General features: G+C 44.9%; 39 protein-coding genes, 5 pseudogenes and 1 riboswitch. Of the genes and pseudogenes, 24 read left to right on the top strand and 20 right to left on the bottom strand.

The window, feature by feature from the left end; translation table 11 throughout:
* A pseudogene (locus RLO19_RS30030) lies at window positions 1-187 on the top strand (IS4 family transposase); the annotation flags it as partial.
* Between the two features lie 336 nt (window positions 188-523).
* Complete coding sequence (locus RLO19_RS30025) at window positions 524-724, top strand: HNH endonuclease (RefSeq protein ID WP_446361299.1); 201 nt, start codon at window positions 524-526, stop codon at window positions 722-724.
* A 236-nt stretch (window positions 725-960) separates the two neighbouring features.
* Here RLO19_RS30025 and RLO19_RS30020 read toward each other — a convergent pair.
* Window positions 961-2,704: pseudogene (locus RLO19_RS30020) on the bottom strand (IS1634 family transposase).
* Between the two features lie 471 nt (window positions 2,705-3,175).
* Here RLO19_RS30020 and RLO19_RS30015 point away from each other — a divergent pair.
* Together RLO19_RS30015 and RLO19_RS30010 are read left to right on the top strand one after the other, a co-directional pair.
* On the top strand, window positions 3,176-3,655 hold the full coding sequence (locus RLO19_RS30015) for a hypothetical protein (protein ID WP_446361297.1): 480 nt from the start codon (window positions 3,176-3,178) through the stop codon (window positions 3,653-3,655).
* A gap of 146 nt (window positions 3,656-3,801) precedes the next feature.
* Window positions 3,802-4,743 carry an endonuclease/exonuclease/phosphatase family protein gene (locus RLO19_RS30010; RefSeq protein ID WP_446361295.1) on the top strand — a complete coding sequence of 314 codons (942 nt, stop codon included), beginning with the start codon at window positions 3,802-3,804 and terminating at the stop codon, window positions 4,741-4,743.
* A 107-nt stretch (window positions 4,744-4,850) separates the two neighbouring features.
* Here the strand turns inward: RLO19_RS30010 and RLO19_RS30005 are convergent, their stop codons facing one another.
* Window positions 4,851-5,279 carry a helix-turn-helix domain-containing protein gene (locus tag RLO19_RS30005; RefSeq protein ID WP_446361293.1) on the bottom strand — a complete coding sequence of 143 codons (429 nt, stop codon included), beginning with the start codon at window positions 5,277-5,279 and terminating at the stop codon, window positions 4,851-4,853.
* Window positions 5,280-5,710: 431 nt separating this feature from the next.
* On the opposite strand from RLO19_RS30005, the gene RLO19_RS30000 reads away from it, so the two are divergent.
* Entirely contained in the window at window positions 5,711-6,691 is a 981-nt protein-coding gene (locus tag RLO19_RS30000; RefSeq protein ID WP_446361291.1) for a hypothetical protein, read from the top strand.
* On the opposite strand, the gene RLO19_RS29995 is transcribed toward RLO19_RS30000, so the two are convergent.
* Window positions 6,658-6,903: a hypothetical protein gene (locus RLO19_RS29995; protein WP_446361289.1), complete on the bottom strand. Its 246-nt coding sequence runs from the start codon at window positions 6,901-6,903 to the stop codon at window positions 6,658-6,660. The two genes, RLO19_RS30000 and RLO19_RS29995, sit on opposite strands and share 34 nt — an antisense overlap.
* A 550-nt stretch (window positions 6,904-7,453) precedes the next feature.
* Between RLO19_RS29995 and RLO19_RS29990 the strand changes: the two genes are divergently transcribed.
* Together RLO19_RS29990 and ggt are read left to right on the top strand one after the other, a co-directional pair.
* On the top strand, window positions 7,454-8,815 hold the full coding sequence (locus tag RLO19_RS29990; protein WP_446361287.1) for a PEP-CTERM sorting domain-containing protein: 1,362 nt from the start codon (window positions 7,454-7,456) through the stop codon (window positions 8,813-8,815).
* A gap of 91 nt (window positions 8,816-8,906) precedes the next feature.
* A complete protein-coding gene (gene ggt, locus RLO19_RS29985) occupies window positions 8,907-10,682 on the top strand; it encodes a gamma-glutamyltransferase (protein ID WP_446361285.1) in 1,776 nt (591 codons plus the stop codon).
* A 132-nt stretch (window positions 10,683-10,814) separates the two neighbouring features.
* Here ggt and RLO19_RS29980 read toward each other — a convergent pair whose 3' ends face one another.
* Both RLO19_RS29980 and RLO19_RS29975 read right to left on the bottom strand, forming a co-directional pair.
* Window positions 10,815-11,228, bottom strand: coding sequence for a putative toxin-antitoxin system toxin component, PIN family (locus tag RLO19_RS29980; RefSeq protein ID WP_446361283.1), 414 nt, complete (start codon window positions 11,226-11,228; stop codon window positions 10,815-10,817).
* Window positions 11,225-11,464: a hypothetical protein gene (locus RLO19_RS29975; protein WP_446361281.1), complete on the bottom strand. Its 240-nt coding sequence runs from the start codon at window positions 11,462-11,464 to the stop codon at window positions 11,225-11,227. The genes RLO19_RS29980 and RLO19_RS29975 overlap by 4 nt, the downstream gene beginning before the upstream one ends.
* 205 nt (window positions 11,465-11,669) lie before the next feature.
* Here RLO19_RS29975 and RLO19_RS29970 point away from each other — a divergent pair, with 205 nt between their 5' ends.
* Window positions 11,670-16,130 (top strand): hypothetical protein, encoded by a 4,461-nt coding sequence (locus RLO19_RS29970; protein ID WP_446361279.1) that lies wholly within the window; start codon window positions 11,670-11,672, stop codon window positions 16,128-16,130.
* Between the two features lie 348 nt (window positions 16,131-16,478).
* Here the strand turns inward: RLO19_RS29970 and RLO19_RS29965 are convergent, their stop codons facing one another.
* The 4 genes from RLO19_RS29965 to speB form a co-directional block, all read right to left on the bottom strand.
* Entirely contained in the window at window positions 16,479-17,975 is a 1,497-nt protein-coding gene (locus RLO19_RS29965; RefSeq protein ID WP_446361277.1) for a sodium:solute symporter family protein, read from the bottom strand.
* Window positions 17,976-18,109: 134 nt separating this feature from the next.
* Window positions 18,110-18,784, bottom strand: coding sequence for a hydrogenase nickel incorporation protein HypB (gene hypB / locus RLO19_RS29960; protein ID WP_446361275.1), 675 nt, complete (start codon window positions 18,782-18,784; stop codon window positions 18,110-18,112).
* 84 nt (window positions 18,785-18,868) lie between these two features.
* Window positions 18,869-19,249, bottom strand: a complete 381-nt coding sequence (hypA, locus tag RLO19_RS29955) for a hydrogenase maturation nickel metallochaperone HypA (RefSeq protein WP_446361273.1) — start codon at window positions 19,247-19,249, stop codon at window positions 18,869-18,871.
* A 55-nt stretch (window positions 19,250-19,304) separates the two neighbouring features.
* A complete protein-coding gene (speB, locus tag RLO19_RS29950) occupies window positions 19,305-20,480 on the bottom strand; it encodes an agmatinase (RefSeq protein ID WP_446337569.1) in 1,176 nt (391 codons plus the stop codon).
* 78 nt (window positions 20,481-20,558) lie between these two features.
* A riboswitch (guanidine-I (ykkC/yxkD leader) is annotated at window positions 20,559-20,676 on the bottom strand.
* Window positions 20,677-21,184: 508 nt separating this feature from the next.
* On the opposite strand from speB, the gene RLO19_RS29945 reads away from it, so the two are divergent.
* Window positions 21,185-21,466: a hypothetical protein gene (locus RLO19_RS29945; protein WP_446361271.1), complete on the top strand. Its 282-nt coding sequence runs from the start codon at window positions 21,185-21,187 to the stop codon at window positions 21,464-21,466.
* A 444-nt stretch (window positions 21,467-21,910) separates the two neighbouring features.
* Here RLO19_RS29945 and RLO19_RS29940 read toward each other — a convergent pair whose 3' ends face one another.
* On the bottom strand, window positions 21,911-22,288 hold the full coding sequence (locus RLO19_RS29940; protein ID WP_446361303.1) for a helix-turn-helix domain-containing protein: 378 nt from the start codon (window positions 22,286-22,288) through the stop codon (window positions 21,911-21,913).
* Window positions 22,289-22,621: 333 nt separating this feature from the next.
* Here RLO19_RS29940 and RLO19_RS29935 point away from each other — a divergent pair, with 333 nt between their 5' ends.
* The 6 genes from RLO19_RS29935 (at window position 22,622) to RLO19_RS29910 (ending at window position 28,804) form a co-directional block, all read left to right on the top strand.
* Complete coding sequence (locus RLO19_RS29935) at window positions 22,622-23,734, top strand: ParB/RepB/Spo0J family partition protein (protein WP_446361269.1); 1,113 nt, start codon at window positions 22,622-22,624, stop codon at window positions 23,732-23,734.
* A 208-nt stretch (window positions 23,735-23,942) separates the two neighbouring features.
* Window positions 23,943-25,007: a hypothetical protein gene (locus RLO19_RS29930; RefSeq protein WP_446361267.1), complete on the top strand. Its 1,065-nt coding sequence runs from the start codon at window positions 23,943-23,945 to the stop codon at window positions 25,005-25,007.
* Between the two features lie 75 nt (window positions 25,008-25,082).
* Complete coding sequence (locus RLO19_RS29925) at window positions 25,083-25,466, top strand: helix-turn-helix domain-containing protein (RefSeq protein WP_446361265.1); 384 nt, start codon at window positions 25,083-25,085, stop codon at window positions 25,464-25,466.
* A gap of 517 nt (window positions 25,467-25,983) precedes the next feature.
* Window positions 25,984-26,661, top strand: a complete 678-nt coding sequence (locus tag RLO19_RS29920; RefSeq protein WP_446361263.1) for a hypothetical protein — start codon at window positions 25,984-25,986, stop codon at window positions 26,659-26,661.
* A 206-nt stretch (window positions 26,662-26,867) separates the two neighbouring features.
* Complete coding sequence (locus tag RLO19_RS29915; protein WP_446361261.1) at window positions 26,868-27,899, top strand: hypothetical protein; 1,032 nt, start codon at window positions 26,868-26,870, stop codon at window positions 27,897-27,899.
* A gap of 512 nt (window positions 27,900-28,411) precedes the next feature.
* Entirely contained in the window at window positions 28,412-28,804 is a 393-nt protein-coding gene (locus RLO19_RS29910; RefSeq protein WP_446361259.1) for a response regulator, read from the top strand.
* Window positions 28,805-28,918: 114 nt separating this feature from the next.
* On the opposite strand, the gene RLO19_RS29905 is transcribed toward RLO19_RS29910, so the two are convergent.
* The 5 genes from RLO19_RS29905 to RLO19_RS29885 form a co-directional block, all read right to left on the bottom strand.
* The gene (locus RLO19_RS29905; RefSeq protein WP_446361257.1) at window positions 28,919-29,125 is read right to left on the bottom strand and encodes a hypothetical protein; all 207 of its coding nucleotides are present in this window, start codon (window positions 29,123-29,125) and stop codon (window positions 28,919-28,921) included.
* 36 nt (window positions 29,126-29,161) lie between these two features.
* Window positions 29,162-29,689 (bottom strand): hypothetical protein, encoded by a 528-nt coding sequence (locus tag RLO19_RS29900; RefSeq protein WP_446361255.1) that lies wholly within the window; start codon window positions 29,687-29,689, stop codon window positions 29,162-29,164.
* Between the two features lie 137 nt (window positions 29,690-29,826).
* Entirely contained in the window at window positions 29,827-32,028 is a 2,202-nt protein-coding gene (locus tag RLO19_RS29895; protein WP_446361253.1) for an AAA family ATPase, read from the bottom strand.
* 123 nt (window positions 32,029-32,151) lie between these two features.
* A complete protein-coding gene (locus RLO19_RS29890; RefSeq protein ID WP_446361251.1) occupies window positions 32,152-33,288 on the bottom strand; it encodes a ParB/RepB/Spo0J family partition protein in 1,137 nt (378 codons plus the stop codon).
* 17 nt (window positions 33,289-33,305) lie between these two features.
* Window positions 33,306-34,088 (bottom strand): ParA family protein, encoded by a 783-nt coding sequence (locus RLO19_RS29885; protein ID WP_446361249.1) that lies wholly within the window; start codon window positions 34,086-34,088, stop codon window positions 33,306-33,308.
* A 163-nt stretch (window positions 34,089-34,251) separates the two neighbouring features.
* Between RLO19_RS29885 and RLO19_RS29880 the strand changes: the two genes are divergently transcribed.
* Window positions 34,252-34,632, top strand: a complete 381-nt coding sequence (locus tag RLO19_RS29880) for a hypothetical protein (protein ID WP_446361247.1) — start codon at window positions 34,252-34,254, stop codon at window positions 34,630-34,632.
* 13 nt (window positions 34,633-34,645) lie between these two features.
* Here RLO19_RS29880 and RLO19_RS29875 read toward each other — a convergent pair whose 3' ends face one another.
* The 3 genes from RLO19_RS29875 to RLO19_RS29865 form a co-directional block, all read right to left on the bottom strand.
* Entirely contained in the window at window positions 34,646-34,885 is a 240-nt protein-coding gene (locus RLO19_RS29875; RefSeq protein WP_446361245.1) for a DUF4926 domain-containing protein, read from the bottom strand.
* Window positions 34,886-34,895: 10 nt separating this feature from the next.
* A complete protein-coding gene (locus tag RLO19_RS29870; RefSeq protein ID WP_446361243.1) occupies window positions 34,896-35,231 on the bottom strand; it encodes a DUF6883 domain-containing protein in 336 nt (111 codons plus the stop codon).
* A gap of 519 nt (window positions 35,232-35,750) precedes the next feature.
* Window positions 35,751-36,260 (bottom strand): hypothetical protein, encoded by a 510-nt coding sequence (locus RLO19_RS29865; RefSeq protein ID WP_446361241.1) that lies wholly within the window; start codon window positions 36,258-36,260, stop codon window positions 35,751-35,753.
* Between the two features lie 491 nt (window positions 36,261-36,751).
* Here RLO19_RS29865 and RLO19_RS29860 point away from each other — a divergent pair.
* Window positions 36,752-37,529 (top strand): annotated as a pseudogene (locus RLO19_RS29860) (ISKra4 family transposase).
* A gap of 109 nt (window positions 37,530-37,638) precedes the next feature.
* The gene (locus RLO19_RS29855; protein ID WP_446361239.1) at window positions 37,639-37,854 is read left to right on the top strand and encodes a hypothetical protein; all 216 of its coding nucleotides are present in this window, start codon (window positions 37,639-37,641) and stop codon (window positions 37,852-37,854) included.
* Window positions 37,855-38,418: 564 nt separating this feature from the next.
* Here the strand turns inward: RLO19_RS29855 and RLO19_RS29850 are convergent.
* Complete coding sequence (locus RLO19_RS29850; RefSeq protein WP_446361237.1) at window positions 38,419-38,757, bottom strand: hypothetical protein; 339 nt, start codon at window positions 38,755-38,757, stop codon at window positions 38,419-38,421.
* Between the two features lie 15 nt (window positions 38,758-38,772).
* Between RLO19_RS29850 and RLO19_RS29845 the strand changes: the two genes are divergently transcribed.
* On the top strand, window positions 38,773-39,405 hold the full coding sequence (locus tag RLO19_RS29845) for a hypothetical protein (RefSeq protein WP_446361235.1): 633 nt from the start codon (window positions 38,773-38,775) through the stop codon (window positions 39,403-39,405).
* A 112-nt stretch (window positions 39,406-39,517) separates the two neighbouring features.
* Complete coding sequence (locus RLO19_RS29840; RefSeq protein ID WP_446361234.1) at window positions 39,518-40,567, top strand: hypothetical protein; 1,050 nt, start codon at window positions 39,518-39,520, stop codon at window positions 40,565-40,567.
* Here the strand turns inward: RLO19_RS29840 and RLO19_RS29835 are convergent.
* A pseudogene (locus RLO19_RS29835) lies at window positions 40,548-41,566 on the bottom strand (transposase); the annotation flags it as partial. The gene RLO19_RS29840 and the pseudogene RLO19_RS29835 overlap by 20 nt on opposite strands.
* On the opposite strand from RLO19_RS29835, the gene RLO19_RS29830 reads away from it, so the two are divergent.
* The 4 genes and pseudogenes from RLO19_RS29830 to RLO19_RS29815 form a co-directional block, all read left to right on the top strand.
* Complete coding sequence (locus RLO19_RS29830) at window positions 41,557-41,814, top strand: galactose oxidase early set domain-containing protein (protein ID WP_446361232.1); 258 nt, start codon at window positions 41,557-41,559, stop codon at window positions 41,812-41,814. The pseudogene RLO19_RS29835 and the gene RLO19_RS29830 sit on opposite strands and share 10 nt — an antisense overlap.
* Window positions 41,815-41,944: 130 nt before the next feature.
* Window positions 41,945-42,178, top strand: coding sequence for a hypothetical protein (locus RLO19_RS29825; RefSeq protein ID WP_446361230.1), 234 nt, complete (start codon window positions 41,945-41,947; stop codon window positions 42,176-42,178).
* Window positions 42,179-43,447: a hypothetical protein gene (locus tag RLO19_RS29820; RefSeq protein WP_446361301.1), complete on the top strand. Its 1,269-nt coding sequence runs from the start codon at window positions 42,179-42,181 to the stop codon at window positions 43,445-43,447.
* A gap of 426 nt (window positions 43,448-43,873) precedes the next feature.
* Window positions 43,874-44,823: pseudogene (locus RLO19_RS29815) on the top strand (transposase); the annotation flags it as partial.
* Window positions 44,824-45,043: the final 220 nt, after the last annotated feature.

The following is a 45,043-nucleotide window of genomic DNA, read 5'->3' as shown; positions in this document are numbered from 1 at the left end:
CAAAGAGGTGGCAAGAAGCCAGAGACGGCACAGCAACTTTTGGATTGGTCTTTATGGACTTACCTGGATTATTGGATGGGATTTTTGTCGAGCTATTGTTGAGAAAATTATGGGCATTAATCGCTCGAAACTCCCTTATTTTCAACAAGGTTTAAAAGAGATGCGTTTGATTAGTATTTTCGCCTAGCCATATTTTCAAACTCTATAAGCTAAGACACATTTAAATTCCGTATTCCCTGTTGCCTGTTACATTCCTGGGAATTGAGGTATGCTAATTGGAATGCAGAACAGCTTATGTTAAAACCTCATAGAATCTGATTTTTGACCAAGTTAAAACCAAAAAAGCAAAATAAATTTGCGTAGATAATACGCAAATAACTGTTCTGGGTCTAAAATTCAAATATTCCTCTCGTCTCATGCAGGTGATTATCATTCTCATTGGTCTGGTCATTCTCAATAAACCTGTCAATAAACTCTCATCTTTTTAAGGCTTGAGGGGTGAAATGCAATGTAAGCCAAGCTTTTGAGCTGCTTGTCACCCCTTCAGGAATTACACTTTAAAGAATGGGATGTATTAGAAGTAGACCACAAAATCCCCAGAGCGCTAAGCGGCAAGGATGAGTGGAAAAACCTACAACTATTGCATCGACATTGCCACGATGAAAAGACTGCTAGCGATGGGAGTCAGAAGTCCTGTAATGACAAAAGGAAACACATTGAGTAGCCGGATGAAGAGAAATTTTCACGTCCGGTTTCGGAAGAGAGGGGCGGGATGGTAACATCCCCCTCGACTCTAACCTCGCAAGCACGGTTTCGGATGGGAGGGGAGGAGCAGTAATGCTCCCCTCGACCCTACCACATTATCGATCCCCCTCGCATCCCCCTTGAAACTGAAGTTCCCCTTTGACAAATCGCTACACTGTATGCATATTGTGGCTTAGGGCGATTTTGCTCTTAGCTTCACTGGGTACAAATTAGGCTGACACCCAATAAATCCAAAGCCTTCCTTTGTACTGGAGTGGGTTCTGTTACCTTGTCAAAGTCAAAATGAACATTTGGGATATTAGACTGAATACAATTGTTAACAATAGTCCCTAAATCAGCCAACAAAGTTTGAAAGCTATGCACAGGTAAATTATCGGCTGTTCGCTTCCTTTGGGCTTTCAGCAAAGCCGAATCACTCCTTATTGAATGGGTAACGACTCCTTCAAGTTTTCGAGACGCACCAACTGAATCATCTTCATCAAATAGGATTGGTGCTCTCGCATCGACGCATATGCCATTCCACATAATACGCCAACATACATAAGAAAACATGGGCTTTGACTCTATCGCTGTTACGATGATAGATAGGGCGAACCTTTAAATCAATAGTTTTATAGCTGCGAAAGGCTTGCTCAACTTTGGATAAACTCTTATAGGCTTTGACAGTCTCTTCGGCATTCAAGATTTCTTCTCTTACGGAACTTCTCACCACATATAATCCATCTAATGTGGCTTCAGAATTGATACTTTCAATGTTTCTTTGGGAAGAGAAGCTATCGGGAGTTATCTGGATATTAAAGTGTTTAGCCACACCATACCGATTGATAACTTCACCAACTTTAAGTCCGATTTCAGCTTCACCCCGGAGCGGACAGCTCTTTCGAGACGTGGCGCTGACAATTTTATCCAGTTTTCGTTCAGTTGCCTGTAATAAATCTTCTCGGTTTCTTTTTCTTTCTTCTGCCAAAAACGGATTCCGACAGGCGATTAATCGCTCTCCTGGATAATCGTCACAAGTAATTTCGGCTAAGTCTCTTTCATCAAATAGAGATAGTTGAATGTATGACTGGTTAACAAGTTTACGGATTTGGCTTGAGCGTAGCGCGGTTATCCAGTCAACTCCTTCTGTTTTTTTTAGGTCTCCTCTAATTCTGGCTTGTGTTATCATCCCTCTGTCCCCCACCCAGATTATTTTCTTCAATCCAAAGCGAGTGCGGACTTTTTTTATTTGCTGGGTTAATGTACTGGGGTCTGCTGTATTTCCTGAAAATACTTCTACAGCAATGGGACACCCTTGGGAGTTACACAATAATCCAAATACGATTTGTAGTTTCCCTTTTTTCTTATCTCTATTATATCCGAATTGTGCCAGAGGACAAGTTTTTCCCTCAAAATATGTTGAGCTGACATCATAGAGAACTAATGTTCCTTCAACAAGATGGATGCCAGCCAAACTGTTTTCTATTTTCTCTTGCCGAGACAAGAGCCAATCCATGGCTAAATATAATTCATCTTCATCGGCTCCCTCCACTCCCAGGATTTCTCATAGACTAGACAGTTTTGTCGCCTGCTGTAGTCCTCTGGCTGTGGCTAATTTCGACGCCGGAGCAATAATCCGTGCCGCTATCATCGATAAAACTAATCTTCTATTTCGGGTATTTTCACCGCTGATGATTGAGTCTAATCCTATTTTGTTTATCATCCCTAGTACGGCGGCTACGTGACCATGAGGGCGAGAACGGACTATTTTAAACGCTTCCTCTATGTCTTCAATCGCCTTGCCTCCTTTGAGGAGAATTTTTAAACCGTCTACCGCTTCATCAGGCAATTTAGATAAGTTCGCTAGAGTTCGTTTACACACTTTCTTTCCTTCGCGGTAAGACTCGCGAAGTAAGATGGCTGGAGGAGAATTTCTGTTAGGAACACGTTCTATGTACATGACTACAATTGTATCACAGATTTTCTTCCGAAAGTATTAAGAAAATCTTAAGTCTACATGGGTACAATTTTTCAGGGGTTGAGCGCTCAAACCACTATCGGATAAGGCTTAATGTTTGGTATAGTACATTTGCACCGGGGGAACTTCAGATCAAGAGATTTTAGCGATCGCGCACTCAAGAATTCAAGCCATTCCCAATACGAGTTAAGTTTTTAGCTCTCGAAGATAACAAGCATAGTTGTGAAAATGACTGAAGCTCTTTTCAGTTTATTTTGTCCTAGAAATTTGCCAATACTAACGCTCATTTTATCGAATGCGTCGGGTAAGGGTTAGCAATTTCAAGTTAATCTTGTTGGAGAATATGTAATTTTTCTATTCTGCGCATGAAAACTTCTACTTTTCCCCTTCAAATTAGCTTCTCAAATTAGTTTGTGAGAAATGCGGGCTACTCATTTACTTTTTTTACTGACTATGAAGCATCGAGACTGGCTTCGCCTTCGGGATGAAGGCGAGAACCTTTGTGCTGTCCTCCGGCAGCAAGGCTATCAATGCCTTAAACAAAGCCGCCGCCTATCTTGGCAAGTCATCAAAGAAGGCAAACCTTACATTTTGACTTGGTTACCGGCACCCGTGGAAGATTGGACTATCCTTCCTAATGATACTAGCCCAGCATGGCAGCGGCTGGTATCGATTGTGCAAAATGGTTTGACATTGAGGAAGGGAGAAACAACATCCCAGCGAACTCAACCTCTAGTAAACTTGACTCGTCCTTGGGCAATTGTTCGACTCCTACCCAATTGTCAAAGGTGTACCATAGCTCGGTTCTTTAATCGTCAAGATGCCCAGGATCACGTCAGAGCTTTGAATCGGTTTATCCCCAATTCTTGTTTTGAAGTTGTCTTTGAGGCTCCGGAAGTTCAGGATGATGAACCGGATGAAGAGCAGCTATAGCCCTGAGTCTCATTATCCACCTGATCGCTAAATCGAACAAGGACACCTTTATTATTTTGAGTGTTTTCTACGGAGTAAGCTGTTTTGGTGTGAATATTAATGGATTGCTTTAACAATCTTACCTAAAGACAAATGCTGGAGGTTTCATGAAACAGCTTACTTCGGTCAAATTTTTCTTGACCATCTTTTTGGCTGGCAGTATTTTTCTGTTGGGAGGCAATCTCTGTGCCAATGCCAGTGAGTTAAAGGTGGCTTCATTCAATGTCGAGTCAGGGGATGCTGTGCCATCGGTCATTGCGCGTAAGCACATTGCTCCATTGGAAGATATTGATATCTGGGGATTTTCTGAAGTTCAGAACGAAACCTGGCTAACGGATCTGGAACAGGGGACGGAAGAAGGGGAAAATGCTGATTTTCAAACGATTCTGGGCAGCACGGGTAGAGGCGATCGCTTGGCTATTGCCTACAACAGTCATCTGTTGGAAGAGGTCAAGCATTATGAACTCGATGATATAAATATAGGAGGTCGAGTGAGAGCGCCCCTGGTCGCTCAATTTCGGTTTAAGCCGACGGGGGAAGAGTTTCTGTTTGTGGTCAATCATTTTTACCGGAGTTCGGAAAGTTCTCGTCACGAACAAGCACGGCTGCTGAATGCATGGGGACGTTCTCAAGAATTACCGATTATTGCCGCCGGGGACTACAACTTTGACTGGGATGTGATATCGGGGGTTCACGATGAAGGCTGGGACTTGCTCACAGCTGATGACGTGTTTACCTGGGTCAAGCCTGAGAAGTTAATAGCGACAATTTGTTCAAATCGATATAATGGTGTTCTAGATTTTGTGTTTGTGGCAGGTGAAGCCAAAAATTGGTCAGCATCTTCTGTAATTCTCTATGGCGATCCATCAGATGCGTATTGTCCCGATGATCAAACAACCAGTGACCATCGTCCAATATTGGCAACGTTCCAGCTAGGAGAATCTGTACAACCAACTCCACCCAATCAACAACAGGTATTACTGGAACAAATTGAACAGATTGAGCGTGAACTCTTGAAGCTTAAAATGTTGGTGGAAGGAAGAAGTTAACACTCTTATTGCCTTCAAAGAAAACAGTTGGGGTGACAACAACCCAGTCTTCCTCGACTGGGTTTGTTTTTTTGTCACAAGCAGGTACACTCCAAAACCCAGTCCCCTCAAACTCGATTGGCTAAAAACGCCACCGTAGAAGAAATCACATCAGCAATATCGGCTGGATCAAGGGCGTAAATTTTGTCTAAAACTTCTGCCTTAATCCTCTCATTGCTAGACATATTGTCATCTTTTACATCCACAACTTTTTTGTTCTCTAACCCATAACGGTAGACTGACAGGGAAATTTCTCCGTCTAAATAAAGTTGCAGGGTTCTGGGGGTACCACCGCTTACCTTTGCCAATTGCCGAAAATTCCTGGAATCCGGCTCAGGTTTAGTTTTCCCCTTCAACCACCGATATACCGTGGAGAAATCTACACCAATAGCATTAGCCAAGCTACTTTGAGTCCAACCCTCTTCTAGCAGCTGTTCAATCAACTGATTCAGCCGCTGTTGAGGAACCTGGAGGTGAGAAGACACGAATGCAGTCACTATCTGTTTAATTAATTGGCTCTGTTTATTAATTAATTATACCCTTTACACCCATTGCCCTACTCCCCACCAAAAGTCTGGACTAGGACGGTACACTCGCTCACGGTTTCAACGTTACCCGTCGATCCCCTACATCTTATTAAACGGTAAAACTTTTACATTGACAAGGTTTGCCGGGATTTCCCTCCCGAGTCCCATCCCCCTGCCTGTAGCCCTCTTGTATGCAATACTATTTCATGGCTGATACAAAAATAGATCGAATAAAAAACTGAAATTAGGCAATAATAGATATTGCATGATGCAATAATAGATATTGCACGGTGCAAATCCAGGCAACAGCAGTCAAAATGCTGAGCAATCATTAGCAAACACGCATTTGGCGGCGCACAGGGCAACTCAAGACGTTCAACCTTGCAAAAGGAGAAGATTAAATGCAATCTCCTAAGATTATCGGTCATAGCGATCAAGCCAATACTCAAACCTTAGCGGATACAGAACACGAACTAACCGATGCTGAGATAGTAGAATTCAGAAGTCTGGAAGCTACCGTAGAACAGGGTTTAAGAGCGTTTTGGCAAATCGGACAAGCCTTACGGCAGATTCGAGACAAGCGCTTATACCGACAAGACTACGGGACTTTTGAGGATTATTGCCTTGCCCGTTGGGAAATATCTCGCCGCTCAGCTTATCAGTTGATTGAAGCGGCTTCGGTGGTGGAAAATGTGCGCCATGGCGCACATTTTCTCCCCGCCAATGAGCGCCAAGCTCGTCCTCTAACTGCCTTAAAACCTGAACAGCAACAGGTAGCATGGGCTAAGGCGGTGTCTACGGCTCCTAGTGGTAAAGTGACGGCTGCTCACGTTGCCCAAATCGCTCAGGAGTATCGACAGCAGAGTGCGCGTACTGCCGCTAACCCATCGCATTCATCCGGAAGCCACTCCAGAACCGATGGAGGTTCGCCTCCTGAGGCACAAACAAATTACAAGAGCTGCTGGAATTGCTCTCATTGCAGTCTAGAGCTGCTCGATGACCCCCAAACGTTTTATTGCAACCAGTTTGGGGTGTTGAATTTTATAGAAAAGGACGGAAACCAACGGGGAGCTGAATGCGAATTGTGGACGGCTCGATGGGCAAAATCCGATGAGACCAAAAGGACTCGGATACTGAAAAGGGAAACCTTCACTCTAACCCTACAGCTTCCTACCCACTTGCAACCACTCCTTCGAGATACGGCTAAAGCTGAGGGATTAGTTGCCGTGGATTGGGCTGCCCAGGTTCTAGAAGCCGCCATTTCTGCAAATCGTTCTGTCCCAAGTGAAGCCATCCTGGACGTTTCAGAGGCTGCCCGAAATGAAGGGAATGCAGATTCTGATCCAACTCAAGGGCATTCTGAGGGAACGGCTGCCGCTTGATTTGGAAATAGCGATCGCGTCGTGTCTTCTCCAGCAGCATCCCTGAGGATGATCCCTGGACGCTTCATGATTCGGTTATTTGGGTTGGACTTGAGAGTATAGTAAGCCCATAAGGGTGTTTCTGTGGTAAATAGTGAGGCTTTCTTTGTGCTGCAATGGTGCGCCTCTCTTCTCAAACGGTTGGTGATATTAGCGGGGTAGCTGGGCTGCACTTTGTTCCCCTTGGCTAAGACGCAAGAGTGTTAGCTAAACCGCCTGATGAGAGTTGGGTGATTCCTGTATCATTAAAATTGCATAATGTCTAGAGCAATTATGCGGTGCTTGATAGGGTTTAATGGGGTTATGTCATTCAATTTTGTGCCTTCTTGTTGCCCAAGCAAGCTTTTGTAAAAATTGTATGAAGTTGGGGTAAAGGACTTCATTATAATTTTTTCTGATGAGTTGGAACGAGTTTGCGTTGTTATTGGGTAGTTTTTAGGTTTATTTTAAAATTATATAGATATATAAAAAACAAACCTTTGAGCGATTTGTATCTAAAATGCCCTCTAATAGGGCTTTACAGCCTTTGTTAAGTTTTGTTTATTTTTTAATGAGTATTTACCAATATAATTATTGCAATTAAACAGACATTTAAAGAGTTTGTGAAGATAGCTTTTATCGGATATTTTTGGTTTAAATAAACTGTAGTAGTATTTTGCACAGAATAGAGAGCATACGGTTCTACTCTAAGTCCAATATTTGCACAATTGTAGGAAGTAAAATATGAAGCTTTTTCCTAGACTCGTCACATCAGCGACTATTGCGACAACGGCAGTCATTGGCATATCTTCTACCACCTATGCCTCAACTCTTGAGTTTGATTTGTTATTTGAAACATCGAATCAAAGCATCTGGGATACGGGTAATGCATTTAGTTTTACTGATGACAGGTTTCTGGGAGTTGACTGGGATGAATCTGTCAGTGAAGGTTTTAGCATCCCTGGGTTCTGTGTGATTCCAAACCCATTCGGCGACTGCATCTTAGGCTTTGATGGACAGGATATAGGTTTCAGTGCCTTTACTAATGGTGAAATCGGTCTTCAAAGCACTTTTAATTTGAATGGAGGTACTGTCAATGCTTTTATTCCAGTTGACTTATTTTTAGTTATACCCGATGAGCCTGTAAAAAAAGGCGAAACTTTCACTATTCAATCAGGTTTCTCTTTTGCTAATGGTGCAACGTTTAAAACTTTCAGTCCGGATGCTTCTTACAATTTAGATTTTATCTTCGATGTGGCGGCAGGTATAGATGTTGATCCGGGTTTTGATTTAGGATTTGATGTTGATAAAACGATAAATTTAGTGAATTTTGATACTGGTGATCTTTCATTCAATAAAACTGGTAATCTCGGAAGCCTTGAGGTAAGTTTTCCCAAAGTTGATACAATGGGGAACCAATCGGGTTCAAATCAATTGACTTCATCCGGGGAAGACGAATTTGTCAATGGTACGCTCGATCTAGACTTTATTGCCACGAGTTTATTCGGACTACCACCACTTGAGGGTGGTGAATCAATCGATCTACCCGTTGTGGACGATCTTGGCTTCAGCTACAACCTTTTGGATGTAGAGGCGACTGCTGTTCTATCAGCACTTCAAGCATTTTCTTTAACCGGTACTTTGCCTGCATTGCTTAGCCTAGAAGATGGAACGACAATTCCTTTCAATATCGGGGAGGATATAGCCATTACCATGCCTAGTAATGCGGGTAAATTTCTCGACATTAATGCCTTTGTTGATTTCAACGCACTCTTCAACAACACGACAAGTCTGGGACTTGATTTGGGTTTAGACGCCCTTATTGGCGAGTTTGACCTCGAACTTCCTGTGCTTCCTGATATTTCTGTAGAACCCCTGTTTGAAGAGAGTGTCGATATTTTTGATACTTCCTTTGAGGTCTACAATAATACGTTTAATTTGGCTGGCTTTAACCAAGAACAGATCAGTTTCCAAGTAGAGACAGTTCCTGAACCCACTTCTCTACTGGGTTTACTATCCTTTGGAGTTTTAGGGGCAGGTTCAGCCCTGAAGCGGAAGCGTGATCAGCAGAAATTAATCAAGCGGCACGAAGTAGAAGCTGCCTAAGAAAGCCAACTGAAAGAGCAATAATTAATAAGCGATCGCACCTATCATTCAGGTATTATGATAGGCGTGATCGCTTTTCGTTGCTGCCAAGATGAAACTCACACGCAAAAAGAAAATCCTGGTTTTGATTATTACATCCATGGTTGCAGCCGTTGGATGGGATATGGCGATCGCACGCAGCGTCTATCATCCCTTAAACTACCTCTATGGGATACTCAGTTGGACGAGTTGTCGGCTGTTTCCCTGTTATCCCCAACAGACGGAAGCCGTGAAGGGAGAACGGGGGATGGTGGTGACGGCGCACAAGGAAGCGTCGCGGGTGGGACAGGAAATTTTACTATCGGGGGGAAATGCGATAGATGCAGCGGTGGGGGTGGGGTATGCTTTGGCGGTGGTTCATCCCTGTTGTGGGAATATTGGCGGCGGTGGGTTAGGAGTGATTCACCTGGCTTCAGGGGAAGAGGTGTTTCTGAATTTCCGGGAAACTGCACCCCTGGCGGCGTCGGCGGCTATGTATTTGGATGGTTCTGGGGAGGTGAACAATAATGCAAGTACCCAGGGATATCTGGCGGTAGGGGTTCCGGGAACTGTGGCGGGTTTGGATAGGGCATTATCTGAGTATGGTACGATGAACCGTCAACAGGTGATGGCGGGGGCGATTCGGTTGGCGCAGGATGGGTTTATTCTGTCACCGGGGGATGTGGAACGGTTGCAGCGTCATACGAAGGTGTTTTCTCAACAGGAGAATGTGGCGGCGATTTTTTTGGATGATGGGGAAGCCTTTCAGGTGGGGGAACGGTTGGTACAGGAGGAGTTGGCTGGAACCTTGAGTGCGATCGCGCGATCGGGATCTGCGGCTTTTTATCAGGGTAGAATAGCTGGTGCGATCGCGCAAGCCAGTGAAGAGAATGGCGGGATGCTGACACTAGAGGATTTTACTCAGTATCGGGTGCTTCAGGATACCCCGTTGCGCTGTGAGTATCGCGGGTATGAGGTGGTAACCGCACCACCGCCGGGAGGGGGAGTGACGGTGTGTCAGATGTTGAACGTGTTGGCGGGGTATCCTCTGGCGGAGTGGGGATGGGGTTCGGTTGAGAGTCTGCATTCCTTTTTGTCGGCGGCGCTATTTGCTTATCGGGATCGGAATCAGGTTTTGGGTGATCCGGATTTTGTCGAGATTCCCGTCAAGCGCCTGTTGAGTCAAGGGTATGCGGCGCAGATTCGGGAACAAATTGGGGAGAGGGCGCTGAATCCCCAGGCGTTGAATATGCAGGATATGCCTCAAGGGACGCATACGACGCATTATTCTATTGTGGATCAGTTTGGTAATGCGGTGGCGGTTACTTATACGATTAATTCCCTGTTTGGCGCTAAGGTGATGGCAAAGGATACGGGGTTTTTTCTGAATAATCAGATGAATGATTTTACGGTGAAGCTGGGGGAGGGGAATCAGTTTGGTTTGGTTCAGGGGAAGGCGAATCAGATTGAACCGGGGAAGCAACCCTTGAGTTCCATGAGTCCGACGATTGTGAAGAAAGATGACCAGGTGGTGTTGGTGACGGGTTCCCCTGGGGGGGCGACGATTCCGACTACGGTGGTGCTGGTGATTACCAATTGGATTGATTATGAGTTGGATATTGCGGCGGCGGTGAATGCGCCGCGTGTTCATTATCAGGGATTACCGAATTGGGTGCTGACGGAACCCTTTGCGGTGGAGGGAGATGGGGTTTGGAGGTTGTGGGAGAAGGGATATCGGGTGATTCCGTTTGTGAGTTGGGGTGCGGCGGAATCGATTCAGGTTGAATCGGGGGGGGTTTGGGGGGTGAATGATCGGCGGCGAGTGGCGGGGGAGGCGATGGGGTATTAGGTAATAAGGCAGGAGGCCGAGGGCTTTCAGAAGGCAGGAGGCCGAGGGCAGAGGGCAAAAGGGAAGAGGGTTTTAGTTGCTTAATCGTTGTTGATAGTTCTCTCGTGTGTTTGGGCTTGATAAATGACTAAGTTATTCCTGTACATCACAAACTAAGCGTTTAAACAAAGATACAGAAATAATGGTGGTATTGCCCAAGGTTTGAACCTCTGAGAAATCTCTGTCTCCGGTGATTAAAAAGTTGGCGTCGGCGGCGATGGCACAGGCGAGAAATTTGGCGTCTTTCTGGTCTCTGGGAAAATCAACGTTGATGTTGACATCAATGAATTGGGTGATTTCATCTAATAGTGTAAACCATCTCTGTTTCTGGTCTGGGGTTAACTTGAGCCGACGGCGATTTAAAACCTCTTTATATTCGGTCAAGATTTCGGCTGATACGACCCACTCAATCTCTGGATTGCCCACCACAAACAGAATCACGGCTTCGGGATTCCTATCAGCGATCGCGGCTGAAACTAAAACGTTTGTATCAATAATAACTTTCATTGTCCCTGGCGATAGGCTTCTATTTCGGCAGCGATTTCGGCTTCAGTCATTGGGTTATCGGCGTGTAAGGCTTGGGTCTGTTTTAATAAGGTTTGCAATCGTTCGACTAAAGGTGTTCTGGGGTTATCTTCGGCGAGGATAATGACTTCGACTCGCTGTCCGGGTTGAAAGGGTAAATCGGATATGATAATCTGTTTTGGGTCTTCAATGGTGATATATTTTTTGTACGCATTCATGGGTTTACGTTAAGGTTTAGATAGGATTTAACGGCGACGTTATCTGAGTATGGCATAATCATACGCTATCTGGTGAGGTCAGGTTGATGGACGAGGCATTTAACCTGTCATCGAGGGATATGGGGTAATTCCATTTATCCCTTGAGGTGCAGCGGAATCCATTGAAATTGAGCTTTTTTGAGCAGTCGCGAGATAACATGAAGAAATGGTGGATAGTGAAACAACAAACCCAACTGTAACAACCTCTGAACTTCCTCTGCTTTTTCAGTTAAATGAGCTAAGAAGTGCTTGGGAAGAATGTCAACCTAAGCGAGCAGAGGGGGGTTTGCTTTCCTTGAGCGGTTTTGAACACCAATTTCTTTTGACGCTGCTGAAAATTGTCCGCCGATGGAAAGACGCTTCTGAAACAGAACGTCAAAGTTTAAATACAGCCCATGCAGTTCTCACTGAAGCAATTTCAGACATTACTGAATCGGGTATATGTGTAACCTTAACACAAGTTAAGCGAACTCTTTCAGAAAGTTTAATTCGTGAAGCCCTTGAAGAACTTTGGGAAATTTTTAATCTTGCCTCTGAGCGTACACCGAGTTTAGTAGAACACTTACAGTTTGTTATTTCTGGTAAATTTGAAGGAGATAGGAATCCGAGGGACGTTATCCAAGGATGGGGGATTCGCAAACAACGAGATCAGCTCCAAAAACTTCAGGCATTCAAAACTCATGTCAGTTATGAGTATGTTTCTGATCCGAAAACAAACTTAACAGTTGAATTAGAAAATCTTTCACTGGATGAAGATGCCCAGACGACTATTGGACGATGGTTAGGCTATCTGCTTCAACTTGGTTCGGGTTTATCTCCTGAACGTGCCAGTAATCTTATATGGCGAGAACTGAGGGACGATAAAAGCTTAACCGCATTTCGGGCAACACTGGCAAGATTATTCAGTCAATCGCGCTATCGGTTTCGTGCTGTTCGACATACTCTTGGTGGAAGTCTTTCTCTTCCTAGAACGAATTTACTATCACAGCTAAAAGTATCTATACAAGCCAAGCAAATATCTCTTATTCTTGGTGCATCAGGTTCGGGAAAATCAGCGCTTTGTACGCTGGGAATGCAAACAAGCTTTCAAGACAATACCTGTTTGTTTCTTCATCCATCTGATATTGTTTCTTTCACAAAAACTCCAGAATCCATATCTAGCCGAGAGACAAGACGGCTTGATGAACTTTTAGCCGCTCAAGTCATAGAGAAACCTATCATCATCATAGATGACCTGAGTGATGTCGATGACCACAGCTTTGATTGTGTGCTTAACCTGCTGCAAAATGCGTTAACTAGAGAAACATCTGATGTTCGCTTTGTCCTGGTAGCACATTTAGACGCTGGACGCCGAGTTCGTGATAAAATTGTCGCTCAACTTGGTGCAGAAGTTCCAATTGATGTTGTTAGGCTGCAACAGTTACCTATTGACGAGCTTCAGTCATCTAATGCTTTACCTGGCGAAGTTGCTGAACTGATTAATCGTGCTGATGAGTTTGGACCGGCTTTAAACCTGAAACTTCTTGACTATTTGATTAGCGGTGTTCAACAAGATGATATCAAAACCTCATCTTTCAGAAATGACCTGGATTTGCTGAATTGGTTCTGGTGTTATCAAGTCGGAAACGGATATGAAGTCAGTGAAGAAGGTCGCGTTCTCATTAAAACGGCTTTATTGTTAGCTGATAACTTTACGTCTGACCTATCTGTATATGACTCACCTGTTGATAAAAACACTCTATATACACTGGTGCGGCGGGACTGTTTTCGAGTTGTAGATGACCGAGTAGCTGTTACCCATCGTCTTGTTGGAGATTGTGCAAGATTTCGCTATCTTTTGGCAAGGCGTCGTGAACTAGAAGTTAGTGAGTTAGCCCAGAGGTTGAGGAATCCGCTTTGGTGTCAACCTATGCGCTGGTTTGCCTTACATCTGGCTATGGAGTCAACAGAAGCTGAGACATGGCAAGAACTGCTGCAAGAATCATCTGAAGGAAATCATTTACAACTCACTGACTTACTCCTTGATGGTGCGATTTTGAGTAAACAGGGAAGCAATGTCCTTCAGGGTTGTTCCGAGAAACGCTTGCCATTTATAGTTGAGCGTATCATCTCTCGGCTTCTCGCGATCGCAACATTTCCGCATCCGGTTATTGCCAAAAACTTGGAGTCTATGTCTTTAGGAAAAAGGCTAGTTACCCAAGAGCAGATAACAGGAATTCCAAAACCACATCTGTGGGAACCAATTTGGCGTTGGCTCTTATCTCAAAATCCAGAGGTTTTGATAGAAAAATCTGACTCAATTTTCAAAGCAGCAGACGCTTGGCTGAAGCCGAACTGGGGCAATTTTACAGAAATATTTCCACTACAGGTTGAAGTTGCAGAATTTGTTCTGGATTTAGCTCAGAGAGTATTGCTCCCTGAGCCGGACAAACAAAGACGCTATTGGTTGAGTAATCCATCAACTGCTTTTGCTTGCATAGTCTACGCATTAAAGTTTGCTCCAGAGCGCTCAGCATGGCTTTTGAGAGCGTTAGCAGGACGAGAAGTAACTCCAAGCACAAGGTTAGAGCCAACTGACGATGACATCATCTCTGGTACTGGTGTACTTGAGCCGCCGCATCCAAGAGGTTCATCAGCACGAGTTCATCCCAAATTTCGAGGATTCATGCTTAAGCATGGAGGACTATATCTTTGTTATGTAGTTCGTGTTAATCCACAACTCTGTGCTGAATTACTACTTGCTGTGACTATTTCAGAGCCAAGTTATCGTTATAAATTTGATAATAACTCTGATTGGTTAATTGATTATCTTGGAACAAGAGGTTCTAGCGATATTGATGTTTGTACATTCAAATTTTACCCACTTCTTTCTCTACTCGACATAAATGAACCTCTTGCAGTTGATGTAGTTGCCACCCTTTGTAATGTAGCCACAAATTACTGGCATAAGCATCGTTGGACAAAAAACAGGCTGGAGGGTAGCCAAAAGACTGATACGGATGGTGTAACTCTGCTTATTGGCAATAATAGAAAACATTTTAAAGGTGGTCGCCATGCTCTGTACTGGCATCGCAAGTATCCCTGGTGTCCAGATATTGTTGCTTGTTTTTTAATGACGCTAGAGGGATGGCTTTACAGCCGTCCAACTAAAGCAGAACTTGAACGCTCCATTTCAATTATCTTTGAGCGTACTGACACTGTTGCAATGCTTGGGGTACTCGTTTCGCTGGCTAGATGTGATCCCAATCTTCTCAAAAGCTCTCTAATTCCTCTACTATCGTCTCTACAACTTTTCGTCTGGTTAGAATTTGAAAAGATTGATCAAGGACAAGATTTTGGGTTTGATGCTTTTAAGGCATGGACGCGACTCTCACAAGAAGAATATCAAGAGCTACTTAAATTTAATCAATTACCTCACCGAAATTTTCCTCTGACCGAGATAGCACTAGGAATGTGGTTACAAGAAAAGATTCCTTTAGAAGCGACATCTCGGATTTTAGCAGACTGGGATAATCACCAACTCAATTTAATTCCAGTTAGCAGTAACTATCGCGCCCAAAAAATCAGAGCTTATTTTGATGCCAAGAATTGGCGATTGGAAAATGATGAGCAGGGAAATCTACAGTTTCGCTTCATCGGTATTCTACCTCAAGATCCAGAAATTGAGGCTGAAGCACAATCTGCACTTCGGAATCTTCACAATTTCCAGTTCATTACGGAATGCCGACAAATTCTAGATGGAAAGTTATCAAAAACACCAGAACTACATAAACAGTTAGTTACTCTTCTGACAAATAAAGAACAGCTTACTTATCTAGAAGATTGTCTTGACGAAAAAGCATTAATGGACACATTTTGGGCAACGATTGCTGTCGTTCTAGAGTCTCCTATTAATGATATAAACCCAGATCTGGAAAACTACATCACTGATTATGTTAGTGATTTTTCAAGTCTACTGATAAGTTTAGATGACTTGAGTCGCTGTCAAAATTATGATATGGATACTGAAGCTTTTATCGCTCAGGCAGCTCCTAAGTTACTGCGAAGATGCAAATTGGAAAGCTCCCTTCGAGCATCTGCTTTCCGTTGCCTTATTGGAGTGCGTAATGTCAACACATCTGCTTTTATGCGTTCATGGATAAGAGAATATGGGCTGACTCATCCACTCACCAAAGAACTCATCAATGTTGCACCCCGAATAGCCCGCCTTATTTCCCTTACTTATGCAGTATCCTATACTAAGGTGATTCAAAGTAATACTAATGAAGATGGGCATTATTTACTCCCAGAGGCTGAAGTTATTCGTGACGAAATAAACAAACGACAAGACGATAAAATTGAAGAGACTTGGTATAGTTTGCAATGTAACTTTGTTGAGCAAAAATTACCTAATATATCCATTATTGATGCTTTTGATTGGACACCAGCGATACTTGTTGAAGCTTTTCAAAAACGACCTCATCAATTACAGATATGCTTTGACTGGAATTTCTTAGTCGCGGTATTAATTCCTGTGTTAGAAGCACAACCTGAAGGTGAAGGTGAGATAGCTCATGATTTCGTGAGTTTATTGTGTGAGCAAGTGCTTTTCGCTTTGCTTCATGACCCCAAGCATTTTAGCGGATAACCTGGAGGGGCGCGATCGCACCCTTCTACAGTATCCCTGAAATCCCCTATAACTGAGGCATTTTCAGAAGACTCACCGGGTATATTCTTGGATCACAAACGCTTGACGGCTGGATTTAGGCTGGTTCTGCTTTTTCACTTGAATTAGGCGAGCGCGAAACGTTCCTACGGGGTTGTTTTTTAGTTCTTCTTGCAGGTAAAATTCGCTTGCCCTGCATCGTAAGAGGTAAGAACATCATAACCCAATTGGCTCTCGTTCCCGGACGATATCCAGAGGAAAATTCTCATTCGAGTAAAACTTAACCATCCCCATCCTGATCAACCGCCGTGATCGCGCGATCGCGTTTTCCTATCTCAAGTTTGCTTGCGAAAGTTCCTGTCGATCTTCCAACTTACCTTTCGTCCCCCCCGTCAAGAGGGATACGCCAACAAACGCTACCAAGCCTACCAACGGACTAATTAACGTGGGAAACCCATCAAAATCCGGCGTAAACACAGGATTAGGGATGTATAGCAGAGTATTATCACTACCGAACATCGTCGGCATCAGAACAAAGAAGCTCAAGCGCGTCGCCGTGCCGACAAGGATGCAAGCTAATGCCCCGTATTTATTCGCTTTTGGCCAAAAGAGTCCTCCCGCTAAGGGAACTAATAACCCCGCGAACCCAAGATCAAAGGCGAGTAGCAGCAAAATTCCTGTTTGGGGAATAAGAACGGCAAAAATCACTCCTAAGGTGGTGATCACGACAGCCATGACTCGGGTGAGGGCTAGAAGGCGATCGCCCGCAGCATTGTGGTCATCGTGGCGGATACCAATGATATTGTGGGCAATGACCGACGATGTGCCTAAAATTGCTCCATCTGCTGTAGACAGAGACGCCGAGAGAATCGCTGCAATCACCAATAACCCCAGCACAGGCGGCACAACTCCTAGGAGGTTAAACAACAGGGGTTGGTCGGAGTTTAAGGTCAACCCGGAGGTTTCGAGAATTGTTGGAGTCGATAATGCCAAAATTGAAAATGGGACACCAATCAGCACCGTTCCCATTGAACCAATAAAGCAGGCTCGCTGTGCTGTTTCTGGACTCTCAGCCGCAAAGACTCGCGCCATAAAGTCAATGGCAACAATATCCCCCAACCCCAAGGCTAAAAGTGTTGCCCAGTTAATCGCAGCTCCAGCAGCAGGATCAGTTAATTGCTCCAGTGCAAAAGGTCCCATGCCATCGGGAATTGTGAAACCATATCCAATTGCAATAAAGCAGATGAGTCCCAGAATGCCTAAGAATGCGATCGCTACTTGAATCGCATCAGTATAAGCCACCGCAAATAACCCACCACTGGCTGTATAAATTAAAACAACCAGCGCGATTAAAATTACCCCAGCGAGATAAGTTGTGCCGAGAAAAGACTGGAATAAATAGCCCCCAGCAACTAAATTTCCCGCCAATAAAAAGGCAAAACTAAGCACCATGATGATTGAGGCTACCCGCTCTGTCATTCGACTATACTTGACCCGATAAAAATCAGGCAAGGTAATTAACCCCATCCGGTTCATCGGTTTCGCAAAAAAGAGACCCGTTAAGAACAAACATAATGCGAGTCCTAACGGCAGCGATGCGCCAGCCCAAAAACCAAAACTTCCTGCGAGATCCATGTTCCCTAAAGTGGCATTGGAGTCTACAGATTGTGCCATCAACGTACCTGCCGCTAGGGGTAAAACTAAGCCTCGACCTGCGACAAGATAGTTAACACTATCGCCCTTAATTTGTTTTGCAGCCCATAACCCAATCGAAAGGGTTAGGACAAGAAATGCGATAATTCCCCCAAAAAAAATTTTATTTGACATGATTGCTTGTCCTTAACTGTTTGCACGTTATCTCGATGAAAATCAGATCCTAGTTATAGTTATGGACTAAAAAGTAACAACATGCTAAGTTTGGAAGAACACAGCATGAGTTAATGAGAGAGCAATGGGATAGGTTATTTGCCATGAACTTGCGATCGCACCCAATCGAACCATAGATTTAGTCCCTCGCCTGTCTTTGCTGATACTGGAATAATGGTTGCGTAGGGATTCATTTGACGGACATTAGTCACCAGTTTTTCTAAATCTAATTCTACATAGGGTTCTAGATCCATTTTTGTTATCAATAAACAATCTGCTTCTTGAAACATGAGAGGATATTTCAAGGGCTTATCTTCTCCTTCGGTCACACTAAGTAGTGCAACTTTGGCATGTTCTCCTACTTCAAATTCTGCTGGACAAACCAAATTTCCCACATTTTCGACAAATATTAAATCAAATTTTTTAGGATCATAATCACGAGATAACTGATGAATGCCACCCGCCACCATTTTTGAATCTAAGTGGCAGGAACGCCCCGTATTAATAGCAATAACAGGGATATTATACTGGCGGAGACGATCCGCATCTAATTCTGTAGTCATATCGCCTTCAATCACCACCATGTTTAATTCTGACTGAAGGGTAGCCAAAGTACGTTCCAATAAAGCTGTTTTTCCCGCGCCCGGACTACTCATTAAATTGAGACAATGAATCCCCCAACGATCAAAATGTTCTCGGTTATGCTCTGCACCTGCTTGGTTAGCATGGAGGAGGTTAATTCCTAAGGCTGCATCGAAGGTTTGGTGCATGGTAATTAGTCTCAAATAATGAATAGATTGGATAACAATTTAAGCAGGTTTTTGCCTAAAATTGGCATAAAAAGTAAACGGGAACTAGCCTGATGATGAGAAGGCGAACGCCTCTGATTTTGAATACTCAATGCGATCAATTTTTAATTCACGACCGGAGCGAATATCGTCCATCGGAGACTGACAATTTGGGCAAGAATATTGCCGACCAATTTGTGGAAAATATTCTGACTGACACTTATGACAAAAGGCAATCAACGGCGTTTCTCGAATCACTAAGTTTACTCCATCCAAGAAGGTATCTTTCGTCTGTGCTGTAAACGCAAACTCTAAACTAGCTGGCTCAACACAGGTGAATTTTCCCACAGTTAAATGAATTGCTTCAATTTTAGGTACATCGGGTTGGCTTTCAAACCAATCCCGCACCGTTATAATCAAAGCTTTGGTCATGTCTGTTTCATGCATGGTCAATCGATTTGAAAACTGATCAAAAAATACTTCAAATTCCCACTGCGATCGCTTACCGCCACGGGTGATCCACGACTTGAGCTTCAGAGTGGATATAGCTCGGTTTTTCGTTGCGGGGTAACTGCCCTGAAACCACAAGATGCGCCAAGGTATCACAAATTACCCGCGTAGCCATCAAAGATGTCATATCACTCACATCATAGGGCGGTGAAACTTCTACCACTTCCATGCCGCACACATTAGTTTCACGAATGATTCGCTTCAGTAAATAGAGAGCTTCACGAGGTAACAAGCCACCCGGTTCTGGCCAACCTGTACCCGGTACAAACCCCGCATCAATACAGTCAATATCAAAGCTAATCCAGACACAATCCGTGCCATCCGTCGCTTGTGCAATGGCAAAATCCGCTGCTGAATCAAGACCCATTTCTGTAATATCGGTAACAGTGAGAATATTCGTCGCCCGTTCCCGACAGACTTTCACCCCTTGGCGCGGCACTTGCCAACCACCAATGCCCAACTGCACAAGGTTTTTTGCCGGGGCGTTGTTCATGTTAGTGGCGTGGAACCAAGGACAGGTATGCATCCGTTCATCAAGGTCGGTTTCTTGGGTATCGACATGGCGATCGAAATGAATAATCCCGACTTTTTTATCCCCTAAATGACGACAAATGCCCCGCACAGTGGGAAATCCGATGGAATGATCGCCTCCTAAAATCATGGGAAATGCTCCCGAACTAAAGACATGAGCAACACCTTTGGAAATCTGATCAAAGGACTTTTCATTATTGGCAGGAATGGTGAAGATATCTCCCACATCACAGAGAGTAATTTGTTCGCGCAAATCAACTCCAAACTCAAAATTATATGGGGTATAAAGAGCAGATATACGGCGAATCCCTTGGGGGCCAAACCGGGTTCCAGGGCGGTAGGTTGTCCCGGAATCGTGGGGAACACCAATAATTGCCACATCATAATTACCTACCTGTCGCACATCTTCAAGATAGGGAGCTTTCAGGAAGGTGTTAATCCCTGCATAGTGGGGGAGTTCTCCCCGTGAAAAGGTAGGGATACTGCGGTCTTTGATACTGTCGGCAGCTTCGAGTCCGTACTCTAGACCTTGATTCACTTCCTGTTGCCATCCAGTCAGGGGGAGTTGTTGCTCCATACCTAGGGCTCGTTGGGCTTCACTTTGCCCATTAGGGGGTTCAAAGGCAGAGTCTGTCATAAGATGCTCCAATTGATGATTAGTCAAAACCACAAAAGCCCAGAAGAGCTAGCAATTCATACTGGATGAATTACTGAGTTCTCCCGGGCTTTTATCCCGCCGTGGGGTTATCAATCTTCAAGCTTGATAACCTGTCTCTCTTGGTCCAGACATTTCACCTCGTGATGATGAAACCGGAACCCTAGAGACGATTTAGTTCTTGCCTCACAAAGTATTACCCTCTCCAGAGATATGCTGTATCAATAACTACTGTTTAGCCATGTAGTTTTTTGTACTTTAACTTGAAGTGCGGAATGTGGGATCGTACATCCCACTGATTGTCAACTCATCTTTTTTGTGCGATCTGCGCTTCGCAGCACTCGTTTGACATGAATACCGGAAACCGAACACGAACGCTCGACGATACGACCTGTGCCTCTGATCCTGGTCATATTACACTCTCGCATACTAAACTCCGCGTACTAAGACCGGATTTGTACGGTTTGTCCGGCATCTGGAAGTCCGTACTCGCATTCTTCGGTGTAGGTTGGCCACAGCGAATATACATCAAAGAACAATTACAATACGGTGACAGCCGCGCCGCTGTTGTCGTTTCAATAACTCCGCTTCTGATCTGTGCATACACGGATGAACTGGATTGCGTAGCGCTGCTTCGCTTTCCATATAACTTCGTCCATCAATACAATCTGTCGATAGGAACTCGATTGCTAACGGTAAATTGTTACAGAAAATCACAGGATTACGATCAAGATCTGATTCCTGGACCCAAATTGATCCAACGGTGGACTGGCTTTCATCCGATCATTGCTGATTTCCTCACCGATGATTATGATCGCTTGGAAGCCCGAAAAAATGAAATCACCGAAGATGAATGGCAACGCGCTGAAACCATGGGTACAGAATACATTCAACTTCGTCCTGGTGTCGCACGTAACGGCCGTCCAGTCTATTCGTCGATTCCAGCGCAAATCACACGAGGCACATAACAAATCGATCTATTTGAGTCTCCGTTGATTTGTTGAAAACAAAAAACCTAATAAAATCTGAAATCACGCCTTACTTGACTTATAGCTTCTTAAAGAATTATAAAATGATGAGAATGATAATCACTTATTAGGGAAGCAAGAGTGAGCGAGTGGCATTCGCCTACTGAAATCGACTTGTTAGCGTATATATACTACAATTGAACGAAAGCCTTATACCATAATAGTTTTAGCGTTCACACTTTCAAAAACTCTACATAAGTAGTGGATGCTCCCAATTTATCGGGTTAGTGGTGATGGGTACGTAGATTTATGCCAAAGTAGCGATACAAAAACGCCAATCACTAACAAAAATTCAAATGTAATCTTTACCCTGATATAGGTATATAATTTTTGATTGTTAATATTAGTTGTTTATTTATAAAACGGAAAAAAGCAACAGAGTTCTTAAACCTGGTTTCCTTTAATTGTCATCGTTTCTACAGCCACAGCTGCTACCTGAGCAGCCGCCTCGAACGAAAGACCCCGTATTTCTGATATAAGCTGTTGAACGCTACTACTGCTCTTAGGTAATGATTCGCCTTCCAAATAGGCTTGCAGTTCATTGAGTGTCCAGCCTTTAAGAGCCGCAATTTTGGTCAGCACTCGTAAGCGGGGTTCACCTCTTCCCTGCTCCCACTGGCGGACATTGGTATGAGTTGTCCCAATTAAATCGGCAAACTCTCTGAACGAGCGACCTGCTCTCAGCTCAATCAGTAAAGCTGCTAGTCTGCCCTCGAACATGTTTTGACTCACTTGATTAACGGGTTTATGTGCAACTTCCACCGCCGCCAACTTTCAACCAATCCAACTGCTAACAAAAACAAGCTACCACCAATTAACAAGAGCTGAGGACTTGGCAAACGTGCCAATCACGACTAATCTGGAAACATTACTTCCATCAATGGAAGCATTGCTTCCAAATGAGATCCACAGCGTTTTTATGGCTACACCTACCTAATTGTAGGCATCAAAGCCGACTCCCGCAAGTTAGTGCTATGGATTCTCCCATCAGATACCGACTGCCATTGGCTCCAAGGCAGAGGGTGAAAACGTTCCTTGGAGCCGCCTGCCCTAAAGCCTTATGTCTTTTTGGTCATTGCCTGCGTATAGGTAAAAATGGATAACTCTCTGACTTCATCAACTGAGGTGGCTCTGGAAAACCCACCCTCTGTATTTTCCCAAGTCGATCCTCGGCTTCTGAAACCCCATCCATACAACTCCTCTATTTATGGCGAAGAGGATGTGACTGAATTAATTGAACTCATTCGGCAGTCTGGGTGGGTCAAACCATTGGTTATTACTCCCAACTCCCTGATAATCTCAGGACACCGGCGTGCCAAAGCCGTACTCAAACTGGGGTGGTCAACCGTTCCCGTAGAGGTAAGGACATTTGCCACAAAGGAAGCCGAACTAGAAGCCCTATTACTCGAAAACGCCTCCCGCACCAAAACCACAGAACAAAAAGTTCGAGAAGCCGAAGCTTGGAAAAGTGTCGAACAAGCCAAAGCCAGAAAGCGCATGAGCAAAGCGGGACAAAAATCTGCCCCCGGTAAACCCGCCGAGAAAGGTGTGGAAAATTTTCCACACCTTTGTTCAAAAGGGAAAACCCGCGATCGCCTCGCCAAACTCGTGGGATTAGGTTCGGGTCGTACCTACTCCAAAGCCGCCAAAGTCGTTGATGTCATTGATTATGAAACCCATTTGGGCAATCTAGAAACCGCTCAGAGTCTGCGCCAAACTTTAAACTCAAAAAGTATAGACGCCGCTTGGAATCTCCTCAAACATCCTCCAAAAAGAGCGACAACTACAAAAAACAGCAATGACAACAGACTCAATCAGACCACCTCTACCTTGAACGGCAATGGGAATGTTCTCAAGCGTAGCTGCTGGAGTTGTCAACATCGCGGGGAATTCATCGAAAATAACAGCTTCTACTGCAACCGCTTAGGAACGCTTAGCTTCTTAGACAAAGATGCAGATACACGGGGAGCTGAATGTGCCTGGTGGCAGGAGCGGTGGAGCCAAATACTAGACACAAAGTCTCAAGCAACACCAGCAACAAACTACACACTTACACTCTCATTCTCTCCAAATTTACAACCACTTTTTGAAGACACCGCCCGACGTGCCGGAATGAGTGTAGTGGATTGGGCACACTACCAGCTTCAAAAAGCTGCTGAATTGGCAAAAGAAGCCAATCTTGAGACAGAAGCGTATAAGTCAGTTTAACAACCCTGTGCATAGTGACAGCCAAATCTTCTACGGAACAACCAACAATGGCTCAGCTCAACTCAAACCAATCACGGCAGGGGCAATGGGCAACTGTCGGGTTAAGTCTTGTCAATCTTAGTCCATCAATTCTCTACCCATTCACGCTGCTCCACATCTCGCTCAAGGCTCGGTTCGCCAAACAACGGTTTGAAAGAGGACAAAATTAATGTCAACAGGACATAATAGTAGAGGAGCGACAAAATCTCAACTCGGTGCATTACAGCTAGAAATTTCCGGATTAGAGATACCCCTAGCCCAAGAAAACCATAAGCGTCTCCGGAAACCAACAGACCAACCTCAGACCGAACCACCACTTTTTACACACAAAGCGATCGAGATGATGGCAACTGGAGCACCAGTGATTAGTGCCACCCAGGCATTTCTCAAAACTCCGGAGTGGCATGAATACAGTCCTGGTCACCTTTACTTCCAACGACAATTTGGCAAGGGACGTTACATCGAATTTTTCATCCTCAACCAGCAAAAACATCAACCGGGATTCATCACTAGCTTTGCCGAACCAGAAATTTTAGAGCAATACGGCGTCCATGCTGCACGGTTACATGCCATATTTGCCACTTATGCTGCCCAGCAGCAAGAGCCTTGGAAAGATTCATTTACACTCTTGGGGAGTGACTTGATCAAGATGTTGCGCCTGCATCGGGGGAATAAGCTTAAAAAATCACAGAAGCTCAAAGCTGTTACCGACCTAGCCTGTATCTTAGGTACGCTTGGTGTAAAAATCCAATGGCAGGAAGGCAACCTTAATCTGACGATTATCGAACGCTCCCCTTTCTGGATAGTCAGCGTCAAAGAATACTATCAAAACACCATATTCGGTAATCCAGAAGAACTGTTTGAAGCCGCCATCTGCGTCCAAGCTGGACTTTGGACACGCAACTTCCTTAATAAAGAAGGGCAACGGGAGAGTAAAGCACTCTACCAATATGGATTCATCAATAAAGCTGTCTTTAACCTCGACCCTAATCGGCAAAAGTTAGCCGCTGCCCTAGCGCTTTACCTGATCCAAAACCGCCGCGCTCACCCAAGTGGTAAGTACAGCATTCGGTCATTGCTATCAGCGGTGATGTCTGCTCAAGAGATAGAGGCTATTAGTAAGGACAGGCGCAGATGTTCACGCTTCGTTAAACAAGTCTATCGCCTTCTGGAGTCTCTTACAGAAATTCAGTTTGGAATTCAGTTTAACCCATCATTTCCGGAAGCATTATGACCAAGCTGGGCTAGTTTACCCGATGAAAACGATGTACAGATAGATCCAGTAGCAACCGCTCCTAAAAACAACCGGATGCCCGATGGGTTCTTCACAGACTGGCTCAACGGTGTGATCACGATTACTGCCCCAACCCGGATTGAGGCGGCACTTAAACAGTTGAAACATCAGAGAACAAGGACAGCTAAAAAGGCTTCTGACAAGCGTAAGTCCATAAACGTTCAAAAACCTAATCAGACCAATACTCCTCCACCTGAACAGTCACATTTTGAACCCTGCACCCGTTCAACCAACCTAACAGGGGCAGAACTCAAACAAGCTCGCCAATCCAAACACTGGACACAGGCTCATTTAGCGTCCCTAATCGGGAAGAGTACCAGTTGGGTAAAACTGGTTGAAAGCGGACGGCGAAGAATTAAAGAGGATGACCAAGTAGCGCTGCAAAAAATCCTCGCTTGATCTGCCATAAATGAGTCACAACTGCCTATTCTACATCAGTGACTTCCGACATTGACATCCTCACCACGCCATCTTTTTAGGGGTGGTCGCTTTTGGGGGGTTGACAGTTCGTCGCGAACCGCCCCAGGTCACTGAATTGGGCAGCCCAATTTTGTACAGGGTTACAAGCTTGTAACCATTATTGTACAAGGATTTCAGGTATTTTTAGTGACTTAATATCTTCCACTGAGTGCGACACTACGTTCCACTGAGTGCGACACTACATTCCACTAAGTGCGACGCTTTTTTTTTGAAACCTTGCTATATCAAGCATTTCAGACAAGGTTACAAGCCTGATCATATTGATCAGTTTTGATCCACCGAAGGTTACAAAACTGCAAAAAACCAAGTTGCTACTCTAAGTCAACCAACAAAAACCATATCCCGTCCCATTCAGCAAGGAATGGCTAGAGCCAGAACTCATCTACTTTGCCAGGGTGATGGGTATGGGTAGCTAACAAAAGAAGAGTGTGAGATAATGGCATCTACATGGCGTTACCTGAAAAGAAACTGCCCAGTCTGTAACGGCTCCCGCTCCGACTGTCGGGAAAACCTGCAAAACAATTTGATTCACTGCCGCCACGATGTAACCACTGCACCCGGTTACAAATGTGTCGGCGAGGACATATTGGGTTTTTTCCTGTGGGCTGTTGATGATGGAAAAGAACGCAACTCTGATGAGTGGGAACAATTACGCCAACAAAGAGCAGCACAACGAGGGAAACGACTTCAAGAAGAAGCGGCTCGATGCGATCGCTTACTCCCAATCGAACAACGCGATATAGTTCGTGCCATTGTCCCCACCGGGAAGAATCAAGGAACACATGTTGGACGAGTGACAGTGAGAGCCGGTCGGGTCTTTGACTTGACTACAGTTAAAGGAAAACTGCAAAGCATCAACTGGAAGTATTTCGAGCTAATCTGGAAAGCTGACGGTTACACTTATGTCCACAAAGGAAAGAAATGTCCATTGATGCGAGCGATTAGAGGAATAGCGATCGCGCTATCCGCAAACTGTCCCAACAAGTCGGACTCTCCCGCGCTCACCGCCAACATTTACAACAACAGCGGGGTCTATCTGACACAGAAATTGACCACGCCTGCTACTTCACCATCGCTCCCTATCAAAATGTTATCTACATTAACCCCCAATTAGCCGGTATAGACCTGTGGGGTCGCCAACTCACTGTCTCCAAACCGGGAATAGGTTGCCCAATTTTTGACGTATTTGAGCGCATTATCGGCTTTCAAATTCGCTTCGACAACGCCACCGACCATAAATATAAGTGGCCCACCAGCCGTTCGAGATTCCGTCCCAATGGACCCACGGCTCACCTACCCAACGGTGAACTCCCCATCGCCGTGTGGCGTCCCCTAGGTGACATCCAGCGCTCCAGCATCGGCATAACTGAAGGTGTTAACCCCAAACCTTACATCGTAGCCACCCGCTTAGGTCAACCTTGCCTTGGTGCGGCTGGAGGTAACTTTGCTTCATCACCCCAACAATTTAAAGAATCCCTCGATATCTTATCTACTCAACTCAATACCAAAACCATTGATTTCTACCCCGACGCCGGGGCGATTCACAACTCCCATGTCCTGCGACACTATCGAAGCACCTTTAAACTCGTGCAACAATGGGGTTATCAGCTACGAGTCGCTTGGTGGGGTCAAACAACCAAAGAAGAACATTTAGACATTGACGACCTGCTCATCGCTGGACGCTCTGATGAAATTCAATATATCACCGTCGCCCAATTCGAGCTACTAATCCGCCAACCCCACATCAAACTCCATGGATTTAAAGACTTACTGGGATGGTTCCCCAAACTGAAAAACCGTCTGGCTCAACTCAGCCAACGACGCTCCCGTTACGGGTTTGCCCCTGTTGAAACCGTTGAAACTGAACCAACACCAGCCAACCCAACGGGAACTATCACCTACCAAGACGGTCAACGATTGGATGCTTGGAGTCGTACCCTAAACCAAGGAGTCCGGTTTATCTGTGATTCATCGGCTACTGGGACAGGTAAAAGCTATGATTGCGGACTAACTAACAACCCATTGTTTAACTCTCGGCGCATCCTATTCTTAAGCTCAGAACACCGCAATCCCACCGTCCCCACTCTCAAAACTTGGACTGACCTAGAAGCGCGTCATGATGGCTTAACCATAGACTCCTTTGGACGCAAGCGTCGTGCTAAATCTGACGAATTACCCCGCATTCCTGCCATACCCCGAATTCGGAGCAACTGCTCCCGCAACCTAACAATTAATGCTCTACGCTCCTTAAACATTGATGATGCGGACACCGTAATCTGTCAAACCTGTCCTCATCTACAGACTTGTCAGGGAGGTGATTCAGGTAGCGACATTGGGACGTTTGGGAAATAGCGATCGCTAGACCAGCGCGGCGGAAGTAACTCTCCAGTTAAAAAACGTGTAAAGTCTTATTGTATAAGCCTTCTTCCCTTCTGCCTCCTGCCTCCTGCCTTCTTGCACTAGGGAGTAATCAGAAACCGCCAATTTCTGTCGGTGAGCGCATTTCAGCCACAGCTAAGATAGAGCGCGATCGCAAACCGAGTAACCCTAAATCCCAAATCCCTGTCTGGGAGAGTGTTTTTGCCATTTCTAAGGTAGAGTGTGAACGTTTGACGGTATCCTAAAGAATAAGTACCTGGACATAAATTTTGTGATAAATAAACACAACGATGGTCAAACAAGTTCTGATTGTGGAGGATGATGAAGACCTCCGAGATGTCATTCAACTCCAGTAGGAGAACGATAAACGATATCTCTTTTATTTTGCTAGTAATGGTAAAGAAGGGTTACAACTTTTATCCACGTATACAGAATGGGAAGAAACCTCAGCAGGACGTCGTTTTCTAGGGTGTAAGATTGACTTAGTGGTGACAGATTTACGGATGCCCTCCAGGTATCGCCATAGTGCGGCTCAGGAAATAAAAGTGGAAAATCAGATTTATGATGGGATAGATTTATTGCGGCAAATTAATAACCTGAAATATCCTGTAGGTAAAATTGTGATTTCAGCGTATGGTAGTGATAAAGTGCTGCAAGAAATCATGGCAGAAGGGGCATTTCGATTTCTGCCCAAACCCTTTACCCTAGAGCAGCTAGAACAAGCCTTTAATGATTATTTTAAACACAAGTCCCATCTGTCTCGGAAAACACCAGGGGGATTCATTGAGCCACGGGGGAATTATTATCTCCAACGTTGGCGGGATGAGAATGGGAAAGCTCGTTCTTTAAGTATTCCCCGGTATAATGTCAAAGTGTGAGAAGTAGAGTTCTAGGGAAAAAAAGAGTGATCGCAATCTGTAATCCCGGAGGAACAGGCTGCCCGTATAACAATACCTCATTTGGCAATTCCAATGTCTGCCGTAAGACGAATTCTACCCAAGCTCGATGAATGGCTTTGTCAGGACGTACTCCATAGTGAGAATCCTGCAATTCTTCGCTAACCGCAATACCTTCAACTGTTCCGGTTCATGAGCATTCAGCCCAGAAGGAAACGCCTTGACCAATATAGGTAGGTTCAAAAACGAACCCGATGCTTCAACGAGAGAGAGCCATTCAGCGTGGTGACGAGCGATACACATTGGAGTTAGCAATTAAGATTTTACGAAGAAATAACCTTATTTTTTCGTAAAAAGGGGATAATTTAAAATTCGTACTGACCAGTCATCAAACTGCTGCCATAGCGACTCATCATCATCCAAAAACGTCATTACAAACTGCTGCGGGTTTTGCTTAAGCTGTTCTACCATTTGTTGCGGTGTTATAACCTCATAATCGCTCAGACTACCACAGCAAAAACAATCACCCGGTTCAGGAATTTCAAAAGCTTCTTCTGTGTTGGGCAAGTCTACACCTGGAGCCTCGAGGGTTCCTGGATAGCCTCTTTCTTGCCATTCTTGATCTGTCTGCCAGTTTGATGGACAAGCGACATACCTGTAGTTTACACAAGCTGCGTAGGCAACCGCCATTAACCCTAACGCTTCATCCTCTGTTTCAACGTAAACGGGGAGATAGGCGATTAATTCTTCCACTTCGTCTGACTCAATGTCATCGTCTTCTTCTGGGAGTTCTCCCCATTCAACGTCTACGTCTGAGTAAAACTCCTGTCCGCTACTATAGGGAACCAATACAATCAATCCATTCATTTCATTCTTATCTCCTTAACCAATTGACCTTGTTCGGGTGATACCATAACGCCTGCTGTTTTCTGTTAAACTCTAGAGCGATCGCGCGAATTCCTCTGTAGGAGTAGAGAATTGCCTAAACTGCTCTCTTTTTTTTACTACTGCTTTGACCAAAACGAAGCCTGCACAAAAACAATGACACTCTCCCAATCCACGGTTTGATAGAGTAGAGAGCGGATGAATAGCTCTTTGATAACACGAATTTCTTGCTTGGTAAGGTTCTTTGCCAAATGCGCGGCATAAGAGGGTCGATTGGTTGCAGAAGTCGTCGTAAACCAGCGATCAATTAAAGCGGGTGTAATCTGCATTTGGGTAAATGTCCGATTCTCATCCACGTCAACCCCTAACCCTACCGACTCCAAAGCCTGTCTTAAATCCCATGCGTCCCAATTCACCATGGGATCTAACTTGTCCCTGTAAATCGCCTCTTCTGCTGCCACTAAGCGTTGGTACAAATCAGTATTCAGCTTCGACGAGTCGAGCAAACGATAAAGTCGTTGCGTATAGCGTGGTATCGTTTCAGCTAGTACCAAAACTCCCGACGGTTGCAGCAATTGAACTAATCGTTGAGCTGCTGCTGATTTATCCGGTTCATGGATGAACGCATTGCGCCCGATCATACAGTCAAATCGGATATCTGAAATTTGGGTAGCTAAAACATCTGGTAACTGGGTTAAAGTAGCCGTTAGCACCACAGGACGTTGGAGTTCCGGAAGCGTTGCCACCTGTTCTTGTAAAGCAAGAGCCTCCGCCGATGTTCTCCTACAGGCATAAACTCCCCCTTCTGGTACTTGACGCAACGCTTCAAAGGTCAGTAAACCGCTTCCAGCATTCAAGTCCAAAACAACATGGTGACGCTGAAGTTGAGCCAGAGTGAAAATACGATCGCGTACTTTCTCCAACTGTTCACCCCCCTGACTCAACGTGCGCTGCAACCAACGGTCAATTGTGCGGTGAGTCGGTCCAGTTGTTAGCACTTCAATCGGTGAGACAAAAACGCCCTCTGCCACGGCTTCCAGTTGCGCTTCCCTCCTCCGTTGCACCTGCATCTTAATTTCCCCTTCAAACCCTTGGGTTGAGGGTTGATAAAACACTTGTCCCTGTAGATTCCTCGGTAAGTACTGTTGAGCCACCCAATGGTCGCGGTAGGCATGAGGATAAAGGTAACCCGCTCCATGTCCCAATCCTTTCTTGTCGCGGTTGGCATCCTTAAGGTGATTTGGTATCTCCGCCTCCCGTTCCTTTTCAACCATCGCTAGGGCATCAAAAAAACCCATGACGCTGTTAGACTTGGGAGCATTGGCAAGGTAAAGTGCAGCTTGAGCCAAATGATAGCGTCCTTCCGGCATCCCTACCCACTCAAAGGCATTGGCACAGGCATTAACCACCACCACAGCATTAGGGTCAGCGAGTCCCACATCTTCACTGGCTAAGATTAACATTCGCCGGAAGATGAAGCGGGGGTCTTCTCCAGCATAAATCATCTTAGCTAGCCAGTATAAAGCGGCATCAGGGTCGGAACCGCGCAAACTTTTGATCAAGGCACTGATAGTATCGAAGTGGGCGTCTCCTTCTTTGTCATAGAGTACTGCCCTCTGCTGAATAGATTCCTCCGCCACAGCCAGTGTAATGTGAATGACACCATCGGCATCAGGAAGTGTGGTCTCCACTGCCAGTTCCAAGGCATTGAGCAATGAACGAGCATCACCATTGGCAACATTAACGAAATGGGCGATCGCATCCGGCTCGACTCTGACAGATAGCTTGCCATAACCGCGTTCTGTTTCCGTTAGTGCCTGCTCAAGGACGCGGCGTAAGTCAGCTTCATTGAGGGGTTTAAGCTGAAAAATGCGAGAACGGCTGACAAGAGCTTTGTTGACTTCAAAGTAAGGATTTTCTGTGGTTGCGCCAATCAAGATAACTGTTCCATTTTCCACCCAAGGTAGTAAAGCATCTTGTTGTGATTTATTGAAGCGGTGAACCTCGTCCACAAATAGGATAGTACGTTGATTGTATTCCTTTTTGCGGGATTGAGCCGTAGAAATTGCCTCGCGAATGTCTTTGACCCCACAAAGGACAGCATTAATCGCAATGAAGTGAGCGCGGGTAGTATTGGCAATAAGAAGAGCCAGGGTTGTTTTTCCTGTCCCCGGTGGACCAAAAAAGATGAGGGAGGAAAACTGGTCAGCTTGAATGGCACGGCGCAGCAGGCGTCCCGGTCCGATGATGTGGTCTTGACCAATAAATTCATCAAGGGTGCGGGGACGCATTAAGGCGGCGAGGGGTGCCTCTTTTTCCATGTAGTTAGCCCTCCTTATCAAACCAGTTGGTCTTCAACTGCATCCTTATGGGTATTTGCCAGTATAAAGCAACCGTTACATAAGACTTACCCAAACTTACCCACTTGCGGACACTTTAATAAATTATTTAACCTTGACAATCTCTTCTATTTCTGCCAATTTTTGTTTCAGGATTTCCTGCAATTGAGTGAGTTGATCTATCTCAGCAGCAGCCAGGGTTTCGCTGGAAAGCTTTTGCAAATTCCCGGTCACTTTAGCAACTTGCTTGATGTTTTGGGACAACTTGACATCCTCTTTCGCCTGAGATGCGATAGTTTCGTTGACTAATTTTCGGGTTTTCGTGGCAGACAATTTCTCCGCAATAACCCTCTGGGTTACCTGAACTCGAATAGCAAGAGCTTCGTCCTCCGTTTTCCCTAAGTTTTTCCCATTAAGTTTAGCCAGCGCCATCCCATGCACTCCTTTAAGTCCCGATTCCCGAACTGCCGCTTTCAGGTCAGATGCTAAACCTAACATCGGGAAAATATTGGCATCAACTGAGGCGGGATTGAGCTGTAAATCCAGCAGGAGTCCTAACACCGCCTGTTCTCGCTCCTCTAAACCCAAGTCCGCTAGACCCTGCTGTTGGACATCCTCCGTAGCTGTCATCAGTTCAACAACTTGACTCATGCGTTTTTGGGCATTTAATCGTCGCACGGCTGTATTGAGAATCCGGGGAATGTCTGCCGCCTCTATATCTGTATTATCCGCTAACTCTCGTACAATTGCCTCAGCTTTATCCAAGGGATTGAGGTCTTCTCGATGTAACGATGTTAGTAGTGCTTTCCGGTGCAAGGCAACGGGTTCGGAAATAATCACGGCATGGAGATTTTGCCAACCCAAAGCTCTAGCGCTGCGCCAGCGCCGTTCCCCATCAAAGATGACTAAATCACCTCGCCTCATTAAAATAATTGGTTCAAGTTGTCCATCCTTCTCCAAAGAGCGGGACATGGACTCGACACTCTCACTTAAAAAGGTTTGTCGGGGTTGCTCTGGGTTTGGCTGAATTTGTTCGATGGGAATGGACAAAATGCCTGCGGTTGATTCCAATTGCTCTCGCAGGGCAGCGAGTTGAGTTTCTAATTCGTTTGAACCCGCCGCCCGGAGTTCTTCAATTGCTACCTTGAGACGCTGAATTTCCTCTTCGGCTTCTGATAGCTGTTGAGACTGCTTGGCGGCTGAAAAATAACTGGTTAAGTCAGGTGCTTTACCGTTACTCATAATAATTCATTCACCATTCAAATTATTGATGCTAAAGAGGAAGCGATTTCTTTAAAATCAGCCAACGCTGAATGTGAAGGGCGGTGAAGATGTAAGGGTAATCCTTGTCCACTAGCATTGGCAAATTCAGTACTATTGCGAATAGCTGGAAAGGTACGGATACCCATCTGTTCTAACTCAAGTGGCAATGACTGATTAAGCTGTCGGTGAACGGCTCTTTTGCGGTCATATTGGCAGGGTACAAATCCTAAAATCTCTGGTTGGGGTTTGAGGCGCAGGTGTCTTATGTGATAGTAATACCACTCCAGTAAACGAGCCGCTCCTTGAACGGATTTGGGTTCGAGTTGCACGGGAACTACGATATGGGTGCAGGCAGCTAATGCCATCAAGGGTAGAGGACCCAAAGTGGCTGGACAGTCAAAAATAATTAGATCGTGTTCGAGGGGTTGGTCGGTTAAGCTGTCATCTAATAGGTAGGCTCCCCGTTTATGTAAGACAAGTTCATCTGCGGTTTGGGTCAGTATCATTCCTCCTTGGCAGATGGCAACGTTGTCGATGTGATTTGTCCAGCACGGAATTAGAGGCCAAGAGCCATCAAAATTATCGTTCAGTACAGCCGCTAGTGTTTGTTCGGGTTCAGGTGGTGTTAACCCACAAAAGAGGGTCAGTGATCCTTGGGGATCGAGATCCATGAGCGCTACTTTGAATCTGCGCTTTGCTAGTTCATAAGCCAGATGAACTGAAAGTGTGGTTTTTCCACTGCCACCAGCATTGCTGATTACCGCCAGTCGAATTTGCATATCTAGGCAAGTTGAGTGCTATTGGAGCATCATATATCGATATATGATCTGGGGGAAGTAGCCGCGACGAAAATTTAATCAGAAGGCTTTCGGTGTCTTTGACAGGAAGTTCGGCAATCTTTGGGCAAATAAAGATAGTCTTGTATTATTGATGGGAATGACTATGCCAGAAGTACATCTTCTTTCTCCCAGACAATTTGCTCTGTCTATTCAGCTAGTACAGAAAATCCAACTTTACTGGGGTACACTCATAGGGGCTGTCTACGCAGATAGTCTGTTGCGAGCCTTGAAGACTATTCGCGATCGCTTTCCATTTGAGCCGTTAACCGAAGTTCTGATGGCTTTTTACGACGCGATCGCCTTTGAGAATTACTGGATTGATTATCAGGCTAATCAGTATCAAGGGGTTCACGATCTCCTCACGACTTTAGTGAATGTCCCCTTGACTAATGAAGATGTCGAACAAGCCATTTTAAGTCTGGAAGATGTGGGCTTCGATACCCTGCCCCCTGAGGTAAAATTTCGCGCCGACATTGAACTGTAGGTTCATTTCAATGTTAGGCAACAGCTAGAAGCGGTTCATAGACAAGGAGCATCAACCTTTCACCGGGGATGGTTTCCATAGCATAGGTTTTACCCTGAGCATCAGCAAAATCAACAAGATAGGCTCGGCTCTCAAAATCCATCAGGATAGTGCCGACTTGCCCAGGTATTAGTCGGATTGGCTGTTGAGTTTCTTTATGGATCGCCTGAATTTCTTCGGTTAAGGCAACAACATCATATTCCTTAAAATTCATGGTTGTATCCTCACTGATCTACAGGATAGGTGTTCGTTAGTCTCGGAAACTCTTCACCTGTGCGAATGATCCAACATCCAAGTACCAAAGAGCTTCCCACGTCTGTCGTCATCAAAAATTTTATGTCATACTGAGTCCCATACTCATCCTTTTTGTGAAGGGTTGCCTCATTATTGACAGCAGATTCTAATAGAGCCGTTTCTAATAATTCTTTGTTTTCTAGCGTAATCCCCAGCCTGTTTCTAAACATGATGGCTTTGTCTTTACCCTTCGGATGCTGCATATTCAGTGAATACCGCTCAAGTTTATCTCCCAGTTGTACTCTGTCTCCATTGGGTAACTTCATGCTCTGAAACACTCAAATTTAACGCTTGGGGTATTAATCCAGTTGGTTGTAGTGGGCGCAATGTTAATAAAGCTTATCCATCTTCTATTGGACTTGCGGCATTCTGGAGTATCAACCGAAATGGAGATACCTACGATGTCTTAAAACCAACTGACTCCAACAAGCTCAACAATATCACCAATCACCCCACTTGACCCCACGCCCATAGAAAACGGGGAGTCACTCCCAGCGATTATTTTAGCGATCGCGATTCTGATTGTTATTCTACGCCAAACAAAGTCCGATTTTGGTCAATCGCCACTTTGTGCGCCATGGCGCACAAATTTCCCCCGCCAACCAGCGCCAAGTTACCGCTTCACCTCATTCTAGTGCAGCCTCGCAGAAATGAACCAACCTTGTAAGTAGTCGGACAAAAGAAAACGGCACTGCATTAAGTTTTGTCAATCACCCTCAAACCCTTACTGTTCCCTGTTCCCTAATCTCAACCATTAACTTTAATGAAAGTCCACCTACTTAGTATTAACTACCACATTTTGCCCTTAGGGGATCGGCTAACGTCGTAGGAAAACACCAATTATACGACGCTACGCCATTGTTGATATCTTCAATCAATTTAGCTGTTTGCTCTTCCTTGCTACTCCACCCTTTCTCCTGATAAAGCTTTCTAGCTGTCTCCAAGTTCCTTGTTCCTTGTTGCTTCAATTTTTCTGCCTCTGTCTTACTTTCGTACCGAATTGCTTGGCTTTGTTTCAAATTACGCCGTGCCATTCTTATATAAACGTCAACGTTCTTGGGATCTACCTGTAAAATTTCTTGATAAATAAGGTCTAACTTTTCATCGTTGTCAGGACGAGTTGAATGACTGAGTAGCTTTTCTTCCTTAAATAAAGCGACGAGAGCCTGACTCTTGTCTCTTGTGTTTTGACTCGACAGTTGGGTGATATTTTTATAGAGATTATCTTCTCTGTTCCTCAACCTTGTGCCAGAATAGACACCAATGATAATCCCTAAAACCAATAAACCAGACAAAAACTTTACCGACAATAGGCTGGCTATTATCTGGAGTAATCCTATATCATTTTTATTTCTAAATATCGTGAATTAAAAGTTTCACTAAATTGGGTTATGCCATTTTATAGGGAGCATCCCATTTTGGCAAATAGGCGGGAAGAGTAAATTTTTAATTCGCGATTAAAAATCGCGAATTAAAATGATGATGTTGGCTCTCGTTGTGTGACCTCGTTGTGTGACCGAATTGGGGATGGGGAAGAGGATGAATCCTGAAGGGGTGACAAGCTCGCGTCAAAGGTAGGCAGGGTGTGGGGTATGGGGTGTGGGGTGTGGGGAAAATATTAGAGAAAAACAAAAGCCCATAAGAGGAGATAGGGTAAGGAGTGAGCGCTCTCTTATACTTGGGTTTCAAGTTTTTCACCTGTCACAACTCAAAGAGGATTGCTAGAGTATAATTGAACGACTTAAGGTGGCATAATTAGCGAGGTAAATGTTCACACAGTTTACTCATGAACCAAGCCGAACGCCTAGAACTGGAAGCTTGTTTAAAACGAGCCAGTGAGATTCTGTACAACAATAGTGATACAGACAGTTTGGAAACCTTAGCTGACATTGAGATTACAGTCAGGAACCAGATATTAGAACACGTCAGTCCCCAAATCGCCCTTTTTTTATCACCCAAAAGACCAAGACCAGACGCGGAAAAACCCGAACCTTAAAAAGCTGTTTGGGGAAACTGAAGATTACCAAAAAACAAGCAGATGCTTTAGGGATAGAAGCCTATACACGCCATATCCCCCTGCTAGAAAAATGCTGTCTTCTTTTAAGCGCCAATGAATCCTATCAAAATGCCGAGAGTGACTTATATCTGTTAACGGGGCTAAAAGTTGGTCACTCAACTCAGCATCGAAAAGTGAACCAAATTGAATTACCACTTCCTGATCTAAAACAAGGGTTATCATAGAAACAAAAAAATCTATCAAAGACGAGTTAGAAGCTGACCTGTGGACGGGACAGGCATCCGAGGCGATAAAGTTGTTGAAGTCAGCTCAACCCCTAGGAGGAAACAATTTTATTAGCTATCTGAACAAGCACCGTCAAAGGTTAATCAATTATCAATCTTATCAACAAGAGCAAATTTGTTCAATTGGCAGCGGAGCGGTGGAATCAGCCGTCAAACAAATCAGCCATCGTGTTAAACTAACTGGCGCCCAGTGGCTCAAAAAGAACGTGGCTAACATTTTACAACTTCGTTGTGCTTATTTAAACGGTCAACTGGCTATTTAATACCAATTATCCTAATTATTAAGCGCATCTTTACAGAAAATTGATATAAGGACTTGAAATACCGCCCATTTTTGATAGATTCGCGAGTTAGAATGGCGAATATATCGTCATGGAGATAAAAAAATGGGCTTCTATAGTTTCCAGGAAGTCACAACAAGATAAGCTGGAAAGAATAACTCGTTTGCAGACGGCAATTGCTAGTCTCGAAACCTACCAAAATTTCTTTGAGTGTCAAGGAAAACTCGCCCCGGAAGATGCTTGGGTAGCCCGTCCAGAAAGTCCGACAGTCCCAAAAAGTTTACTGGTACTACAAACTACAAGCTAGTTTACCCACTTTTACAAGAACAAGTGACCCACCCAAGTTAAGTAAATATAAGCATTTAGGCAAGGCTGGAAGTGAAGCCCATGTAGCTTCTGTGATGTCTGTCGCCAGAAGAACGATAGTGTCCGAATTACAAAAAACAATTGATTCTCTTAAAAATAGCTTACTAGATATTTCTTTTGACTCTGAGCAAGAAGATATTTAAATATTTAGGTTAAGCAATTATTCGCGAGTTATAATCGCGAATAGCTTTTCTCTCTTTTCCAAAATGGGATGCTCCCATTTTATCTCCCTCAAATCATCTCCAATTCAACCCCCATACGAGTTAGTCCCAAAGATAGAGAGATAAAAGTTATCTTTAACCCATAACCTGAATCAGCTTCCTTCAACTTCTATGCCTAAATCTGCCCCTTGATATCCATCAAAAGATAGAAAACAAAAATTCCAATAACTTTGCCGAAGACTACACTGAAGATGCTGATAGACTCGATAACCTCCATGCATACATTCCACACCACCAAGCGGCATCTATTCAAGATACCGCCTCAAGATACAATGACAGCCTCTCTAAAACTCTTCCCAAGACGCTATTTCCGCTTCTGAATAAAACTTCGGTTCGTATTTCATCGGCGTCTGGTATTCAATCTCATCAGCTTCAATCAAACCCTGAGACAACGCCTCTTCTAAATCTAAACCTTGCATCGGCATAGGCTTAGACAACGCCGATTGTCCGTCATCAGGAATTGGATACGACGATGTGATTTCACCATGACGAATCCAAATTTGCTCAATTTGGTCAATCTCTTCCCTACTTAAACCATGGCGTAACATCCGTTCGCGGGTAGACAGTTTCATCTGTCCATCGGCGTAATAATCTTGTGCAATCCAACGCTCTAGCTCTGACATATTCTCCAATTAAGTATGACAATTACCCTTAACCATTTTGACACAAAACTCCAGATTGACACCGGGGTTAAAGAAGAACTCAACAACTCCTTGGCTGAATATTTATTTGCCGATACAAAATTTGCCATCGGACATATCTATGAACAGAGGACAACTCCTGAGGACTTACAACGCCTAGAGGGGATGAGTCTTCAATTTTCCAACGGACTCAAAGTTTACTTTGCTTCAGATGAAGTGAGGGAAAAAGTTTATCCCAAAATGAGCGACGGGGCAGCTTACGGCTCTCTCATTTTCACCCCTTGCCAAGATTTTAAAGAACTACAAAATCTTCGCATCCTTGTCATCGATGACGAAACCGGTGAAAACGGAGATATTATCCTGCTTTCCCAGGGCAAAAAACTGGTTGGTGACTGCTATGGGCGGATAAGAACAGACCTCGCTCAAGAACTAACAGGAAACACCACGACTCCGTTCCAATTCCGCCTGGGTATCAAGCCTCAAGAGAATAACAACGTTCATCGCATTGCTAAAGGAACCCTAGCCCCCAGTCGCCAACTGGAAACCCTGGGTCAGCCTAAAATAACCCAGTTATCTGGAGGACAAACTCATGTTAGAATAGGATACGACCTCGTCCTGGAGACTACTTGAATCCCTTCCCACCCATCAATTTGCCAACTTTTTTGACCAAAATTACACCCAACACCAGGAACGCCTTGCCCAGGAAATCGTCAGCACCTACAATTCGTTCTATGCCCGTGCCGTGGCACTAAAGAACCAAGCTCAACATGAACCGGGTCCTCAACTAATTGCCACCTCAGCCACATCGGGCAAGTCAATTACCCTCACGAATCTTATCCAATACAATCATCCCAACGTTTGGACTAGCAAATTCCTCACCATCCGCCTGACTGACAACCCCCACAGAACCTCGAAAACGCCGCACCCACTCATGGCTGAAGCCCAAGTTCTCGATAGCCAAGGTCATCCTACTTCTGCTTGGTTACCCCTGGGTACGGTTAGCTTCAATTGTGTCAACGAACAGGGGTTGCGAGATGGGATGATTCTCAAAGGCGCTAAAATTCAACTCCAACAGGGGATCACCCCAGAACAAATCGCCGCCAAGTTCAAAGAAGCGATAACCTACGCCCACAGGATACGAACCAACCACGCCCACGAACAAGACCAACTCCAAGCCGCCATCTGGCATAGTACTCACTCTAGCGACCAAAAAGGGTATGAACAGTATAGTAGGGCTAGTGCCGCGTTTAACATTTTCCCAGAACTTGTCGCCGATCGCGCCCGGGAGTTTCAATTTAGCACTCTCACCCTATCCGGCATACACCACCCTACCAATGAATGGGGTCAGTCATTAAATCATCAAAACATCGAATTTTCCGTTGAACTGGAAACGAGGAACCACCATTCCAACTGGGGGAAGCGGATACTTGTCGTCGATGGTAAGCAAGTGAGTCCTTTTTCGGAAAAGGATTATCAACTTCCGATTGGTACGATGGGCAAAGGAACTCTAATCCCTGCTGAAAGTGCCACCCTCGTTGCTACGACGTCCCCAGGAAACCGGATTAAAATCGGTCAGCTTAGACAGCATGATTTTGCCGGACATGACTTTTCTGGGCAAGCTGTTACTCTGACGATTGACTTCAAAACCACGACGACAAAAAGCGGTAGGACATCCTCGGTTCCTGTGGCTAAAATTGGCGACAAAATTTTAGGGGTTATCGATACTAAGGATAGAAACAAACTGTTGGCTGGGGGACGACTCAAAATAGGCGCTAGAGAGCCAGTCCAGTAGAGCTAGTTGACAAATCATCCGAAGTCTGTATTAAGGATGAACCCCTCGCCCACAACTGGGCTAAAACATGAAGATTATGGACAACCGCCATTCGTCGTAAGTCAAACAGATTCTTACGCAGCCCCAGATAGCGAGCTTGGTCGCCCTGCCATTGTTCAATCTTAGCCAGACAATGTTCCACCGTAACTCGCTGCCGCAATCGGGCGCGTCCGGCGGCTGTCAATTGGCTTTGCCGCAGTTCTTGTAGCATAGACTCATCCGGATGAATCGAAAGACTCGCCAAGCCTTGCAGATAATCGTTAAATCTTCCGAGCGTTCTTTGACCCAATGGCAGGTTAAATAAGCACGTTCGATGTGTAATTCTTTGGGTGTTGCCTCAACATCTTGATCTTCAATTTGTCTAGCGGTGGCTAAGTTCTGATTGACTTGAGCGGTGATTGTTTCATCCGGATTTAGGCTTTGTTCGACCCAGGTCTCCACCTCGTTCAGGGTTTGTAGGATTTTCGCTAAAGCTTGAGAACGGGCTTCCGGGTCATCCCAATCCAAATCCAAGGCAGCTTTTAAGCTAGTTTGAGTAAGGATTTCTGCATCGACTTGTTGGGCTACTGTCGCTAAATCTTGTTGTTGATGACGGGCAATCACTTCTAAGGCTTTTCGCAGAGCATGACCTAAGAGATTGTAGGTATCTTCAACTCGCGCCGCTCCCCATAAGGGGCTTGAATCAAGAGCAACTCGCAGAGAACGTGAACTGTATCCTCCTTTTTCTTCTGCCATTTTTACGGTTTTTTCAACCAGCTTGCGGTCTAATCCTTTAGCCATTGCTGCGGCGCGAAATCGCACTAATGTTCCTTTGCCTAAGGGCGCTTTTTCGGACTCCAGACAATCTAAAACTAACTGCCATCTTCTGTCCATTATCATCGCTTCGATGGCTTCGTCATCGGAGACCCCGGTATAGGCTTGTATAATAATGACTAAGGCGATTTGAGCCGGTGGTACCGGTAACCCACTCCTTTGATAATGGTCAACGATTGGTAGATCTCAAGTTCGACACGAAATACAATGACAAATCGGCTCTTAGCACAGCTACTATTTCCTTCACCGCTCCCGCCAAGACCGACGCCCATTTTACCCCACCCGGCTATTACATGCTGTTCTACGTCAATGCTGCTGGGAAACCCTCCCACGCCAAGATCGTGCAATTAGGTACAACTACAGCTACACCTACACCTACAGCTACAGCTAGCTAATTGCCTTGTCTTTCATTTTTTTACAAAGGAGATATTTGTCGTAGTTCTTTCAACTCACTAGCTTCCAAATATCTCCCAGTTTGACTCTCACACAGACAAATTTAGGTAAACCTGATGTAAGGACTTAGTTATGACGACTGAAAACGAGAAAACTGACGCCAAGAAAATTGACCTCAACGAAATCATCGAAATTGTTACCCCTTTTGATGAGGTTAAAGACTATGAACCCCTGTTAAAAGAGATACAAGGCAACATCCTCAAATCACATGGACGAAACCATGCAGTTTATTTGTTCTTGAAATTCAAGAAAGACGAGCAGGACGCCGAGCAGGGTCAGAAGGACATCGAAAAAACTAAGCAATAAATTGGCAGTTTTACTCACAGGTATGTCACCTCAGCACTGGAGCAAGCCAAGCAGGCAAAGCTGTATCGGCAGAACCAAGAAGTACCCGGCAAAGACATACCCGCCAAAGTATTTGCCAACTTCTTCTTGACAAGGGCTGGTTACATGCACTTAGGGTATACCTACGATCAGTTGCCCCGTGAAGACGGAGGAGACGCATTTCAGCAAGGAATGCAAGATGCCAACATGCAGAATGAACTCGGCGACGATTCCAATCAATGGGATGCTGAGTTTAAAAACAATGAATTTCATGCTCTTGTCTTGCTCGCAGCTGATAAAGCAGTAGGTTCCAGAACCGACGAGCTAAAGAGGTTAGAGCAGCAGCAACCGGAGCTGCTGCGTGATGTGCCTATTCAATTGACAGAAAAATTAGCTCTTGTAAAAGAAGAGCTCGGTCACATCAGCGACGTTATCCACGAGGAGATCGGTTACGTCCTCAGAGATGAACACTTTGAAGAGATCGAGCACTTCGGATTCCGAGATGGAGTCAGTCAACCGCTGTTTCTTAAGCGCGATATTGACAGGGAAAGAGAACATAACAGCGGCTTTGACAATTGGGATCCCCGCGCATCCCTAGGCTTGGTTTTGTTCAAAGATCCCTTGGGTAACAAACAGGAGAGTTACGGCAGCTTCTTAGTGTTCCGCAAACTGGAGGAGAACGTCGGAGGCTGGAACAGAGATGTGGTCAATCTAGCCCGAAAGCTAGGGATAGTTACGCAACCATCAGTGGTTAAAGATGAACAAGGTAACATACTGACGCAGGATTTTGACGGGAAACCACTGCGGGAGCCGCTCCTGAACAAAAACCCCAAAGACCCTAAAAGTCCACCTGAGACGCTGCCAGAGTGGAGGGAGAGGTTGGAGCTAACACCGGAACAAACCCAACAAGTAAAGTTAGTAGAAGGGTACACGATGGGACGCATCCACGATGGACAACCAACAGTCGTCTCCGCTGAACCAAAGGATCCAGAAAAGCATTTAGATAACAACTTTAATTATGCAGGGGATCTGCAAGGTTCCAAGTGTCCCTTCTTCGCCCACATTCGCAAGGTCAATCCTCGTGGGGATACCGGAAACAAAGACCTCGTTGCCACGCCCGTCCCTCTAGAAGAGGAAAAGATGCATCGCATTGTCCGCCGGGGAATCAGCTATGGAGAGATACCCAGCAAAGTGCCAGAAAAGGACGCTGGACTGCTGTTTATGTGCTTCCAACTGGACTTTAGACTATGAGGTCTGTGTTGAGTTTATTAATCAGCCTGGGTGCGCTCGCCGTTCACGCAGTAATGTGGGAAAGGGAATCAAGTCATATCGGCGAGTGTGCCCAGGCTATTTTTAGACCTCCCTATATCACTGAAGTTGCCACCGTCCACATGTACTACAGGGAACTCAATCCCTACTCTGAGCCTGATTTGACAAGAGTGAAGCTAAAAAACCAATCGTCCTAAGCCAAGATAGGTATACGGTGTAGCAATTTGTCAACAGGAAACTTCAGTTTAAGCCGTGATCAAGTAGCTCAATGAGTAGAGCAGTCAATCGTTGTAGTGGAGTATCAACACAGCGCGATCGCTCGGACGCTCTCCTTGAACCTATAAGGTGTGGCAGAGTTGAGTTTTTGAGTTTACCCTCAACCTGAGGGCGATGGCGAGCTGGACTCTGTTAGGTCAAGGATATAGTACAATTGCTTGGATACCAGAAGATGAAGGGAGTTGGGCGTTACCATTCAGACATGAACGGATTACGAGTTGGGAAAATCCCATCAGCAAAGCCGTTTGGCAGATTAAACAAGTGTGTCAACATTTACCAAAACGTCCTATCATATTACTAGATAGCGAGTATGGCAATGCTTCATTTCTCAATCAAACAACAGATGTAGAAGCCGATTTTTTGATGAGGATTCGTTCTAATCGTTGTTTGTATGCAGCGCCTCCTCTATATACAGGCAAGGGACGACCGAGAAAACACGGTCAAAAATTTAAGCTCAATGATTCTTCAACTTGGTGGGAAGCTACTGAAACTATTGAGGTTGAGGATGCCAAACTGGGGCAACTTCGAGTCCGTTGGTGGCAAGATCTACACTTTTCGGGCAGTGCTTCAACTCCAATGCAGTTAATTTTAGTTGAACGACTCAATCCTACATCATCACAGTCCAAGTCTAAACCTTTATGGTTAGTGTGGGTTGGTCAGTCCATACCTCCTCTTGGTCAGATTTGGCGAAAATATTTGCGCCGAGAAAGCGGTTGATCATTGGTATCGCTTTTTGAAGCAGCGACTACATTGGACAGTTCCTCAACTGATCACTCCCCATCAATGTGAACGGTGGAGTGATTTAATGCCAATTATGACTTGGGAGTTATGGCTAGCAAAAGATTTAGTCGCACAGTATCATCTCCCATGGCAAAAACCCCAACAGAACTTGACTCCTGGACGGGTAGCTCAGTCGATTTCATTACTTTTGCCGGAGATTGGTACACCCGCTGTTGCTCCCAAACCCCGTGGAAAGTCTCGCCTGTTGGGCTGAGGGGAACAAACGTACTAAAAGAACTCGTTACCCTGTGGTTAAAAAAGGTAAAATACGGCACAAAAAACGGTCGAAAAAAGCATCTTAAACTTTAATTTTTTAGTAATTTTCCTTCTTTCTCAGCATCGGGCTATAGCTGGGTTAATTTTTCGTAGTCTAAACTCCAGAAATAAGGGAGTTTCGAGCGATTAATGCCCATAATTTTCTCAACAATAGCTCGACAAAAATCCCATCCAATAATCCAGGTAAGTCCATAAAGACCAATCCAAAAGTTGCTGTGCCGTCTCTGGCTTCTTGCCACCTCTTTG

The organism is Coleofasciculus sp. G2-EDA-02, from assembly GCF_040226375.1.
GTDB lineage: Bacteria > Cyanobacteriota > Cyanobacteriia > Cyanobacteriales > Coleofasciculaceae > Coleofasciculus.
Note: the sequence above shows the minus strand (reverse complement) of the source record. Positions and strands in the feature narration are given on the sequence as shown.

What these genes read in the sequence shown, in the direction of transcription:
- RLO19_RS29990 (WP_446361287.1), top strand. Translation starts at nt 7,454, where the DNA reads ATGAAGCTTTTTCCTAGACTCGTCACATCAGCGACTATTGCGACAACG.
- RLO19_RS29980 (WP_446361283.1), bottom strand. Translation starts at nt 11,228, where the DNA reads ATGAAAGTTATTATTGATACAAACGTTTTAGTTTCAGCCGCGATCGCT.
- RLO19_RS29975 (WP_446361281.1), bottom strand. Translation starts at nt 11,464, where the DNA reads ATGAATGCGTACAAAAAATATATCACCATTGAAGACCCAAAACAGATT.
- hypA (WP_446361273.1), bottom strand. Translation starts at nt 19,249, where the DNA reads ATGCATGAAACAGACATGACCAAAGCTTTGATTATAACGGTGCGGGAT.
- RLO19_RS29935 (WP_446361269.1), top strand. Translation starts at nt 22,622, where the DNA reads ATGGATAACTCTCTGACTTCATCAACTGAGGTGGCTCTGGAAAACCCA.
- RLO19_RS29845 (WP_446361235.1), top strand. Translation starts at nt 38,773, where the DNA reads ATGACAATTACCCTTAACCATTTTGACACAAAACTCCAGATTGACACC.
- RLO19_RS29825 (WP_446361230.1), top strand. Translation starts at nt 41,945, where the DNA reads ATGACGACTGAAAACGAGAAAACTGACGCCAAGAAAATTGACCTCAAC.
- ggt (WP_446361285.1), top strand. Translation starts at nt 8,907, where the DNA reads ATGAAACTCACACGCAAAAAGAAAATCCTGGTTTTGATTATTACATCC.
- RLO19_RS29925 (WP_446361265.1), top strand. Translation starts at nt 25,083, where the DNA reads ATGCCCGATGGGTTCTTCACAGACTGGCTCAACGGTGTGATCACGATT.
- RLO19_RS29895 (WP_446361253.1), bottom strand. Translation starts at nt 32,028, where the DNA reads ATGGAAAAAGAGGCACCCCTCGCCGCCTTAATGCGTCCCCGCACCCTT.
- RLO19_RS29965 (WP_446361277.1), bottom strand. Translation starts at nt 17,975, where the DNA reads ATGTCAAATAAAATTTTTTTTGGGGGAATTATCGCATTTCTTGTCCTA.
- RLO19_RS29875 (WP_446361245.1), bottom strand. Translation starts at nt 34,885, where the DNA reads ATGAATTTTAAGGAATATGATGTTGTTGCCTTAACCGAAGAAATTCAG.
- hypB (WP_446361275.1), bottom strand. Translation starts at nt 18,784, where the DNA reads ATGCACCAAACCTTCGATGCAGCCTTAGGAATTAACCTCCTCCATGCT.
- RLO19_RS29905 (WP_446361257.1), bottom strand. Translation starts at nt 29,125, where the DNA reads ATGTGTATCGCTCGTCACCACGCTGAATGGCTCTCTCTCGTTGAAGCA.
- RLO19_RS29930 (WP_446361267.1), top strand. Translation starts at nt 23,943, where the DNA reads ATGTCAACAGGACATAATAGTAGAGGAGCGACAAAATCTCAACTCGGT.
- RLO19_RS30015 (WP_446361297.1), top strand. Translation starts at nt 3,176, where the DNA reads ATGAAGCATCGAGACTGGCTTCGCCTTCGGGATGAAGGCGAGAACCTT.
- RLO19_RS29970 (WP_446361279.1), top strand. Translation starts at nt 11,670, where the DNA reads ATGGTGGATAGTGAAACAACAAACCCAACTGTAACAACCTCTGAACTT.
- RLO19_RS29920 (WP_446361263.1), top strand. Translation starts at nt 25,984, where the DNA reads ATGGCATCTACATGGCGTTACCTGAAAAGAAACTGCCCAGTCTGTAAC.
- RLO19_RS29885 (WP_446361249.1), bottom strand. Translation starts at nt 34,088, where the DNA reads ATGCAAATTCGACTGGCGGTAATCAGCAATGCTGGTGGCAGTGGAAAA.
- RLO19_RS30010 (WP_446361295.1), top strand. Translation starts at nt 3,802, where the DNA reads ATGAAACAGCTTACTTCGGTCAAATTTTTCTTGACCATCTTTTTGGCT.
- RLO19_RS30000 (WP_446361291.1), top strand. Translation starts at nt 5,711, where the DNA reads ATGCAATCTCCTAAGATTATCGGTCATAGCGATCAAGCCAATACTCAA.
- RLO19_RS29900 (WP_446361255.1), bottom strand. Translation starts at nt 29,689, where the DNA reads ATGAATGGATTGATTGTATTGGTTCCCTATAGTAGCGGACAGGAGTTT.
- RLO19_RS29880 (WP_446361247.1), top strand. Translation starts at nt 34,252, where the DNA reads ATGCCAGAAGTACATCTTCTTTCTCCCAGACAATTTGCTCTGTCTATT.
- RLO19_RS29850 (WP_446361237.1), bottom strand. Translation starts at nt 38,757, where the DNA reads ATGTCAGAGCTAGAGCGTTGGATTGCACAAGATTATTACGCCGATGGA.
- speB (WP_446337569.1), bottom strand. Translation starts at nt 20,480, where the DNA reads ATGACAGACTCTGCCTTTGAACCCCCTAATGGGCAAAGTGAAGCCCAA.
- RLO19_RS29855 (WP_446361239.1), top strand. Translation starts at nt 37,639, where the DNA reads ATGGAGATAAAAAAATGGGCTTCTATAGTTTCCAGGAAGTCACAACAA.
- RLO19_RS29870 (WP_446361243.1), bottom strand. Translation starts at nt 35,231, where the DNA reads ATGAAGTTACCCAATGGAGACAGAGTACAACTGGGAGATAAACTTGAG.
- RLO19_RS29890 (WP_446361251.1), bottom strand. Translation starts at nt 33,288, where the DNA reads ATGAGTAACGGTAAAGCACCTGACTTAACCAGTTATTTTTCAGCCGCC.